Below are 50,647 nucleotides of genomic sequence, written 5' to 3'. Positions count from 1 at the left end.
GGCTCGATTCGCTCCCACAGCTCGTCGGACACGATCCATGGCGGCTGCTCACCCTTCTTCACACGATCATGATCAACCATCAGGGAATGCCAGTCACTACAAGTGATCATTCTGTTAGGAACTCTTAGAGCCTGTTGGCGAATGGCGGTTTTGTCTTTGAAGCGGCGAAGCCGCTTGGCCCATCCTGGCAATTTGCACCGCCGCGGGTTCTCAGACGTTTCCTGGCGAGGACAGCCCCTTCGCCGCGTATTGGTCATACATAAGAAGGAGCTCCCACAGTCCAGGGAGCTTCTGAGGTTCCGCCACCCGCACCGCCACGCAAAACGAGTTCCGCTAACAGGCTCTTAGAGATGTCAACGAACCTGCGCATTCTGCACCTCCGCGCTCGCGAATCCGCTTCAGCGTCCAGACGATCGACAACTGGCGCCGTCAGCAGCTGATCGACACCGGACCGCTCCCCGGGACCACCAGCACCGATCACACGGAGCTGGTCTCCGCCCGGTGGCGATAGGGCGAGATGTCCCTTTGAGCTGGGATGACGACCGAGTCCCGATAGATGGGTAAACCATCGCACGGGACGTCATGTACCTCGATCGCGCCGTTGGCGATCTCAGTGACGAACATCTTGTGCCGTCCGTCTTCGGTGAACGCGATGTTCGTCGGCGCCTTGCCCTTCGTCTCGATACGCTCCACCACCGTGCCGGCCTCGTCGAAGACGACGATGTGCCCGGCACCCATCACCGTGCAGTAAAGGCGCCCGTCTGCACCGAATTTCATGCCGTCCGGGCCGATGAAACCGTCGGGCGCCACACCGTCCCAAACATTGCCGAACAACTCGCGCCGCGGATTGGTGCCGAAAACCTCGTAACGGTAGATATTCCCGCCAATGGTCTCGGCCACGTAGAGCCGGTCGTGGCGGTCGAAGGCAATACCGTTGGCGAACCGAATGCCGTTGTCGATCCGCGTCACGTCCAACGTCGCCCGATCAATCCGGTACACCCGGCCATCGAACGGATAGTCAGACCAACCAGGCTTGAGGGTCATCTTCACGGGGTCGAGCACTTCGTGCTCCCACGCGCCGGAGTCGGTCATGTAGATCGCACCGTCACGGCCGATGACGTGGTCGTTGGGCCAGCGGAAAAGCTCGTCCCCACAATTCGTAATGCGTGCTTCCTCGTTGCCCTCTGCGTCGTAGCGGATGAGCGCGTGCTCGTGCGCTTCGCCGACCCACAGCTTGCCTTGCGCATCACGAAGCAGTCCGTTGGGAAACCCTCCGGTCAGCGTGATAGCGTGCAGTTCCCGTGTTTCCGCATCTACACGAGTGACGGCGCTGCGGTCCCGCCGCATCTCCACCACCAAGACGTCACCGTTGTCCAAGATCACCGGGCATTCCGGGGCGAAGAGCCCTTGCGCGAAGAGTTCCATTGCTCGTCCTTCCACTTGGCCACTGACTTTCGCGCAAGTCTGGAAGCAAGGTCGCGTGGCGTGCCCGTTAGGACACCGAAGAATGTACCGTTTGGGCAACTAGGCGTGACAGAAGCGCAGATATGTAGGAGATTTTCGTTACTCCGATCGCGACGACGCTTGTAGGCGGGAGCGACAAAGGCGACAGGTGCCCGCAGTTGTTGGGAGCGTTTGACTCCCGGGTCGAAGCAACAAGAGACCTGGCCGAATCCGGGCACACAGAAATGAGTTCGAACCATGCACCTTACTGGATGATCACGGAACCCTTGAGGCCGGATCACGCCCCTACTACGTTTCCGAACAGCGATCGCGACTGCTGACTCAGGGGCTTTCGCGCGCTTTGGTGCCGATTTGTTCCTCTTGGCCGCCCAACTGTGTGTCTTGCTGGGCCCAGCTTTCCCGCCACCGTGGGTGAACAGCCGCTGGATGGACCCTGCCCAAATGGCACGGTCCCCTTTGAAAATGCGCGATGCCCACGAATCGAGAGGATTTCGATCACATGGCCGCAACTGCAGTCCCTAAAGGGCAACATCTCTTAACCCATGCTCATGCCACGGAGGCGGAACGGTTGACTGCCCTGGACGTGGAACAGGACGCCTCCGCCTACCGGCGGACGATGCGTGATCTGCTGCGGCAGGAGTTGTTCGATCCGCGACTGCGTGACGATCTGCCCCTGCGAGAGTACATGGACCTGACCATCGACCGGATGAAAGCGATCTTCCGGGAAGGGCTCGTCGACAACGACATGTGGATGGGCCAGTCGCCGGGCTCCGGCTCGCGTTCCTCGACCTCCGCGAGGCGCAGCCCGCGTTCCTCGGTGCGCGTTGTCACCGTTGGCTGGCGTGTCCGATAGCCGCCTTCCTCTTTAGCCACTCGCGTCGGTACGAACGGGCAAGAGGCGCTGACAGATTACCAGGCGCAGTGGCATATTCCGGAGTGTCTCAATCTCGGCGGGCCCTAAAGCACGAGGACTCCCAGACCTGGCAATCTCGGCAAAGTTCCGTCAGGGAACAGCATTGTTCTTGATGGGGAAGCTGGTGGACGCGGTCACCTCAACGCGACGCGTAACCGTCAGGAGCTTTCCTTTGGCGGGCCGGGCTCGTGGAGGGCAAAGATCGTGACGAACTCGGTGGTGGCTATGGATCATCTCTCGCGAGATCTGCCGGAGGGCCCGGTCGCAATCGTCGGCCAGGGACGGATGGGCACCGCGTTGGCACGTTCGTTGCGCGACGCGGGAACGGAGATCGTCGGCCCGTTGGGGCGTGATCCGGATGTCGGGAATGCCCCCGTGGTCCTGCTTTGCGTTCCGGACGGTGCTATCGCAGATGTCGCGGCACGGTTGCGCCTGGGAACCGTGGTCGGACACTGCTCGGGCGCCACCGGCCTCGGAGTTCTGGGTGAGCACGAGGGATTCTCCCTGCATCCACTGATGACGATCACACGAGCCGCGCCTGCCAGCTTCGACGGTTGCGCTGCAGCGATCGCCGGTACTACCCAGCGGGGATCAGAAGTGGGACGAAAGTTGGCCATGAGCCTGGGCATGCGCCCTATCGCGGTCGCGGAGGGCGACCGCGCCGCCTACCACGCTGCGGCATCGGTCGCCGCGAATTTCCTCGTCACGGTGCTGGGCCTGGCCGAGGACATGGCCGCTACCGCGGGAGTGGATCGCGGGGCATTCCTTCCGTTGGTGGAAACGGCTTTTCGGAACTGGGGGGAACTCGGCGCCTCGCGTGCGTTGACGGGGCCCATCGCTCGCGGCGACGAGGAAACCGTGGCGCTCCAGCGATTCGCGGTTGGACAGCGCTGCCCGCAATCGCTGTTCTTGTTCGACGCGCTCGTCGAGGCAACCAGAGACTTGGCATTCAATCGGACAGCGCAGAAATGAGTCCGGGCCAGCGTGCCGGGAAAACGACTAGGAGAGTATAGCGATGTCCACGTACCCCCAGCCTGAAGGCAAGTCCGGAGCCAGCCGCAAACCCGTCACGGTGAACGCGCTGGCCGACCTACGCCACCGCGGTGAACGGATCGTAATGATCACGGCCTACGACTACCCGAGCGCCCAGGTGGTCGATTCCGCTGGCGTCGACATGGTCCTCGTCGGCGATTCGGCCGCCATGACCGTGCTCGGCTATCCCACGACGGTTCCGGTCTCGATCGAAGAGATGATCATGCTGACCGCGGCGGTTCGCAGAGGTCTGAAAACCCCGCTGCTGGTCGGCGACCTGCCTTTCGGTTCCTACGAGGTGTCCAACGAGCAGGCGGTGAGCACCGCGATTCGATTCGTCAAGGAAGGCGGCTGCGACGTCGTCAAGCTCGAGGGCGGCGGCGAGTCGGCGGAGCGGGCGAGGGCGATCGTCCGCGCCGGCATCCCGGTCATGGGCCACATCGGGCTGACCCCGCAAACCGCGACGGCCCTGGGCGGGTTCCGCGCCCAGGGCGTCACCGCCGAACGAGCACGGTCGGTGCTGGACGATGCCCTACGTCTCCAAGCCGCTGGTTGCTTCTCCATCGTCTTCGAAGCGGTTCCGGCCAAAGTCACCAAGGCCATCATGCCGCACATGAAGATACCGGTGATCGGGATTGGTGCGGGTCCGGACACCGACGGCCAAGTGCTCGTCTACCACGACTTGCTGGGCATCTTCGACGGCTTCCAGCCCAAGTTCGCCAAGCGGTGGGCCAACATGCGGTCCGCGATGATCGATGCGGTGAGCGAGTACGCCGACGAAGTCCGCCGCAGTGCCTTCCCCGCGCCGGAGCATTGCTACGGCATCAAGCAGGAGGAACTGGACCAGTTCATCGCCGACACGGAGCTGTCGGTTCCCGTGCAGGCGAACTCGAGCTCCAGGCGCCCTGTCGAGGCCGTCAGCCACGCGGTCAACGGCCAGCAATAACGCAGCGCCCGGCACCGGACGACCGGTGGAACGCACCAGCTCCACCGCGTCACGCTTGAACTCGTCGCTGAACTTCGATGGCCGTCCCAACCGGGACACTCCTTCCCCTGGACCTCAAGATCCAGTATCAGAGTGTCCACACCCACGGGGGAAGCCCAGCGACGTGCTCACGACCTTGGACGATGCTTCGGCCTGGAATGAGTTAGCGGTAGGCACGTATTCCTACCGAGGCTTCACCGGCGGGCATTTCTACCTCACCGAACAAGAAGCCCTGGTCGCCCGGCTTGTATCCGAACTTGGAATCGGCCACACAGCCGAGGAACTTCGGACAGCCGTGCCCCTTCAGCGCGAGAGAAGCTCCGCCGACCGCACGCATACCATCGAACCCGTGCCCTGAATCCTCCCCGGATCGCAGGTGACGGGCTTGCCGGAGCACCGAAAGTGCCCCGGCAAGCCGTCGCGACGCTTTGCTCAACGCGGCATGCCCGGTCGGGACGCTTTGCGTCCTGACCGGGCATGCCGAACTTCTCAACGCGCCGTCAGGCTTCCACCCAGCCGTTGCTCTGCGCGAATGCCACGAGCCGCTTGCGCACTTGGAGGATCTGCCCACCCGTCAGGCTGGGCGCGGTCTCGATCAGCACATCTGTGATCTGCTGGGAGAACTCGGCCACCGGCAGGACGTCGCACAGCTCATCATCGTCACCGCTGCGGGTTTCGTCTGCGACCTCCGCCGCCTGCGAAGCCGCGCCGAGCGGGTGCACAGCCACTGCCTTGGTGCCCTGAGTGCCGGGCATCGCCTCGAACCCGACCCGCATACCGCCGCGGAGGTTCTGCTTGAGCTCCTCGTCCAGAATGGACGCATGCAGGAATACGTCCTCGCCACCGGAATCCGGCGCGATAAAACCGAACCCTCTGGTCTCGTCGTACTTAACGATCTTACCCGTTTCCACCGCTTCAGCCTCGCAAACCGCTAGTGCACGCTTCCGCACCGCCAACAAATACATCCGAAGTATAGCTCCCTCCGGCGCAGAAAACAAAGGCCGCAGCGCGACATCCACCACAATCCCGCTGACCAAAAACGAGAACGCGATCACGAGCAGTCTTGAATTGCCCGTGATCGCGTCCCGTGCCGGTGCCCCTATGCGCGGTAAGGAGCCGCCAGCAATCTAGCGGAAACCCGACTAATGATTCTCGTCGGTTTCCCCCAGAACCTGTGCCGCATCCACCCGCTTGCGGACGCAGAACCAGCCGATCACCAGGGCTGCCACAAGCACCGGGACGCACAGCAGCGTCACCCGCCCCGCCGGCACGTCGAACCACATCAGAACCGCGACGGACAACAGGAACGCGATCGTCACGAGCTGAGTGATCGGCGAGCCGGGCAGGCGGTAGGTCGGTCGAGATACCGCGCCGGTCTTCGCCTTGCGCACGAAGAGAAGGTGGCACAGCATGATCATGCCCCAGGTGGTGATGATCGCGATCGCGGCGAAGTTCAGCACGATCTCGAAGGCTGCGGCGGGGACAACGTAGTTCAGCCCCACACCGAGCACGCAGACCGCGCCGGTGAGCAGGATTCCGCCATAAGGAACCTGGCTGCGGTTCATCAGGCCAGTGAACTTCGGGGCGGAACCGGAGGCCGCCATCGACCGCAGGATGCGACCGGTCGAGTAAAGCCCCGAGTTAAGGCTGGACATCGCAGCGGTGAGAACAACCAGGTTCATCACGTCACCGACCGCGGGGACTCCGAGGTGGGACAGGACCGTGACGAACGGGCTTTCGCCCTTCTGGTAAGCGTCCCACGGCAGCAACATCGAAAGCAGGATGACCGATCCGACGTAGAAGATGCCGATCCGCCACATGATCGAGTTGATCGCCTTGGGCATGATCTTCTCGGGGTCCTTCGTCTCCCCCGCGGCCACGCCGACCAGCTCGATGGCGGCATAGGCGAAGACGATTCCTTGGACTACGAGGATCAAGGGCACCAGGCCGTTGGGCAGCACACCGCCATTGTCGAAGATCAACTGCGGCCCGGGGACGGTGCCGTCGATCGGATGCGCCACGGCCAGCAGGCCGATTCCGACGGCCATGAAGACGACCAGCGCGCCGACCTTGATGATCGCGAACCAGAACTCCATCTCGCCGAAGAGCTTCACCGAGACCAGGTTCAGCGCAAGCACGATCACCAGCGCCGCCAGCGCCAGCACCCACTGCGGAACCGGGGTGAACAGGCTCCAGTAGTGCGCGTACAGCGAAATCGCGGTGATGTCGGCAATACCGGTGGTGGCCCAGTTCAGGAAGTACATCCACCCAGCGACGAAAGCGCCCTTTTCGCCCATGAATTCCCGCGCATAGGAAACGAATGCGCCGGACGACGGCCGGTACAGGATCAGCTCCCCCAGAGCCCGCACTACGAAGAAGGCGAACACACCACAGACGGCATACGCGATGGCCAATGCAGGACCGGCCTGCGCCAGTCGCCCGCCCGCGCCAAGGAAAAGCCCGGTGCCGATCGCGCCCCCGATCGCGATCATGTTGATGTGCCTGGCTTTCAAGGACTTGCTGTATCCCATGTCGCCGACATCGACATGCTCTCGCAGCTCTGGTCGGCCTTCATCACGCACGGTTCGGTCAGTCACTCGATCCAACTCGTTTCCGGTGTCGTTTCGTCACACGCGAATATGACGCGCGGCCGATCCTCACGCTTGTTCCGCTCTTGGCGAATGAAGAGCAATGCTGACCCCTGGGTAGCTACCGGTCAAGAATTCGTTGCAAGGACGGGACTTACGGGCAACCCTGATGGGGCGCGGAGGCACCGCGGACGAGCGATTCCCGCGAGCAACCTGGTACACCATCACGCAGCATCCTTGGTGCGCCGCGCGCCCGCCAAAGCATCCGGGCGCGGAGACGACACCCGCAGAAGCCGCACGGGTGGAAGCGTCGAACTGTGAACTGGGTCAACTTGTCCAGCCCGAAAGTGCACGTATGCCCTGAAGTATCGCGAAGCGCGCGCTCGCTGCGTAGCTTCGAGGTCACGAGCCTGTTAGGTGGAAGACATCGAGATCTGATCTGGACACGGCGTGAGCCGGCAAAGGCCGCGTATCCGCACTCGACTCCCACATCGGCGGCTCGCACGTCACGTCCCAGACTGACGCTGACAGAATGGCAATGCCCAGTGGAGGCGATCAACGTGAGTGACGTTCGGTGGCTGCCAGTGAACGGCGCCAGACACGCCATGCGCAAGGAGCAACATCAGCGTGAACTCGGGACCGAGGTCGTAGCGCTCTGCGGCGAGGTGATCACGCTGATCCGACCGAGTGAGACCGATTGGTTCTGGGACAGCTGCCCGGAATGCTGGTCCGCCGCCAAGATTATAAACAGCACGCCGACTTTCGCGAGGACCCTGCACCGCCTGTGAAACGCCGCACGACGATGGCAGCCGGGATCGCGGTCCGCGCGGCGATTTCCCAAGGTCCCTCGACGTGGGTAACATCCCGGGTTACGAGGATCCGCCTACCTGTAGCCGATTGGACAGCTGTGGCGGGACTCTCGTCAGATTCCGTTTGACACGGGTGTGCCGTTCGCGTGGATCACTGCTGATGAGGCATACGGGCAGGTCAAATACCTGCGGACATGGCTGGAGGAGCGCGACGCCGCGTACGTGCTGGCCACCAAAGTCAACGACACCCTGATCACCACCGACGGCGGTGAAACCCGCGCCGACGAGCTGATCGCCGCCCTGCCGCAGCGCTCGTGGCGACGGTTGTCGGTCGGCGCCGGCGCGCACGGCACCCGCGAGTACGACTGGGCGAGGATGCCCACCCGCATCGGCTGGCCGGCCGGGCGCGGGCACTGGTTGCTGGCCCGGCGTTCGATCTCGGACCCGACCGAGATCGCCTACTACGTCTGCTACGGGTCTCGCCGCTCGACGCTGCTGGACCTGGCCTGGATCGTCGGCACGCGCTGGCGGATCGAGGAATGCTTCCAGCAAGCCAAAAACGAAGCCGGGCTCGACCACTACCAGGTCCGATCCTGGCGAGCGTGGTACGCCCATATCACCCTGTCCATGCTCGCCCACGCCTGGCTCACCGTGTCACGATCCCTTGCCATAAAAGGGAATCGGTGTCGACGAACCAGGCATGATCGGATTCACGCTACCGGAGATCCGGCGCCTGCTCACCAAACTCGTCCTGCGTGTCGCCGACACCGCCGAACACATTTGGGCCTGGTCACGCTTCCGCCGACGCCGACAACACCAAGCCCGCCTCAGCCACTACCAACGACGAGGCTATCCACTCACCTGAGCGCCGTTGCAGTAATTAGGCGGTCGTCACCATTGTCGAGACTGCAGGTCATCGATGGACATGCGAACTCTCCGGAGTGCGGGCCGCCCAGCGCGGCGGTCGCACAGCCGCGGCGTTCGCGCTTACCGGGCCCGGCAGGTCCTGAGGTAGCTGAGGAACGATGCCTGCAGGCCAGTCACGTGCGTTTCGCGCAGGACCGCGCTGGTGACGGCTCCGCCGCGTAAGGTGAGGCGGTGAAGGACGGTGGCCGTGTTCTTCGTGATGTTTTGGTAGATGGCCAGGTCTCCGAGCAGCTCTCGCTCGTTGAGGGTCACGTGAAGCTTGGCGGCATGCTGCCTGTCACCCATCTCTTGGAGCTGGGCGAAGATCTGACTGTCTTCACCGGCGACGCCGGGGCTGCCCGCTCCGATGCTCTCGAAGAGCGTGCTGCCGGTGAGCCAGGTGTAGAGACTGAAAAGTCCGCCGTAGGAGTAGCCGAAAAGGCCGTGACCGCTCGTGGCTGTGCCGTAGTCGCGTTCGATCCGCGGGTGCAGTTCCGCGGTGAGGAAGCCCAGGAACGCATCGGCGTGGGTGTCGCGCAGTTCGGCGAGGTAGGCGTCGGCTTCCTCGCGTGTCCTCGCGCCCGCTTGAACTCCCGCCTCCACGGCATCGATGAGCTCCTTGGCGATGGGCTCGCCGGGTGGCACGAGGTCTCTGTTGCGCAGCCGATCCCAGTGCTGTGCGTCTTCGCCCGCGTAGCCGACGCTGACCTGGATGTAGGGCTGGATCCGCTGCATGGGGTCCGCCTGGGTGACGATGAGCGGAGCCGTCATGCCCACGGCCCAGTTGCCGTCGAGCACATACACGGCAGGCGCTCGCGTCGTGGCGGGGTCGTAGCCCGGTGGCGTGGTGACCCAGACGCCGTAGTCGTGCCCACCGCTGGAGCGCATCTCGAAGTAGTCGGTGTCGGCTAGGCAGCCGTGCCACATGGTGCTCATCGGAGGTCCTTCACAACACGTCCGGCTTGGACGACGAGTACGGCGTTGGCGGGGTCGGCGAAGAGCTTCGGATCTTCGAGCGGGTTGCCGTTCCAGAGCACGAGGTCTGCCTGCATGCCGGGAGCGATGACCCCCACTTGGCTGGATAGGCCAAGGATCTCGGCGTTGGTCTTCGTGGCCGCCACGAGTGCTTCCATCGGCGTCTCCAGCTCTGCGCGCAACTTGAGTTCTTCGCCTCGACGGTCCTGAGCCGGACCGATGAGATCGGAACCCAGCCCGATCCGCACTCCGGCCTCCTTGGCGACGGCAAGCGCCTCGGTCATCCGCTCACGAACACCCAGCACACGATCGCGGGTCGACTCGCCGAGGCCGGCTCCAGCGGTGTCATGCAGCAGTTGCTCGACGACAGCGAACGTGGGCACAAGGGCGACCTCGCGAGTGGCCATCAGGGTGGCCGTGGACTCATCGAGGTCGGTGCCGTGTTCGACACAGCGCACCCCGGCCTCGACCGCGTTCCGAATGCCTTCGTTGTTGTGGGCGTGCACCGTCACATAGGTGCCCCGTGCCGCGGCTTCTTGAACAGCGACGGCGATTTCTTCCACGGTGAACTGGGTGTCGGTCAGCTTGTCGTGCGCGCCGACCACTCCGCCGGTCACACAGAGCTTCAGGAAGGAGGCTCCGCGACGGAATGCCTCGCGCACGTTGCTTCGCAGCTCGTCCGCGTTGCCCGACATCATGGACAGGGCGCACAGACCGGGAACGTGATGGCTGCTCCACAGCTCGGTGGGTTCCCAGTCGGCTCCGTAGTAGCCGTGCCCACCGGTCTGGCACTGAACAGGTCCGCACGACAGGACGCGTGGCCCCCTGACCTTGCCCTTTGCGATCGTGGTGACGACGCCGCCGTCGATCCCGCCGGTGTCCCGAACGGTCGTGAAGCCGGCGTCGAGCGTCGCGCCGGCCGTGGCGAAGATGTCTGCCGCGATCTCAGCGGCACTGATCCGAAACGAGAACTGCGGCTGGATCGGGCTCGACAGGCCCAGGTGAACGTGAGCGTCGATCAGGCCAGGCGTCATCGTCAGTCCCCCGGCATCGAAGCGCTCGCCGTGTGCGCCGGAGGCACCGAGCTGGGTGATACGCCCGTCTTCGATGGTGACGGTGACGTCAACGGGGTCGCGACCCGACCCGTCGACGACCGCCGCGCCGGTTATCTGAAAAGGTGCCACGAGTCATGTCCTCCGCCGTCGGTGAGCTGACTGCGACCATGGTTGAAGCACCACGGCACCGTCAGTCTTTTCCAATGGATAAACTGTGGGAGTGATCCTGTCAAGCACGGAACGCACCGGCGACGCACGCGAGCGCCTCCTGGCTCGGCTTCTCGACGCCTTCGACGAGGCCCTTCCCGCACCGGAGGTGTCACTCCGTGAGATCGCCGCCCGGACCGGGACCAGCCACGCCCTCCTGCGATACCACTTCGGGTCGCTCCCGGGCGTCCTGGCAGCCATGCTCAAGGCGCAGCGATCCCGTGACAACGAGGCGCTTTTCGAGGCCGCCCAGCAAGGCACCTTCGACGACCTCGTCGTGGCGATCTGGCGGACCTACACCCGCCCGGAGCAGCTGTCGCGTGTCCGCGGCTTCTTTCACGTCGTAGGTCTGGCCGCGTACAGCCCGGAGAACTTTCGTGAGTTCATCGACTCACTCGACGACCTGACCAAGATTCTGGCCTCGCTCGCGGAACGCGAAGGGCTCGACGCCAAGGAAGCGCTGACCACGGCCTCCGTCACCATCGCCGCGATTCGTGGCCTGCTCCTCCAGGAGGTCCTGACTCCGGCAGTCCACTCGGAGGACGCGGTCGCCTTGATCCTGCGCATGAGCAAGGGCCAATCCGTTCCACGGACACATCCGGGGCCTTGAGCAGGTAGTACTGCAACGACGGCGTGACGTGGGATGCTGAGGGCTGTCGGCGGTGATGATCACCGCGTGGTGGATCTTGCAAGGTGAGTGGCGTCGTTGGATGCCGTGGTGGAGCTGATCTTCAGCCGTTTCGCCAGGTCCGAGCCGCGTCAGCGGGTCGGTACCTACCTGCAGAGGCTGCTGGCTGGGCGGGAGCGGAAGAACGGCTGGACGCTGGCCAAGAATGCCGGGGCGGTCTCGCCGGACCGGATGCAGCGGTTGCTGCGCACCACGGACTGGGACGTCGACGGGGCCCGGGATGACCTGCGCGGTGATGTCCTGGACCAGCTCGGTGATGACGCGACCGGGGTGTTCATCCTCGACGAGACCAGGTTCATCAAGAAAGGCCTCCGCTCGGCCTGGGTGCAGCGTCAGTACACCGGCACCAGGGTTGCCGGGGGCGCGGTGGGCGATCGAGGAGTGCTTCCGGAGCGCGAAGAACGAGGCCGGGCTCGACCAGTGTCAGGCCCGGTCGTGGCGGGCCTGGCACTCCCACATCACTCTGGCCATGCTCGCCGCCGCCTACCTCGCTGCCACCCGCGCCCAGGAGGCCGAAAGGGGCACCTGGGACCGGCCTCGACGGGTTGATCCCATTATCGGGCAACGAGATCCGCCCCTGATCGCCGAGTGCCGTTGCAGTACTAGACCTTCGGCCGGCCGGCGGCGAAGTCCCGGTTGACCAGATCACCGGCCCGCACACCGTCTTTCGCCGGGATCGTGGTCCGCTTGGGTGCGCCTCGCACGACGCCGCTGATGCCCAGCTGACGCATCAGCCGCTCGACGGTGCAGCGAGCCACCTCAATGCCCTTTCGGCGATTCCCCGCCAGCACTCGATGGCTTTCTTCTCGCCCCGCAGCCGTTTGTACTTCGTGTGAATCCAGCGCACCAGGTAGGCATTGATGCGTGACAGGAGCTGATACGTCGCGGAGCGATACTCTCTGCCTCCCTCGCTGTAAGACAGCTCGGACGCGCACGTTCGTCTCCCCTCTCTGGATCCCGAGCGGACACAGCACTCCCTGAACCTGCCCGAATAGGCAGGTATTGATGATCGCAAGGGCACAGCCGTGGTCAAGCGGTATCGTCTCTGACGATAGAACCGTAAAAATTTGCCACGAACTCGCGGCCACCGACATTTGGCCTGGTTGGCCGCAGAATCAATACCCCGGGCATACACCTGGGGTAGCCCGATTCCCGCAGCTCGAGAACGGAGAATTCTGCCAGAGGTGGGGAGCGAGGAGTATCTGCTACGATCGCCCGGTTTCCTTGCGAGTCTTCCTTGTGGCCCCGTTGCTTGCACGTGAAGCGGCGATCAATGGCACCATTTTCTCTAAACAATACTTGCGCGGAGCGGCATGCTGTCATGTCATCGGCGGATAATCCTTGGCGTCGGTTTTCGTGGAGGTAGGCCGGCGCCGGGTGCAACTCGGAATTAATGGGTCTTCCTTTGGAGGCTTTCCCGATGGTCGTCCCCTCACCAAGGTATGCCGAACGGATAACCGGTGCTCAAGCCCTGCTCCGAAGCCTGGAACTAGTCGGGACGGAGGTGATCTTTGGCTTGCCCGGGGGCGCGATCCTGCCGGCGTATGATGCGCTGGTCGATTCGAAGACGCTGCGGCACGTATTGGTACGGCACGAGCAATGCGCCGGCCACGCGGCGAGGGGATACGCCCAGGCGACCGGGAGGGTTGGGGTTTGTCTGGTTACCAGCGGTCCCGGCGCGACAAATCTCGTCACTCCCCTGGCCGACGCGTACCGAGACTCGATCCCGATTGTGGCGATCACCGGCCAAGTGCCCAGCACGGCGATCGGAACGGACGCTTTCCAGGAGATTGACGTCCTGGGGATCACTCTTCCGATTACCAAACACGGGTTCGCAGTCACCGACGCCGAACAGATCCCTGCTGCGATCGCCGACGCATTTCGGATTGCCGGGGCTGGCAGGCCCGGGCCGGTGGTCGTTGACGTGTGCAAGGATGCCTTGCTCGCCGCCACTCCCTTCCCCGGACTACTAGGGTCTGCGCCTCAGACGCCGACCATGTATGACGAGCAGTTGCTGCGTAGCGCCTTAAAGCTGTTGAGTTCGGCATCGCGGCCGGTGCTCTACGTAGGCGGTGGTGCCGTTCTCGGAGAAACTGCTCCGGAGCTGCTGCGCTTTGCAGAGCACGCCGGGATACCTGTGGTGACCACACTCATGGGACTCGGCGTCTTCCCGGACAGCCATCCATTGCACATGGGCATGCCGGGTATGCACGGATCAGTGGCCGCGGTCGGCGCTCTGCAACAGGCTGACTTGCTCATCGCGGTCGGCGTTCGCTTCGACGACCGAGTGACCGGACAACTGTCCACGTTCGCCCCCGGGGCACAGGTCATCCATATCGACATCGACGCCACCGAGGTTTCTCGTGTCCGGCACGCCGATGTGCCCCTGGTCGGCGATTGCAAGGAGGTCCTCAGCGAACTCCACCGGCTAAGCGCTGCAGAGGATCTCCGCTACGACTTCACGGCCTGGACCAGGATCTTGCTGGGGTATCAGAAGACCTATCGCCCGGCCTACGAACAGCCAGCGGAGGGCCTGTCCGCCCCTCGTGTGCTACGCCGGTTGAGCGAACTGGCCGCGCCGGAGGCGATCTACGTGACCGGGGTTGGCCAGCATCAGATGTGGGCTGCGCAGTGCATCGGCTTCGAACGTCCGCGCTCGCTGATCACCTCGGGCGGGCTTGGCACGATGGGAATGGCGGTGCCTGCCGCCATGGGCGCGAAAATGGCTCTGCCCGAGCGCGAGGTCTGGGCGATCGACGGCGACGGCTGCTTCCAGATGACGCATCAGGAGCTCGCCACGTGCGTGGCCGAACGAATCCCCATCAAGATCGCTGTGATCAACAACGGTAGTTATGGCATGGTCCGGCAGTGGCAGAACCTTTTCTACGACGAGCGGTACTCGCAGTCTGACTTGAACACCGTTGGGGCAGCGCCGGATTTCGTGCGGCTCGCCGAAGCATATGGATGCGTCGGCCTGCGATGCACGAAGGCCGATGAAATCGACGACGTGGTTCGGCGTGCTCTGGAAATCACCGACACTCCAGTGGTCATCGATTTCCAGGTGCCGGCCAGCGAGATGGTGTGGCCGATGATCGGGCCAGGCGTCAGCAACGATGATATCGCCATCGCCCGGGGCATGTCACCACGCTGGGATACGAGCATCGTTCGCGAGGAAATCATCGCGAGAAACGCGAGCAACAAGTTGGTCTGCGCCTCGCCTCGAGCAGTTTTCTTGGTTACGCGGGACACACCTTACGTAGTACCGCGCGTTACGGCCACAGTGCGCCGGTGCGGCCTCACCATAAACCGGATGTCGATGGAAAGCCGCAGCGGGCGGCAATACTTGAAACTGTTCTTGGAATCCCCCGGGGACCGCGGCGAATCCCTGGTGGACAGTCTCCGGAACCTGGCAGATGTTCTCGAATGCAAGGCTGTAGAACAGGAGGAAAGTCATGAGTACGAGCGGCTTGACCACGACGCAATCGGGTAGCAAAGAAACTACTAAGTTGCCACGTCCGCGGCGCGTAACCATGCAAGCCCTGACGCTTGTGGCGCACAACGAGGTCGCGTTGGCAGAACGGCCGGTACCGGAACCAGGTCCGCGCGATGTGGTAGTGCGAACCACCGCATCGATGATGTGCGCGAGCGACGTACACAATCTAAGCGGAGCAATGGCTGTGCCAGTGGGCCGGGTCCTTGGGCACGAAAGTGTGGGGATCGTGAGCCGCGTTGGGGACGCGGTGACACGAGTACGCGAAGGCGAACGGGTGGCGGTTACCTCAGTCACGCCGTGTGGGTGCTGTGATTTCTGCCAGAGCGGAGCGCCACAGCAGTGCGGCGGTGGGGTTGGTGGCTATAAGTTCACCACACAACAGGACGGAAGTTTGGCTGAATATTTCGTCGTGCCGGACGCCGATTTCAACGTCGCCAGGATCCCCGACGAGCTGACCGACGAGCAGGCGTTGTACGCGACCGACTCCATGAGCACGGGGCTCGCCGCAGCCGAACAGGCCAACATCCCTCTTGGCGGTACCGTTGCGGTGTTCGCTCAAGGCGCGGTCGGTCTCTCCGTCACGGCAGGAGCCCGCTTGCTCGGCGCCGGCACAGTCATAACCACTGCGACTCGCCCACTCAATGCCCGTCTGTCCGCGCAGTTCGGCAGCGATCTAGTCATCAACCCGCGCCACGAGGATGCGATCAACAAGATCCGGGACGTCGTCGGCCAGCACGGGGTCGATTGCGCCATCGAGGCACTCGGCACCCACGAGACATTCGAACAGGCCGTTCGCGCAACGAAAGCCGGAGGCACGGTGGTCAATGCCGGCTACCACGGCTGGCAAGCCACCGGGCCGCTGCCGATTCCACTGGTGTCCTTCGGTTTCGGCATGGGTGGCAAGACAATCCGAGCGATGCTCTGCCCTGGCGGCTCCGAGCGTCTTCAGCGGTTGTTCCGGCTCATGGTCAACAAGCGCATCGACCCCACACCGATGACTACGCACCGCTTCGGCTTCGGAGACGCGGCGAAAGCTTTCGACCTTCTCGCTTCACGCGCTGACGGAATCATCAAGCCGCTCATCACGTACTGAGGGACGACATGACACAGACTGCAGGCATTCTCGGCGCTGGCTATTCGGTCCCGAACGGGGTCCGACGCAACGACGACCCGGCATATGCTTCGCTGAATCAGAACCGCAATGCCCAGGGCGTGATCGAGGCGGCCGTCTTCCGCGGCCTCGATCGCCGCCGAGTGCTCGCCAAGGGCGAACGCATTGAAGACCATGTCGTCAAAGCCGCCGATCTCGCGCTGGGCAAAGCAGGGCTCGAGCCCGTCGACATCGACCGGTTGTACGGCTACATTACCGTGCCGGAATACCTCACCCCCAACAGCCTGTACCACGTGCACCACCTGCTCGGGCTTCCCTCTGAAGTCATGGTCGTACCGATTAACAGCGAGTACAGCAACTTCCTGCTCGGCGTCGTGCACGCAGCCGAGGCGGTAGAAGCCGGCCGGGCCCGCAACTCGCTGGTCGCCTGCGGCGCCAACTGGACCGGACACATGGACTACACCAAGGGCCACGCGGTCAGCATCGGCGACGCGGCCGGTGCGGCGGTGGTCGGTCCTTCCGATCGTTTCGTGGTCGTTGACCACTTGACGCAGACCGCAAGCAGCCAATATCACGGCCTGACTATGACCATGAGAACGTTGCACCTCAACGGCCTCACGCTGCTCCCCGCCGATCCGGTCACCGGGCTGCCGACCCCGACCTACGACATGACGCAGACCGGGATCGAGGATCTCGGCGGGCTGGTCAAGGACGCCGTTGCAGTAGTGGCACTGGACCTGCTCAAACGCAATGACGTGGACCCGAACCAGGTAACCCTGATGACCCACCAGGGTTCCCGGATCCTGATGGACCACTGGAATGAGCGCATCAAACCCCGGGAATACCTGGACACCCTCGCAGAGCACGGCAATATGACCGTGGCCACCTACCCGGTCAATCTTGCGTACTACCTCGACGAGATCACCACCGAGTACACGCTGATCGTGGCAGTCGCATGCGGTCTACATGTGACAGCGATGCTGCTGCGCAACTGAGCTACTGCCTCGTCCGGCAACGTGTATGGTGAGCGGGGCTCAGCAATGTGTCCCGCTCACCCAACGAACGCGAGTTTCCCCTGCGCCGGTCTGTTTCCCGGCCCTGCTTACCTCGGCTCCCCGCAGGCGTGCAGGCTGCCGCCCGTGCTGGGCAGGAGTGTCCCAAGCGGATACAGCCCCACGGCCTGCAGATCCAGCCCAGCCCGTTCGGCGACTGTCCGCGCCGTGGAAAGAATCCGGGACTCCGCCGGATCCTCCACGCATATCAGCAATCGCCCAGATCGTCCGTGCAGCTCTGGGCAACCGGCTCGCAGCACTTGCACCACATAGGCCAACCGGACCAGCTCGGAGTAACTGGTGACCCGCTCGGTCGGAGCGATGCGGCGCCAGACCGGATCGACGTCGGCTAGAAACCGCAGTGCCTGTTGGGGCGTGGTTCCTGGCAACCGGCCGCGGGCAATGTCCGCAATACCGGCCAGCCCCTCGACGACGACAGCGTGCAGGCCATCGGCGAGACAGCGCCGCACCACCAGCTCGTGAACCTGGGCGTTGCGCTGACGCACCAAATCCTGCCAGTAGTGCCACAATTCCGGTGCCAGCATCGGCGTACCCCGCTCGTCCAGCAAGGCGGCCAAGTAGTGCAGGTGGGGTATGTCCCAGTCCATTGTGGGAGGCACTCGTATCGCCGCCCACCGCGCCAACGCTCCCGCGAGTCCGGCCAGTGCCGCTGAGGTCGTGGTCTCATAGGCGGAGAGCTCCGCTTGGGCCCGCAGAGTGTGCAGAGTGCGCACCTCCTCGGGTTGCGGCGCCCGCGTCAATTCCACCGCTCCCGCCTTTCCCACCGCCCACAACGCTCCGGTCCCCCACAGACACAGTCCCGAGGACAGCACTACCTCGTCGACCGCGACCTGACGCGCACGCAAATGCGACAGCCCGGCCGCACGCACCCAGTGCCGGTCGTCCTCCTCGCCAAGAGCCACGAACCAGCTGCCGCCCGCTGGTGACCGCTCCTCTACCGCTGCTTCGCCCAGCGCCACGTCCTGCGTGTCAAGCAAGCTCAGCAGGTGCTCCAATCCGCGCCGCGCCCGCCTCAACGACTTGGATTCCGGTGCCCTGGAATGCAAGGTGAACCGATCGGTCAATCGCACCTTCCCCACCGCGGTCTCGCACCACGGCACCGGAACACCCATCGTCAGCGAAGAAGGATCGAGTCGCAGCATGCGAACCTTTCTGACGAGAAGGACTCGGGGAGAACGGAAGACGTCTGACATCACCACCGAGCCGGGATGCCATCGCGTGCCGTCCCTGAAAGAACGTGCGCTACCAACACAGGTCTTACGAAACATGCTTGGCCCGCTTGAAAAATTGGCACATGGCAAGCAAAAAGACAATTATATATGGATTTTCAGTCAATCCGAAACGACGAGCAGGGTGATTTCTGGGACGTGGTAAAAGCGGGATCTTCATCGCTTCTTCAGCAGCGTCGCGTCGAGCACTGTCCGCAAGGTCGCGGCCAGCACGGGTAGGTCGGCTCCGCCGATGATGGTGAAGTGGTTGCCGGGCACCTCGTGCACGCGCAGCCGCGCCATCTGCACCGACGCCCAGCCGTTGTGGGGAGAGCCCACCGGTATCGCGGATCGACGCACCTCCCCGAACACTGGCGGAAAGGGTTCGACTGCGCGCAGCAACGTCATCGACAGATCAGAGGCCGGAGGCCGGTAGGCGATATTGGCTTCCAGATTTGCTTGAAACACCGGCAATAGCCGATCGAGTAGTCGATCTGCCGCGGCTGCGCCCATGATCCGCAGCTCCTCGCAGGCCATCGCACGGCACTGGGCCAACGTCAGTGCGGGATCCACCTTCAGCGCATCCCCTTGGGCTCCGGACATCGCCCGCTGCACCGCCACCAGCTCCTCCAGAGCGGAACGTTCATCCCAAACCGGTGCGGTCTGCCCCTCGTGCGGAAGGTAACTGTCGATCGCCACCACCTCGGCAACCTCCGCCCCGTCACGCCGCAGCCGACAGCCGATCTCATACGCGACCAGACCACCGAACGAATAGCCACCCACGACGTAGGGCCCACGCGGCTGGACCGCATAGATGTCCTTGAGGTACCGGTCGGCGAGTTCCTCGACCTTGTCGAGAGCCGGCTCACCGCCGTCATACCCCGGGGACTGAAGCCCGTAGAACGGGAACCCAGGGCCCAGATCATCAGCGAGCGACTGCAACTGATGCGCTGTTCCGACCGCGCCGCCGACGCAGAAGAAGGGCCGGGGCGGGTTCAGTGCAACGGCCAGCATCGGTTTCCGCTCCATCTCTCGCGCGTCGGTGCGCTGATCGTCCATCAGCGTGACCAGTTGGCGCGCCAGCAGCTCGGCTTCAGACCGCACCTGCGATCGCTGTGCATCGCGCCGGTTCTCCCCGCGGCTGCTGTCGTCCACCGGAGCTGCAAAGTAGCTGTGCGCGAGTTGCCGGGCATAGCCCACATTGGTCTCGATCAGCTCAAAGCCCAGGAGACTCCCGACGTGATAGGTCCGGCTGTCTCCTTGCATGCGCTCAAGACGATCGAGAATTCCGTCAGCGAGATCTTCAGCGCCGAAGTGCGGCATGTACGGCCAGCGGCGGGTGATCAGCACTTCCGTGACTTGGCCGCCCATCGCAGCCACGTCGTCACGCAACTGCCGAACGATGTCTGCGGCCTCCAGGCCTTGCGCATCGTAGGAGTAGCAGGTGTAGACGTTGGTGTCGGAATACCGGTTGTGATAGGCGACGCAGTGGCCAGGTGGCGGCGCCTCGCCCTTGGAACGGACGAGATACATGCCGCCTCTGGGCAGTCCGGAGACCCGGCAAAGCACGGTGTAGTAGTCGATCGTGCGAATCCTCGCCGCGATGTCCCGTTCATCGGCAGTGGCCTCGAGCACGTCGACGACACGGTCGAGAGGAACGGACAGAACGAGCGAATCCGCCAGCACAGCACCGGAGTCGGTGTGCACGACGACGCCGCTGGATGTGCGTTCGATCGATGTGATGTGCGTACTGGTGCGCACATCGGTGAGACTGCCGGCGACGCGCTGCCACAGCTGTCCGAAACCACCGGAGATCGTGAAGGTTCCGGCATGCCCGGTGGATCGCGGGCCGACGGACACCAGGCCGGTCATCTCGGCATGCTTGACGAAATACAGTGCGGGAACATCGTCGTGCGGATAGCCGTATCCCGAGGCGGTGTAGCCGGATCCGAGCGAATCCGTCATGGCCAAGAGATCGTTGCCGACCACCCATTTCGATATCGGTTGAGCCAACGACCCAGCAGAGTGCGCCAGGCCGGCGGCCCCGATGTCTGAAAAGGTCTGTTCCCGCAATCGCGAGTACCGCGAGAACTCCGATCTCCGGAAGAACGCCGCACTCGGAGAGCGACGAATCCACCGGTCGGCGTCGTACTCGTAGACCGCTGTGGTTTCCACGGTGTCGACACCGAACTCGGCCGCCAGTTCGGCCAACTCCTCGTAGCGCGGTGTGCAGATGTGGGCGCCCAGATCGTAGGCACGTCCGTCGACGTCGACCGAAACGGACTTGCCACCGACGACCGGCTCGCGTTCCAACACCACGACGGTGTGCCCGAGGTGTTCCAGCTCGTGCGCGACGGTCAGACCACTCGGACCCGCGCCAACGACGCAGACCGTCGAGGTGGGGCGCACCCCTGACGCAGATGCTTGATCACAGGTGCCCCTCAATTTCCGGAGCAATGCGGTGGAGTCGGCATCGACGTCGTGTAGTCGCGGATCATCCGGTCCGGTGGAGATCCGCAGCCCCGGAAACAGCGGATCACTGCTCATCGGGTTGCTCCCCTGCTCGCTGGAAGTACTGCGCGCGGCACGCGGCGCGACGCACCTTGCCGCTGGTCGTCTTGAGCACCGGGCCCGGAGCATCTACGACCACCTCGTCGCACGCGATCCCTCCTTGAGCCGACCGGTGACGAACAATTCCCCGTTGTGGAGGAAACCGAAATCACCCGTCCGCAGATACTCGCGGGGGTCGCCGTCGGAGACGCGAGCGCGAAAAGTCTCACGGGTCTCGTCCGCCAAGCCCCAGTACCCGAGGGCCTTGGTGGGCGAGTCGACCCAGATCTCCCCCACCTGCCCTGGATCACATGGCTTGTGGGTGTCGGGATCGACGATGCGGACGCGGGCATCTTCCTTGGTGACCCAACCGCTGCCATAAAGACCGACGGCATCCCGCGCGGAACCGGCCTCCACCGGCCGCACGCAGCCCTTCTCCAGCTCCCGCTTGTCCACCCACAGCGGTCCACCGCTGCCCACGCTCAGGCTCAATGTGTGCTCGGCCATGGCGTAACCGGGGTGGAATACCGCGGGCTTCAGACCGCGCAGTATGAAAGCGTTCCAGAACCGCTCCATGGTCTGTGGCAGCACCATTTCGCCTGAGGAACCGAGAATTCGCACGGCGCTGAGGTCCCATTCGGCGCGCTGCTCCAAGGTCGTCTTGCGGACCATCAGGTCGTAGGCGAAGTCCGGCGCTGACGTGTGCGTGGCGCGTACCCGGGACATGACGTCGAACCACACCGAGGGCCGCTGCAGAAAGCTCAGGGGCGACATCACGTAGGTCCGCCCGGAGTGCCCCACGATGGTGTTCAGCAGGAAGCTGATCAATCCGAGGTCGTGGAAATGCGGTACCCAGGTGACCGCGACCGTGTCGTCGCCGAGCCCCAGGTCCGCGGCCAGGAACAGCAACTCGTGGTAGATGTTGCGATGGCTGACGATCACGCCTTTCGGGGAACCTGTCGAGCCGGACGTGTACTGCAGGAATGCCGGCTCATCGGGATCTGCGGGGGCGTACCAACGCCGCAGGTCGACCACGTCCACCTTGTCACCATCGCGTGAATCGGTGGCCAGCCAAGGAATCTCGGGGAGTTTGGGCGCCTCGGGCGGGAGCGGGCGCGCTCTTATCGCAGCCTCGATCGCCCCCTGGTAGGCATCGTGGGTCAGCACCACACGCGCACCGGAGCTGACGGCATTGGCCGCCAAGGCCCCGGTGTCGGTCGCGAGCCTGAGCGGATTCGGCGGGGCGACCGGAACTGGGATCACGCCGCAGGCAAGACATCCAAGGAACGCGCTGACGAAATCCAGGGAAGGAAGGTAGACCAGCAGTGCCCGGTCGCCACGCCGGACGTCGCGTTCTTCCAGCAGAGACATGACCCGGTGCGCGTCCTGGGCCAGACGATGCACTGTCATCGACTCGACATCGCGGCCCTCGTCGTCGACGAAGACGAAAAGCTCGCGGTGCATGTCGCGCTCGTGAAGATCGGCGAACGCCGACAGGATCGTGCCTGCACCGGGGCTCGCGACCGGGCACGGATCCGGCTCAACGTCCGATTGCACAACGAGCCTCCCTGTCTGCGATCGCGGCACGCGAACCACTTGATCTGTGCAGCCAACAGACCAGACAGCACCGCGCGGACGGCCTTGCACCGGACCGGCCGAATCCGACCCGGACGCCGAAAACGTAGGAACCTCGGTGCGGTGGACGAAAGGGCGCCATCCTCGAAGTTGCCTGATCGACCCACGTTTCCTGCCCATCCATCCGCCCAACGGCGTGAGGCAAGATGTGCGCAAGCGAGTGCTACTTGTATTCGCCATAGCACACGGAGCCGGCAGCAACCAAGGTGCTCACGGACCGTGCAGCGCGCCCTCGAGAATGTCTGACAGCGGATTCGCAAGGGAATATGGTCATGCCCGCACGGGCAGATCTGTTCGCACCCTGTTGCAGAGCCGAGTCTCTCCGGGATAATGCGTTGGTGACCCACACCGTGGTGGGGTTGTAACGACCTTGTCGCCTGCTCAGATCTGCATGAGCACGCCGGAATCAACGACCCATTCCGCGCCTGTAACTTGGCTTGCCAATGGGGAGACAAGGTAGGCAATCACGCGAGCGACGTCCTCGGGTTCACTGACTCGTTTCGTCAGTTGCGGGCGAACTGAAGTGGCCATGTAGTCGACGATGTCAGCAAATTCGATCCCGCGAAACTTCGCCACTTTCTCCCCGAAACCGCCGGGGCGGTCATAGATTGCCGTCCTGGTCAGTCCAGGAGTGACCACGTTTGATCTGACTCCATTGCCGGTGAACTCGGCAGCCAAGGTTTTTGACAGGGACAACAGCGCCAGCTTGGCCGCCGCGTAGTCGGGATTCAGCATTGTGCCTAAATGGGCAGAAGAGCTGGAGATATTGACGATCGCACTGTCGCCAGATTCGAGGAGTGCCGGCAGTGCGGCTTTGCTCATGCGCCGCGCGGCATGGAAGTTCAAGTCGAACATGTCGAGCCATTGTTCCTCGGTGATGTCGAGGAAGCCACTTCGGAGATCCAACCCACCCGCGTTGTTGACCAATCCATCGAGGCGGCCGTGGCGTTCCAGCACTGTCTCGACGATGCGATCACCTGCTTGCGGGTCGGTCACATCGGCGATGACGTGATCGATCTGTCGATCTGGGTCGCTAGGCCCCAGATTGCGGCTCACGCCAACTACGGTGGCTCCTTCCGCTGCGAGTAGCTCGGCAGTTGCCCGTCCGATGCCGACAGATGCCCCGGTGACGAGTATCACTCGATCCTTCAGTTCAAGGTCCATTTGCCTGCTCTCAAGATGTGCCGAGATAAGAACGTTGTGGATGGTTCCGCGAGAACTGATTCGGCACCGACCTGATACTCACGCGGCCGCAGTGCCTCCGTGATCAGATATCAGCTGGGTCGACATGCTGGTCTCCCTCACGCAGGGAATCGCGGGTTGGGCAGATCTGTCGCTGGAGGTCGCTGCCCCCAGGCTGCGACGCTCGCGATGCACAGGTCATCGAACGAGGAGCTCTCGACCTGGTCGGCAAACTCCGCGAGCTCGGCTGTGGTGATCCCGAAGTATGTATTCAGGTCGGCCGCGATGTGCTCGGCAGTCAGCCGCCACGCACGGCCCATCGGGGTGGCCCCAACCCCGTGGCTCGAGGCATGGACACCAGTGTTGACCAGCCCGTTCGCGCGCAACTGGGCCGGGAACGCTCTCGACCATTCGTAGTCGCTTCCCATTCGCTTGGTGGCGATCGACAGCACCGCCTGACTGACCTTGCGGTACAACGCATTCGGCGATGAGTCGAACGGGAACGGTCCGGTGTCCTCCAGGAGGAGCCAGCCACCTGGGGCCAGCGAGCGGACCACCTTGGCGAGCACGGCGTCACGGTCGGCGATGTGCTCGAACACAAACCTGGAACAAATCAGATTGAAGGCGCCCTCGGGGAAATCATCGACAGTCACATCATGCGCCATAATCTCCAAATTTGGGGGACGCCCTTCGTCTGAAATCAGGCTGGTGTCGAGATCGGTGGCAACGACACGGCCGCGAGGACATTGGGTTGCCAGCCAGTTGGCTATCGTACCGACGCCGGCTCCGATCTCCAAACAGTTCCAGTCGGGCTGGATACCGATCCTCTCGAGCCGGTGGATGGTGTCAGAGTCAAACGCCGCCGCCAACGCAGTCAACCGTTCCGCCTCCGCGGCATGGCCGTGCGTGAAGAGAACCTGCCCGTAAGGAATCGCACTCGAGACCACACTAGAACCTTTCTACGATTCAACCAACTAAAGAGAAATCGAACTTTTTCAGACTTCCGAATACTCGGCCGGCCCCAACCTTTTCCGATAATTAGCCAGTTGCGGAGACTCGTCGAGAAACGCAGTCGGTAGCTTAAATTTTCCGGTCCTCAGCAGTACATCAAAACTCGGCGAACGAGGGGAAAAAGTGCAGGCTGGTTTGCCCGTTTGACTCGAGCCGTGTCCGTGTTCGGGTTGGGTGCGTGACCAGAAGTCCGCGTCATGGCACCGTTGGTACTTGAGCTCCGAGCGATCAGCAGCTTCTCGCTGTTGCGCACCCGCTCGGCACGGGCCGTCCATGACGCGTGGATGATCAACTTACTGGATTCCGTCCGGATACCTGGCAACCGGCCGATCGCACAGCTGGGATGCGCGGCGATCAACCGCGCGCACGATTTCTGTTCCGCCCAAGCGACCACGAACGCACTGGCGCGCACCGCGTAGGCCACGGCATGCTGCCGGTTGCGCAACTTCAGCCAGCCGGCCATCCAGTAGATGACGTTCTTCACGGTTCGCTCTGGGTAGCAGAGCACGGCGGCAATGTCGGCAGGGCCATCGCAGGGCAGTACCCGTGCGCCCGCGGAACTCGGCCCGGCACTGGGGACGAGTGCAATCTTGGTGAGTCGTGCGGGCAACGCTCAACTCAAGTCGTGGCCAGTGCTAGGCCGGGGCCGGTAGCTTTGTGCTGCGGGCACAGGGATCGACCACTTCGGGAACGAGATGCTCCGCCACCCTCTCCGGTCCAGGCGGCGCGTCGCCCGGCCGTTCGCTGTCGACGCACAAATTCGTAATCGCGCGCCACGGAGTATTTGCCCCTGACGCACGCAAGGGAGAACGACATGTCTGTCATGGACCCGGGCGTCATCGCCCCCGAATCCCCGCAGAGCTTCAGCAGCGCCCTCGACCAGGTGCTCTTCCACATGGGCTCGGCCCTGAACGACGAGCAGGCGAACAAGGTGGCCGGCTACCTGGAAGGCGGAAAGGCGTTGCCCGCGGCGGAAGCGCTGGCGTCCATCGCTGCGGCCAAGCGGCGAATGGTTTCGCGTGAAGACCGCAACATCCTTCGGACAGTCATCGAAACCTACAACGGCGATCTCACCCACATCAGCAGCCTGGAGTCGCAAGCTGTCACCGATGCCCCGACGGTCACGATCAAAGCCCCCCGTTTTCTCGGTCTGGCTTGATCCGGCCAACCGTGCACGATGCACGGTGCCACCAAGCACAAATGAATCTCCGTGCGAGGGGGCAGGAATTGCTGTCCCCCTCGACAAGTGCGCGAATCACTCTGCGGTACGCACCACGAATGCGCCGTGCGGCGTCGGTCCTTGCCGACACCGCACGGCGCGAGTGTGAATACCGGTCGGTTACAGGTCGTTTGGGAGCAGCCGGTTCAACGCCTCGTCGACACTCATCCACCGGTGTTCGTCGCCGGGTTCGACGATGTCATAGGTGTCGTTCAAGAATTGTGCCAGCTTCTCAGCCGGCGTTTCGAAGGTGGCCTGTCCCGATGGCGAGCGCAACGTGATCAAGAGGAGTTCGGGCTTGTCCGGACAAGGGCCGATGCGCATGTCACCTTCCCCGCTGTCGGCGACCAGCCCGTCGGCGAGTAGGTCACGGGCAACCTCCCAGCGAACCTGGTGGCTCTGTCCCGCGTTGAAGATCACGGCCACCGCGTACGGGTCGCGGGTTTCGTACCGCAGTTCCACCCGAACCGGTGCGCTCACCCCTGGCAGGGCGGCCAGGCTGAAGACCGTGGCGAAGCGGATGATCGTCCGGTGGTTCTTGGCCATCATGCTGCACTCCTTCAAGCTTGACTCCCACTCGAAATGCAGCATGGCCAACCTGGATTCACTTCTTCTTCACGACATCTTCAGACTCCGGCGGGCACCTGGACTGCTCCGTTCGGCAGGCGCTCAACCAGGCCAACGGGAGGCCTGAGCCCAGCCGTTGCCCCGAAGAAGATCCGTTTTGACCGATTGATTGATCGAGACGATCCAGTACCGGAAACCGGAGCCCGTTCGTAACCCCTGATGCGTGTACAAACAGGCAATCCTTCGGGCAATGAGCCGCCTCGGGCACAATTCGGTACACGAAGGTGCACCATTGCGGAGAGAGGCGCTATCTTTTGCGACTGTGGAAATAGGGGTGGCGATGCCCGCGAGCGCGAACGGACCGCTTCAGGTCGCGTTGCTTGGACCGTTGCGTGTTTGGCTCGGACAGGACGAGATCTCGCTTGGTCCGCCACGCCAACGAGCCGTGTTCGCGGTGCTGGCGCTGCAGGCCAACCACGTCGTGCCCCGGCACGAAATCATCAACGCCCTTTGGGGGGATCGCCCGCCGGCCAGCGCCGAAGGCAGCGTCTACACCTATATTTCGGGACTGCGCCGCAGCCTGGAACCGCAGCGCTCCCGCCGGTCCAACGACGGCGTCCTGATCTCGCATTCCGCCGGTTACACGCTTCGGCTGCCGGCGGAGAACCTGGACGTCAAGGTGTTCGACCGGTTGCGCGAGCAGGGGCGACAGCAGCTCGCCTCCGGTGACCACGAGGGCGCGGTCGAGTCCCTGGACGCCGCATTGGGCTTGTGGCAAGGGGAGGCTCTCGCCGGTATTCCGGGACCGTTCGCCCAGCTGCAGCGCGAACGACTCGCGGAGTTGCGCATCATGACCATCGAACACCGCTCGACAGCGATGCTCGCGCACGGCAGCCACGTCGAGTTGGCGGCCGAACTTGCCGGTCTGGTCCGCGAATTCCCGTTGCGTGAGTCCCTGCGCGCGCTGCTGATGACCGCCTTGTACCGCAGTGGCAGACCCGCGGAGGCGTTAGAGGTCTTCCGCGAGACCCGCCGGGCGTTGGTCGAAGAGCTCGGCATCGAACCCGGGCCTGAGCTGAGTCGAGTGCATGAACAGATCCTGGCCAACGATCCTGACTTGGACCCGACACCGGTGCGGAAATCGCTGGTTCGCCACGCCACGCCGCTCTCGATCGTTCCCGCCTACGTCAACCGGGCACTGCAGCAAAGCGACAAGAGGCGTTACGTCGGACGCCTGGCTGAAAGCACGCGCCTGCAGGAACTGGTCGCGGAAGTGCTGGCCGGCCGCGGCCGTTCGGTGTGGATCGAGGGCGAACCCGGTATCGGCAAGTCGGAGCTGCTCACGGTCGCCCTCGCCGATGCCGGCCGTCTCGGCTGCCAACTCGCCTGGGCGGTCGCCGACGAACTGAGTCAGCGGTTCCCGCTGCAGGTCATGGCGGAATGCCTTGGCATCGATACGAAAGCACCCGACCCGCGACGGGCGAAGCTGGCCGCCACCCTGCACGGTGAGCGCTCCACGGAGCCGGTGGATCAGCTGCTGGAACTCGTCGACGAGCTGTGTGCCATCTCGCCGCTGATCCTGGTCATCGACGACCTGCAGTGGGCGGACGAAGCCAGCGTGCTGGTGTGGCACCGGCTTTGCGCGGCAACGCGCCAGTTGCCGTTGCTGCTCGTGGCCGCAACACGCCCGGCACCCGACAGGGTCGAGCTGCGGCAGCTGCGCCGCGCCGTCGAGTCGCGCGACGGTGAAGTTTTCCTCCTCGAACCGCTGACCGAGCTGGAGACCATCCAGCTGCTTCGCGAGATCGTCGGGGCCAAACCAGGGCCAGTGCTGCGGGAAATTGCAGGGCGCGCGGCGGGCAACCCGCTGTATGTGCAGGAAATCACCGGCACACTGCTCCGCTCTGAGACAGTATCGATCACCAATGGCACCGCAGACGTTCCCGCCTCGTCGATCTCGCAGGCCCCTCGGTCTTTGGTCGCCGCGATCGGCAAACGACTGGAGTTCCTCTCCTCGCCAACCCGGGAAGTGCTTCGCTGGGGCGCGCTGCTCGGCTTGGAGTTCTCCTGCACCGAAGTCGCCGCCGCCATGGGTAGACAAGCGTTCGAGCTGCTGGACGCCTTCGAAGAGGCCGTCTCCGCCGACGTTCTGGTCGATGCCGAAGTCCAGATGGCATTCCGCCACCCGTTGCTGCGCCAGGCGCTCTACGACGGAATCCCGAAGGCCGCCCGGGGCGCACTGCACCGGCAGGCGGCGGAAAAACTGGCCCAGGTCGGCGCACGGGTGGAGCAGGTCGCCGAGCATCTTCTCGCAGCGTCGACCGCCAACGACCGCTGGGTACTGGAATGGCTGGCGGAGCATCACGTCGCGGTGTCCAACCGTGCCCCGCTGATCGCCATCGACCTTTTCGCACGCGCGCTGGAAACCTGCCCGGTCGGTGACCCCAACCGGGAAGTGCTGCTCGCCGCGCTCGTGAAGGTACTGTTCCGGGCGGGACGCGACACGGAGAACAAAGCACGCCAGGCCCTCGCGATCGCCACCGACCCGTACCGGTCGGCGGAGATGCGACAGCTGCTGGTCGCGACGCTGTACCGCAAGGGCGAGTTGGCCGCTGCTCTCGACACGCTGGGCAACGCGGCCGACGATCCAGCAGTACCGGAGATCTGGCGCAGTAGACACAGGTCGCTGGCAGCGAACTTCCAGCGCGGCGACCTCAGCGATCTCGATGCCACTCAGAAAAGCGCCGACAAGGCCTACGCGCAGGCAGTGACCACCGGCGAGCCCTACCCCATCGCGCACGCATTGCAGACCATGTGGTTGGTCGAGACGGTGCAGCGGGATCACGTACGCGCGCTCGAACACGTCGACAAGGCGCTCGAAGTGGTCGGGGTTGATCCCGAATTCTCCGAGTTCCGCTTCGACCTGCTCGACAACCGCACGTTCACGCTGCAGAACCTGGATCGCCTCGACGAGGCGGAAACGACGATGCTCGAGGCCCGCCAGATCGCGGCCCAGCACCTTCCGTCCAGTGGCCTCCAAGTTGCCGAGGCGGTCCACTACTTCTGGGTAGGCCGCTGGGACGACGCCATGCTCCAGTTGCAGACCTTGACCGAGGACGGCCCCGCGATCTCCTTCTACGGATTGCGCGAGCCCGGCCCAGCGGCGCTGCTTTCGCACGGCGTCAGCGCGTTGATCGCCGGGCATCGGGAAGACGGCAAGACAGCCGCCCGCCATCTGGACGCGGCCGAGGAGTACGCGCCATCCAGCGGCGCGGAGCGCGAGAATGTTGACTTCTTGCTGATCGCCCGGGCGTTGGCGGCCGAACAACGCGGCGAGCCGGAGAAGTCACTGTCGATTATGGACCCGATCCTGAATCCCGGATTCGCCCCGCTGATGCTGCGCCACCAGTGGTTGCCGATCATGGTCCGGTTGGCGGTCGAACTCGGCGATCTCGATCTGGCAAACCAGGCGTTGGCCGTGTGCCGGGACGAAGCCGCCAAGGAAACCCGGCCGGCCCGGGCATTCGCGGCAGCGGCCCGATGCGAGGGACTCATCGCTGGTGACCCCGAACCGGTCATGGCGGCGGGGCGGCACTACCGGGAAGTGGGGCGCGTGGTCGAACTGGCCGCGGCTTTGGAGGATGCTGCTTTGCTGCTGGCGCAACGGAATCTGCTCAAGGACGCGCAGTGCGCGCTCGACGAGGCGATCCAGCACTTCGCCGGGCTGTCCGCCCGTTGGGACATCCGCCGCGCCGAGTCACGACTCCGCGGGTTCGGGATCCGCCCGAGTCCGGACATCTCGGTCTTCCATCCCGCCGAAGGCTGGGAGGCGCTGTCCCGCGATGAGGTCCGGATCGCGATTCTCGTGGCCGAAGGCCGTTCCAACCCGGACATCGCGGCCGAACTGGGCCTGCCGAGACGCGTGGTGCAAAGTCACGTTGCCCGCATCCTGGGGAAGCTCAACGCGCATTCCCGGGTCGCCATCGTCGACGAGGTCCGCAGGCGCGGACCGGAGAGTCTGCAGGCCGATCACGCGTAGTCGCTCGGGTCGACATCCAGCAGCAGATCGCGGACAGCGGACCGCAACCGTTCGCTCTGCAAGGGAGTGAGGACCGCAGCGGTGCCGTCCGGTGTGGTCAGCACCAGCCGGCGGCCGGTGAATGCGAGTGTGAGTTCGCGGTCACGGCCTTGCTCGTCACTGCAGGGCAGCACACGGCGAGTCGTTCTCGCCGCAAGGGTGTCCCTAATGGACCTCGAGTTCTTCTGCGCCATGGCGTTGCGGCGCTTGCGGTTTTCGCGGCCTGCCGCGGCAGGGACGCGACCGGCCGTTTCCCTGATCCTCACACCCATCAGATCGCTCCGGCTCTCATCGCAAAAGCCACCGCGTGCGGCCGGTTGCGCAGGTTCAGGCGATTGGTCACCCCGTAGATGACGTTCTTCACCGTCCGCTCCGAATAACACAGCTTCTCCGCGATCTCCACGGTGTCCAGCCCATCGGCCATCAACCGCAGCACATCAACCTCACGGCTGGTCAGCCCGGACGCGTTCGAACTCCGCGGCGTCAGCGCTTCACGCTGCAGATGATCGACCTGCTTGAGCAACTCGCCCAGCAGATCCGGCGGCATCACAGCACCACCCCTGGCCGCGGCCACCACGCTGTTGATCAGCCTCGTCCCGGTCGCGGCGATTCGCGGCAGCACCGCCACCACACGGGCCTCCACCGCACGCAGGACATCGGACGGATCGAGCTCGTTGGTCACCAGCACACGAGGCACCGACACCTGCTGTGCCGACAGGCGCAGATCAGCCAGCACCTGGGCACTCACTCGGTCCGCGGCGAACACGACCACATCGGCTTCGGCCGGACTCGGCACCACGAACAACTCCGACCGCGACTTCAGACAACTCACCAACCCGGCCAGGGTGATCGGGTCTGCTGCCTGCACGGCCACTCGCACTCGGTCCATCAGGATCTCCCACACGCTCCGTGACGACACACGCTCCGTGACGCTGTGACCCCAGTGTGCAAACCCCATCTTCACAAAATCTCTACACCATCTAAAGACCCCAACAACCCGCCCAAAACCCTTGCACCACCAGACGACAACACCTCCACCCCCCGGCAACCAACCATCCCCGAAACCCGCACCCACAGCGACCACCAAGACGAGAACTGACCTTTCAGGCAACCCCTTCTGTTTCCGAGGCAACCCAGAACAAACTCTGACGAGACCCACGCCACAGCCGACGCAAACGCGACGGCGTCCACTACGCCGCCAGCGGTGCACCAGCCAGGCTGAAGACCGTGGTGACGAGAACCATCCGGTGATCGTTGACCGTCACGCGCGCACTCCTCAGCGTCGACTACTAATCGACAAGCGCGGCCACAAGTCAGCTGCCGCTGCTGTTGGTGGCAGCCCGAACTCCCGCAACGGCGCCAGCGTCAAGACCAGCACAGATAGTCGCCTGGGTCGACGTCCAGCAGCAGGTCGCGCAATGCCGCCCCGTTGCCGGGCGCGGTCAGATCGCCCCGGCTCGCATCGCAAAAGCCACCGCGTGTGGCCGGTTGCGCAGGTTGAGCCGACCGGTCACGCCGTAGATGACATTCTTGACGGTCCGCTCGGAATAGCACAGCTTCTGCGCGATCTCCGCGGTGTCCATTCCATCGGCCATCAACCGCAGGACGTCGATCTCCCGGGTGGTCAGCCCGGAAGAGCTCAAGCCGCGGGGCGTCAGCACTTCCCGATGCAGGTAGTCGATCTGCTTGAGCAACTCGCCCAGCAGATCGGGCGGCATCATGCCCCCGCCGTTGGCCGCGGCGACGACGCTGTTGATCAGCCTCGTCCCGGTCGCGGCCGTTCGCGGCAGCACAGCCACCACACGGGATTCGACCACGCTGAGCACGTCAACGGGGTTGAGCTCGTTGGTCACCAGCACTCTGGGCACGGAGACCTCTTGCGCCGACTGCCGCAGGTCGGCCAGGACCTGGGTGTTGACCCGATCCGCGGCGAATACGATCACGTCGGCCTCAGCGTGGGTCGGCTCTATGACCAGCTCCGGCCGTGACGTCAGGCAGCTGGTGAGGCCGGCCAGGGTGATGGGGTCTGCTGCCTGCACGGCCACTCGCACTCGGTCCATCGGGACTCCCACACGTTGAGTGATGATGTGATCTCAGTGTGCGAAGCCCGTCTTCACGAATTCTCTATGTCGCCTCTATGTGAGAGAGCCCTGGTCAGAACTCTTGCGCGACCAACCGGCAACGGTTCCACTCGTCCAGCAGGAGGTCGATCCAGATGACGTGGAGTTGAGCCGCCTGCTCGTCCCCCGACGCACGGCACCGCAGGATGTACTCGCGAGTATCCGCCATCTCAGACTCCAGCTGCCGCAGCACGTGCTCAACATCCTCAGGCAGATCGATCGTCGCCAACGAACTCCTCCTCGACCCGACGTTTACGGACCAACCATGCCTGAATCTCGACGTGGTAGCCGATCCGGCAACCAGAACTGACCTTTCGACTAATGCACTCTGCCTGGTAACACCCCGCCGGCGACGAAACACGCCTCATGGAGAGCCGCTCAACCGCTGCGTCGTGTTCGGGTCGAACACGTGGACCTCGGCGGTATCGCGCACTGCGACCTGGATCCGCTGACCGATGTAGGGCGGGGTCCGGCCATCCACGCGGACGACAATGCGCTGCTCCGACCCAGCAACAACGCAGTGCACATAGGCGTCCGAGCCCAGTTCTTCAACCAGTCGCACGATGAGTTCAAAACCTTCCTCGTCCGCCCCGACCAGTCGCAACGACTCCGGCCGCACCCCGAAGGTCACCTCCGTCAACTGCTTGGCGGAGGCATCCGAAAGCGCCTCCCGGGGCAACGCGACCGTCAGTCCGCCGATCACGACACCGGCCGCGTCCAACGGCAGGTCCAGCAGGTTCATTGCGGGCGAGCCGATGAAACCCGCGACGAACGAGTTCGCCGGGGCCTCGTACAACTCCCGAGGGCTGGCGCACTGCTGCAGCACACCGTCGGCGAGCACCGCCACCCGGTCCCCCATCGTCATCGCCTCGACCTGATCGTGCGTCACGTAGATCGTCGTCGTCCCCAGGCGCTGTTGCAGCGACGCGATGTTCGCCCGCGTCTCCACCCGAAGCTTGGCATCCAAATTGGACAGGGGCTCGTCCATCAGGAATACGCTCGGCTCCCGCACGATCGCACGGCCCATGGCGACCCGCTGCCGCTGCCCACCGGAGAGCGCCTTGGGCTTGCGGTCCAGGTACTTGGTGAGATCCAGCATCGCCGCGGCTTCGGCGACCTTCTCCTTGATCTGGGAGCCGGGCATGCGTCGAAGCTTCAGCGCGAAACCCATGTTCTCCGCAACAGTCATGTGCGGGTACAGGGCATAGGACTGGAAGACCATCGCGATGTCGCGGTCCTTCGGCGGGAGGCTGCTCACCGCACGGGGGCCGATGCGGATCTCTCCTTCGTCGACTTCTTCCAGGCCGGCCACCATGCGCAGGGCGGTGGACTTGCCCGATCCTGACGGACCGACCAGGACCAGGAATTCACCATCGGAGATGGAAAGATCGAGCCGATCGACGGCGCGCACCTGCGAAGCACCGCCGTAGACCCGCGATGCCTCCACGTAGGCGACTTCTGCCATGCCGTTTCCTCCATGTCTTGCTGGGACTGGATCTGGTTCCGAAGGGGTTGCTCAGCTCGGACGGCTCGGCCGGTGCCGACGATCACCGTCACGAGCACGTTGGATTACTGACCACGCCCGCCGAGGTCGATGGACCGCTCGGGATCGAGCGCCTCGAAGTCCGGCAGCACCTGGACCTTCAACTCGGCGCCGCTGCGGGTCAGTTTCAAAGCTTCGTCGAAGCTCGCAAGCGGCAAGGCGTGAGTCAGCAACGGATCGGTTCGGATCGATCCTGATGCGATCAGTTCGAGCGCGACGCCGAAGCTGTTGAGCACGGCCATCGAGCGATTCAGCTCGGCTTGCAGATCGTAGAGCGGAACTCGCGCCAACTGGATACGCCCGCTCGCGTGGGGCGTCCCGAACACGAGCAGCCGGCCATCGGTGTGTATCGCGTCGAACGCACCCTCCATCGCCTCCGGATCACCGGTGCAGTCGATCGCAACATCGAACTTCTCACCGCCGACCTGGGCGATGTCCGTGGCAACCGCAAACGCGCCGAGGTCCATCGCGAGATCCAGCAGCCCCGGGTCGCGGTCAACGAGGGTTACCTTGACACCGCTGAGTCGCTGCACCTGCAGCAACAGCAGCCCAGTCGCGTTCGCTCCCACGACCAGTGCACGCTGCCCAGCGACGACGCCGAACCTGCGCACGGCCCTGAGTGCACGCGAGGCCGGTTCGACCATCGCTGCCTGCGCCCAGGTCATCGAGTCCGGCATCCGGTAGCAGTTGGCGGCGGGCACAGCGACGTATTCCGCGAACGCACCGTTCACCGTCTCACCGATAGCACCGCGCTGCTCACACTCCATCATGTAATCCGAACAGCACGCCGCGCACTGCCCGCAGGGCAGGATCGGATCGACCGTCACACGATCCCCGACCCGCCACTTCCTCGCCGCGCCTGGCCCCAATGCAACGATCTCGCCGCTGAACTCATGCCCCGGCACGATCGGATACGGCACGGAAGCAAGCTCGCCGTCGGCGATAAGCACGTCTAGCCCGCAGACCCCGCACGCACGGACCCGGACAACTACCTGCCCCAAGCCCGGTTCCGGATCAGGCGCCTCACCCACACCGATCACCCCCGGCCAGCTGATGACGGCAGCCCGCATCGGCAACGCACCCTCCTCAACACCGTTGTCGCCCCACCCCGGAATTGCGCTCAATTGAGCACCAACGTGGCCCAACACCCAACAAGACCGCAGGACATTAAAAGACCAGATACGACCCCAAGCCAGACCATGAGAAAGATCCAGGACCCTACATCCCCGCCACCTTGCCCATTCGCGCAATGAGGGAGTGTCTGATTAACGGCTCTGTCGCACTTTCGGCTCTGTCGCACTTTCGGTGGTGCTGCCGGTCGTGCGTGCGGGTTTTGTCATGATCAAGTGTGCTTGATGTGAAAATCCTTGCCAGCGTGGTGTTTTCAGGGTTAGCGGCGTTGGTGATCGAGGGTGTGGAGGACGCCGGTGAGGTGATCGTGGTGCGGGCGGCATCTCTGGCACGGGCTGGCCGAGGCCGCCGGCAAGGAAGTCGCCGCCCACAGTCACTGCTGGGCCGGCGCGACCGGACTGCGGCAGGAACGGCTGGCCGAGACCACCCTCCAGCGCTGGCAACAGATCCACGACCTGCTCGACGCAGGGGTGGGTCTGCTGGACTGCTCCCGCCGTCTCGGGCTGGCCCTCAACACGGTCAAGCGTTATGCCCGTGCCGAGACCCCGGAACGGATCCAGCGCGTCCCGAAATACCGGCCCACCCTGGTCGACCCCTACCGCGACCACCTCCGCACCCGCCGAGCCGAGGACCCGGGCGTGCCGATCACGCAACTGCTCGGTGAGATTCGTGAGTTGGGTTATCAGGGCAGTTCGAACCTGCTCTACCGCTACCTCAACCAGGGACGACACCTCGACGACCAGACCCACCTCTCACCCTGCCGGGCCACCCGCCTGCTGCTGACCGAGCCACAGAACCTGACTACAGAGCAGACTGCCACCCGCGATCGCCTCGCCGCGGCCTGCCCCGAAATCACCGAACTGGCCACGCTCATCGGTTCCTTCGCCGCACTACTCAAACCCGCCGACGACAACGACGACCGGTTATGGGAGTGGATCACCCGTGCCCGCGCTATGGGCCTGTCCCACGTGCATTCCTTCACCCGCGGACTTGATCAGGACCTCGCCGCCGTCACCGCCGCACTCACCCTGACCCACCACAATGGACGGACCGAAGGCGTCAACACTAAAACGAAAATGCTCAAACGACAAACCTACGGCCGCGCAGGCTTCAAGCTCCTCCGCCACCGCATCCTGCCCGCCTGAAACTCGGGCACTCCGTCACCACCGAAAGTGCGACAGAGCCGCGGCCATGACCTGCGTGACCCTGTACCGAGGAGCCGATGCCGCCGGTGCCGGTAGCCAACCCCATCGTGCGCGGCTGGATGCAGTACTACGGGGCGTTCTACCGCTCCGCGCTGCATCCCTTCCTGCAACGCATCAACGCCTACCTGATGCGTTGGATCCGCAAGAAACACAAGCGACTGCGGCAGTACAAGAAGGCGAAGGCATGCTGGGGCAGGATCACTACCCAGTACCCGCGCATGTTCGCCCACTGGCACTGGACCCATATTCGAATGCACAGTCCCCGTCGCGCTGATGGATTGGATTCGGCGCAGGATCAAAGGTGCCACACGCCCGTCAGGAACAGCACGTTGCCCAGCAGCAGACTGAAGAACCCGATCGCGAACACGTGCCGATGCCGGCGACGGTGAACGAACGGATCCGGAACAGCGCGGAGTTTACCACCGGGACCGGATGCCGCACCGAGCGCAGCACGAACGCGACGAACAGCACCACGGCCGCGCCCACCGTCGCGAGCACCGCGGTCGACCCCCACCCCCAGGCCCCTGACCCTTGACCATCGCCAACGCGACCGCGGCCACCGCCCCCGCGACCATTGCGGCGCCGAGGAAGTCGGGCAGCCGCCCCTGCTGGTCGCGGCTTTCGCGGAGCAGCCGACGGGCGGGAATCCGCATCGGCAGGCCGATCACCAGGTTCACGAAGAACACGGCAGGCCAGCCCAGCCAACTGGTCAGGAATCCGCCGAGGGACGGGCCGGTGGCCGCCGCGACCGCACCGGTGGCCGTCCACAACGACGTCGCCGTCGCCCGCTGTGTCACCGGGAACTCCGGCAACGCCAGGCTCAGCGACGTCGGCAGCAGCACCGCACCGGCCATCGCCTGCACCACCCGCGCGGCGACCAGCACTCCCAAGCTGCCGGCCAGCCCGCACACGACCGACGCGGTCACGAACAGCACGACGCCCACCAGGAACAGGCGCTTGCGGCCCAGCCGGTCGGCAAGTCGCCCGGCAGGCACCAGCGCGGCGGCGAACACGATGTTGTACGCGTTGAGAACCCACGACAGATCGCCCAGCGAGTCATGCGAGAAAGACCGCTCGATGCGGGGAAAGCGATGTTGACGATCGTCACGTCCAGCGTGGCCATGAACGCCGCGACCGAGGTCACGATCAACACCTGCCACCGCCGAGGCAGCCACCGCCGAGCTCCAACTTACGTCATAAAAGGAACATTGGAGGCGCGGCTTTCATCACGTAACCATCAGATTGAGCCGGAAGGGAAGGACGTCACCGACTCCACGGCGCTCGCGGGTGGAGTCTCATAGGGTCTGCCACGGGTGCTGTCGACCGCGTAGCGCAAGGGCCGTCGTTTACTCCAACTCCATCGTGCGCTCGAGGTCCAGGGCCAGGCGTAGCGCCAGACTGGCGGGGTCGAGGTGGCGGCCGAGGATCGTCTCCGCGCGCTGAACGCGTTGGGTCACGGTGTTGGGATGGATGCCGAGGCGCTGACCGCACCGGGTCGGGCTCGCGTGTGCGTCCATGTAGTGCCGCAGCGTCTTGATCAGACGTTCGCCGTCTTCGTGGCTGCGCAGTGCCCCGAGGTGGTCATCGACGAACCGCGCGGCCATCTCTCGGTCCTGCGTGGCGAGCACGGTGACCGCGACGTCGGGGAACCGGGTCGGTGCGGGAGTGTGGAGCGCTGTCAGGTCGACGCACGACAGGGCTTCCCGGTGGGTGTGGTGGAACCCGCGGATTCCGCGGCGCGGGCTTCCGAGAGTCAGCCGGATGGTCCTGGGCAGCGAAACCGCGGCCAGGTCGTCGAAGGTCGAGTTCTTGCACGGGGTGAACCAGCCGTGGATGACCGAGGAATCGGTCGTCACGGAGACGTGTTGCCGAGCGAACCCGAGGAGCTCCCGTCGTGCGAGTTCGGATACCTCCTCGTGTTTCATGGGGTCGACGCTCCAGGCCACGTACCCGATGTGCACCTCATCGATGCGATAACCGAAGAGCTCTCTCAGCTCGCGCACGCCCCCGTTGCCCGACAGCACGGCGCGGACGATCTCGTTGCGCCGCGAATTCGTGGCCCGCATGAGGCTGTCGCGAGCCCGGTTGTAGGTGGTTATCGTCTCGCCGGTCATGGACTGCATGTACTCGAACAGGCGGATGGAACCCGACTCGAGCGCCTCGGCGCGACGCGCAACGGTCCACGACTGCTGTTTGCGAAGATGGCTGGTGAATTCGTTCCAAATGGCGGCGTGGCCCAGCTCGTAGGAACGAAGGACGGCCGACAGGGGAATGTTCGAGCGAGCCATCAGGTACGCGAAATCCTGCGCCGGTTTCGGAAGATGCGGGTCCGGGTTCGAACCCATGAAGGTGGCGCGCATGCCCGGCAGGTGCGAGACGATGGACGCGCGCAACGCCTCCAGCGTGTCCGGATCGGCCGCTCCGAGCTCGGGAATCTCGGCGTGGAGCTGATCGGCGAGCCCGGAGAATTTCAGGCGTCCGTGCTGGTCGAGCCAGTTCACGAACGGCTCCAACGGTAGCGGGTTGCCGCCCACCTTCGCATCCAGCATTTCGACACTATGGAGGACACCGGGAGAGCCGTCCACCCCAGGGTCTCGGCAAAGTCGTGATGTGCTGGTTTGACCTGCGGTGACGGCGTGTCGTTGGGGCGGGCACGGTAACGACGCGGTGATGATCGAAGTCGCCAAACACCGATCGTCCGGAAGTCGTCGCCGTGCCCGCGTTGTCATCATCTCCTGTCCTGGATTGCCCGGTCGAGTCGGGCCCTGCCCGGCCCGCACCCGTCGTGGACGTCGGCTGGCCGGTCCCCCAGGGATTGCTGAAGGTGCTGACGGGCGTGGCCGATCCCCGCAAGCGCCGGGGCGTGCGGCACCGTCTGGCGGTGGTGCTGGCCATCGCACTGGCGGCCACACTCGCCGGCCACACCACCATCGCCGCCGCCTGCCGACATCACGCCCGCGACTCCAACCGCCCCGTCGAACTACTCCTCACCAGCTGAAACCAGACTTTGCCGGGCCCCTGCGTCCACCCCGGTCGTTCCGTATGTGATCCCGCCACACAACGGTGTATCAGCAATGGGCATTGGCACTGCTTGAGTCTGTCGCAACGATGGCACGAGTTACTTCCACTGAGAAGGGACCTGGCATGAGGTCAGTGGCAGCGACAATCTGTTGTTGCAGGCGCCGACGGGTGCGGCGATGACGACTCGCGCAGAGCTGTGTGGATTACGGTCTCGCGGATTCGTCGGGGTTCGCCGGCTATCCGTACCCGGGGGAGACGGTGCTCTCGGTACCGGCGATCGTGCGTGGGGCGAGCGGGTGGCCGGTGCGTCCAGCCAATCAAGCGGGTTTCCGGCGCTGGTCGGGGACCGCGATGGCAACGAGCTGCTCGCCGCGCGGAAGGCCTAACTCCCGGAAAGACTGATCCGAGCTTTCTGGCCGCGAGATGCCCTGGCATTTCCAGAACAGGGGACAGTCATGCAGGGCAGAACAATGGAGAAAATCCGCGTGGCCATCCACGCACAGGATTACTTTACGCGCATGGGACTGGCGAACTGCTTGGGTGGAGACACCCAGCTCATCGAGGCCAGGAGCGACAACGCCGATGTTGTCGTGATCGCCATCGAAACCGCCGAAGCGTCCACCATGAAGGAGCTGCAGGTGTTCAGGCCCGACACTGCCACCCCCCTGCTCCTCATCGTGGGCGATCGATGGCACGCCGACATCTCCGCAGCGGCGGAGTGGGGTGTCCGCGCGGTCCTGTGGCGCCGGCATTTCTCCGCTACGACTTTCATGCAGGCCATTCGTGCGGTCGGCAGCGGTGGCGGATACTTCCCCGCCTCACTGCAGGGCGCACTCATCGAGCAAATCGTGCGCACCTACCGCGAAGTACTCGCACCGCAAGGCTTGAACCCTTCCGGGTTCACCAACCGCGAGATCGATGTCCTCCGCCTCGTCGCCGAAGGATTCGATCTCCAACAAATAGCTGACAAACTGCACTACTCAGAACGCACGGTCAAGAACATCCTCTACCAGTTCATGAAGCGGTTCGGCCTCCATAACCGCGCTCACGCCGTCTCCTACGCAATCCGCTCCGGTCTCATCTAATTCCAGCCGAATATTTCCGTACTCCTCACCAGCTGAAACCCGACTTTGCCGGGCCCCTGCGTCCACCCCGGTCGTTCCGTATGTGATCCCGCCACACAACGGTGTATCAGCAATGGGCATTGGCACTGCTTGAGTCTGTCGCAACGATGGCACGAGTTTCGCTCGACCCCAAAGGAGAGTCCGATGTCGAAATCTTCTGGCGGTCTGCTTTCAGGCCTCGAAGTCGCGGTCACCGTGGACGACCAATTCCAGTGGACCGGGATCCCGTTTCCCGAAGGGCATGGTCCGCACACCGTGTCGAAGAAGATGATGAAGGCTTTTGAAGCCTATGGGGTTCCCGGCGTTTACGCCTTCAACAGCACTGCGCCGACGGAGGAAGATCCGCGCGTGCTCGACATCCTCGATGACTGGTGCGCCGCCGGGCACTACGTCGGCAACCACACGCACCAGCACATCAGCCTCAACTGGCTGGACGTCGACACCTACCTCCGCGACATCGAGACCAGCGAGCGGCTGTTGAGCAGGTGGATAGAGGCATCGCCGTCGCGCTACTTCCGCTACGCCTTCGCCATGGAGGGCGACAGCGCGACCAAGACGCGCCAGGTCCAGACTCACCTGAGCCAAAACGGGTTCCTGTCCTCCCCGGTCACGCTCTGGTTCTACGACGCCCAGTTCATGGTCGCCTATGACCGCGCCCTGCGGCTCACGGACCGGGCAGCGCAGCGCTGGATCGAGGACACCTTGGTCGACACCGCGATCGAGCAGATTGAAAACCAAGCAGCCGCGGCTACTGCCGCGCTCGGCCGGTCACCGGCGCACATCATGCTGATCCACGGCACGACGGTCGCCGGTGCGACCATCGAGCGGATCCTCGGTCGGCTCACCGAGGAAGGCGTCGTGTTCGTCACCTCGGAACGGGCGATGGCCGACCCTGCCAACGTGATCGGTTCGCCGGTGACCACCCGCCAGTTCCGCAACTCGACGCAGAAGTGGGCCGAGCACGCGGGCGTGTCCATCCCGGATGTTCCGCCGGCGGTGCTCGCCGAGGTGGAGAAGGCGGCTCCCATCGAGGGCATGAGTTACGACGAGGTTCTTGGCCGGGCGATCCAGGAGTGGACGCGCCGGGTGCCCTTCACTCCGGTTCCGGCCGACTTCCACTGAGAAGGGACCTGGCATGAGCGAACCGCGAATCCACTCAGGCGGAACTTCTCAGTCGCTGGAGACGCTGCGCACCCGTGCTGCGCGGCTGGCATCGGCCCTCAACGCCGACGGGATCGGTCCGGGCGACCGCGTCGCCGTTGTCATGCGCAATGACATCGCGTTCGTGGAGGTGACGCTCGCGGTCGGGCTCGTCGGGGCTGCCCCGGTTCCGATCAACTGGCACTGGACGGGGGACGACCTCGCACACGCGCTGGCCGACAGCCGCTCCCGGCTCGCGGTGGTCCACACCGACCTGCTGCCGGCCGTGGAGTCCAGCGCACCCGGGCTGCCGATCATCGAGGCGGAGATACCGCCCGGGGTGCGGTGCGCCTACGGGCTGGCCGAACAGCCGTCCACCGGAAGGTGGCCGACGCTGTCGCAACGCATCGACGACCACGAACCCCGCACCGAACCCTCACCTGCCGCCCCGATGAGCGTGATCTACACGTCCGGCACCACCGGGCGGGCCAAGGGAGTGCTCCGCGACCCGGTCGCGGTGGCCGACCGCCCGACGTTGCTGGCCAACATCGCGAAGCTGTGGCACCTGGCTCCAGCCGAGACGACCCTCATCCCCGCGCCGCTCTACCACTCCGCTCCGAACGTGCACGCCACCTTCGCCGTCGCGCTGGGCATGAACTTGCACATCATGCCTCGCTTCGACGCCGAGGAGTTCCTGCGGCTGGTGCAGGAGCACCGCGTCAACAGCGTGCAGATGGTTCCTACGATGTTCAACCGGCTGCTGCAGCTGCCCGAGCAGGTGCGGCGTTCCTACGACCTCTCCTCGCTGAAGGCCATCGTGCACGCGGCCGCGCCGTGCCCGCGGCACGTCAAGGAAGCCATGATCGGCTGGTTGGGTCCGATCGTGCACGAGTACTACGGCGGCGCCGAGGTGGGTGCCTTCACCGCCTGCGACACGGCGGAGGCCCTGAGCCGTCCGGGCACCGTCGGGCGCCCGATCCTTGATGCCGATGTGCGCATCGTCGGCGAGGACGGAACTGACAAGCCGGTGGGCGAGGACGGCATCGTCTACGGGCGCTGCTTCACCGGCTGGCCGGACTTCACCTACATCGATGACGAGCCCAAACGCCGTCAGATGGAAAGGGACGGCTACCTCACCCTCGGCGACATCGGCCACCTCGACGACGAGGGCTATCTCTACCTCAGCGACCGGCTCAACGACATGGTCATCTCGGGCGGCGTGAACATCTACCCCGCCGAGGTCGAGGCGTGCCTGCTCGACCTCGAGGGGGTCGCCGATGTGGCCGTGTTCGGCATCCCCGACCCCGACCTGGGAGAGGTGCTCGCCGCCCACATCCAGCCGATCCCCGGCGCGATCCTCCACCCGGCCGAGATCCGGACCCACGTCGGCTCCCGCCTGGCGCGCTACAAGGTGCCGCGGGAAGTGGTGCTCGCCGACGAGCTGCCGCGCGAGGACACCGGAAAACTGTTCAAGCGCCGTCTCAAGCAGCAGTACCTCGAGGCGGCGGGGCACAACGGGGACGAGGGGGTTGCATGAGTTCGTCCGTACTTCTCGAGAGCCCGGAGACCGGTATCGCGCGGGTGGTGCTGAACCGGCCCGAGCGTCGCAACGCGCAGAACCCCCAGATGCTCTACGACCTCGACGAGGCGCTGGCGATCGCGGTCCGGGACCGCACAGTCCGGGTGATCATCCTGGCTGGTGCGGGCCCCGACTTCTCCGCCGGACATGATCTCGACGAACGCGACTCGAGGATTCCCGGGCCGTCCGTGGCCACCCTCGAGGGCGCTTTCGACGCCGACGGGGTCGAGGGCAGGCACGCGTTCGAATGCGAGGCCTATCTGGGAATGTGCCGCCGGTGGCGCAATCTGCCCAAACCCACGATCGCCCAGGCCCACGGGCGTTGCATCGCCGGAGCGCTGATGCTGTTGTGGCCGATGGACCTGATCGTGGCCGGCGAATCGGCGACCTTCTCCGATCCGGTAGCGGCATTCGGGCTCAACGGTGCGGAGTACTTCACCCACGTGTGGGAGGTGGGCGCGCGCAAGGCCAAGGAAATGCTGTTCACCGGCGCTCCTGTGACTGCTGCGGACGCACATCGGCTGGGCATGGTCAACCACGTGGTCCCCGACGACGACCTCGCGGACTTCACCCTCGACCTCGCACGGCGGATCGCACGCATGCCCGAGTACGCGCTGCGGCTGGCGAAGTCCAGCGTCAACAACAGCCTCGCCGCCCAAGGCCAGGACGTGGCGCTGGAGTCGGCGTTCGCCCTGCACATCGCCGGGCACGCCAACAACCTCTCCCGCCACGGCGACATCATCGACCCCGGTGGTGTCGACACGATCCGGGCGCTGTCCCGCCAGGCATCGGAGCGTGCGCCGTGACGAATCCATCCCGAACCAGCCCACGGGAGGCAGCGTTGACCAGCGACACCCGTCCAACCATCGAAGGTTGGCTCGCCGAGTACGACGCACGGGACGCCGACGTCGCGTGGCTGCTGTGCGACCGGCACGACCCGAATGCGGTCGCCTTCACCTTCGTCGACGCCGACCTGCGGACGCACGACCTGACCTTCGGTGAGCTCGCCGAACGTTCCCGCCGACTCGCCACCGTGCTCGCCGACCACGGATTGCGGCGCGGCAGCAGAGTGCCGGTGCTCATGGGAAAACGACCGGAACTCATCGTCACGCTCGTGGCGATCTGGCGCCTCGGTGCGGTCCACGTGCCGCTGTTCACCGCGTTCGCCACCGGAGCCGTCCAGCTGCGCGTCGAGGCGGCCGGCGCCGAGCTCGTGATCACCGACCGCGCGCAGCGTGCCAAGGTCGACCCGATTCCCGGGATCACGGCACTCGACGTCGACCAGTTGGAGCGGGCCGCTGCCGACCGTGAACCCCACACCGGGCGGGAGACGGTTGGCGGCGACGGCACATTCCTGCAGCTCTACACCAGCGGCACGACGGGGCGGCCGAAGGGCGTTCCGGTGCCGGTACGGGCGATAGCCGGGTTCCGGTCGTACATGCACTTCGCCATGGACGTCACGGCGGACGACGTGCACTGGAACGCGGCCGACCCCGGGTGGGCCTACGGCCTCTACTACGGCATCGTCACCCCACTGGCCGCGGCCCGGCGCAACCTGCTGGTGGACGCCGGATTCACCCCCGAGCTCACCACGGAGGTCCTGCGACGGCAGGCGGTGACCAACTTCGCCGGTGCACCCACCATGTACCGGGCCATCGGCCGCAGCGGCCTCGTCGAGGGCGTGCGGCTGCGGCGTGCGTGTTCGGCGGGAGAGCCACTGACACCTGACATCGTGCGGTGGGCGCGCGAGACCCTCGACGTCGAGATCCGCGACCACTACGGGCAGACCGAACTGGGCATGGTCATCGGCAACTGCGCGCACGAGAACGTGGCACGTCCGCTCAAGGACGCGTCGATGGGACAGCAGCTGCCGGGCATCGTCGCCGACGTCGTCGACGGACGGATCGCGGTGTCGACCAAGAGTCCGCTGTTCTGGTTCACCGGGTACCGGGGAGAGCCCGAGCGCACCGACGAGCGCTTCACCGGGGACGGCGCCTGGTACCTCACCGGCGACACCGGACGTGTCGATGAGGACGGCTACTTCTTCTTCACCGCACGGGACGACGACGTCATCCTGGCCGCCGGATACCGGATTGGACCGTTCGACGTGGAGAGCGTGCTGATCACCCACCCCGCTGTCGCCGACGTCGCCGTGGTGGGGCAGAAGGACCCGGACGGTATGCGCGGCGAAATCGTGGTGGCCTATGCCGTTCTCCTCGAAGGTGCCAAGCCCGGAGACGACCTCGTTCGGGAGCTTCAGGCGCACGTGCGCGAGCGTTACTCGGCCCATGCCTACCCCCGACTGATCCGGTTCGTGGACGCGCTCCCCAAGACACCCAGCGGGAAGGTGCAGCGGTTCAAACTGCGCGAGCTCCACGCTGACTGACGAACGCACTCGCCAGCTTCCGAAACCCACGCGATTCCAGGAGAAACATGCGCATTGATCCGACAACGGCGGCTGTGGTGACTGGAGGTGCTTCTGGTCTCGGCGAAGCGACCGTGCGGCGCCTGTACCGCGAAGGCGCTTCGGTCGTCATCGCCGACCTGCCCTGCTCCTCAGGTCAGTCGCTAGCTGACGCCCTCGGAGAACGCGCGGTTTTCGTGCCCGCCGATGTTCGAGAAGAAGCGGGAGTGTCACGTGCACTCGATGCCGCTGAGGAATTCGGCGGGCTGCGAGTGGTCATCACGTGCGCCGGGATCGCGACACCGGGGCGGATCCTGGGAAGCGGCGGCCCGCTCTCGCTCGACGAGTTCAAACAGGTGCTGGACATCAACCTCGTCGGCACGGTCAACGTGCTCAGACTCGCCGCCGCGCGGATGTCCGCGAACGAACCGGTCGACGGCGACCGAGGCGCCGTGATCATGACCTCCTCGATCTCCGCCTACGACGGCCAGATCGGCCAAGCCGCTTATGCCGCCAGCAAAGGCGGTATCGCCGCGCTGACGCTCAGCGCCGCGCGTGACCTGGCCGAACACGGGATCCGCGTGAACACCATCGCCCCGGGCATCTTCGCCACACCCCTCATGCTCGGCCTTCCCGACAAAGCACGGAAAACCCTCGAACAGCGCGTACCCCATCCGCCCCGGCTCGGCACACCGGAAGAGTTCGCCTCGCTCGCCGCACACATCATCGACAACCAGATGATCAACGGCGAGGTAATCCGCCTCGACGGCGCCCTACGAATGCCACCGAAGTGACCGTGATCCCCAGGCAGCGCACGAATCGTCCCGGTACTCATACGCCGTCGACAAGGCGACGGCTCTTCAGATCGGCCTCGAATTCCTCCAGTGAGCAGCCATCCACTCCGGCGGCGCCCTTGTTGGCCTTCACCTTCAGATACGCTTCCCACACCTCCCGCTTCGAAATCTCAAACGGCTTGTCTGGTGACTTCAACTGGTTCACGCGACTCCTCCCAGGCTGGCGCCCGGTTGATCGAACGAACAACAGCCACGGATGACCCGGCCCCTTCGCTCCACCCCTATTACCAGGGCTTCCTCACTACTACGAGCCGGTCCGCCAGCGCGTCCCGCGCCGGTACTCAATCCCTTGCGGTTCAGCCGCTTGGGACACTCCCTCTTGCCAACCCCGATCAGGGCGGCGGTGTCGGGACACGCTTTCCCACGTTCCGTGCGAGAGCAGCAGATCAGGCTCACGTCGCCTCCATGCCGGACATCGCCTGGCCAGTCAGCGGGCACCCGCCAGACTCCTCCCGGAGCAACGGGAAACGCCCCGGTTCTGATGCCACCTGCAATCATTAACGACACGTCCTCAGCGATTCGCTTGCGCTCGTCTTCCTGATCCCCGCCTGACGTCTCTCACGACGCCTTTTCCCTCATCGCTCACCACGACGGTCTTCAGCCAACGCAGCATGTGGCGGCTTGATGCCTCCCCCCGCAGGGCGGCACCGAAGGGCCAATCCTTCATCTCTCACACAGCACCGCAGTCAGAAGCTCTGCCTAAATGGACGCTCCTTCCTGCGTTCGTGGCGCACTCCCGTAATGATCAAGTATTGGTGCTGGGCATGGGAAAGGCGTGGCCGCTCCACGACCCGCCCGGCCGCAGACTTGGAGACATCGAACACCAACGCGACCTCTGCTCAGCGCCACGACCTCGCACGATGCCCACCAGCTTGCCGAACTGCCGCACCGACAGCCCCGTGAACGTCGGTATCCACGCCGGCTGGTCAACCCCGATCACCTGCACCAGCACATGATCCACCACACGCCCAGACCCGCGATTACGGGACAACCTTTAGCCAGCTGCTCGAGCATGCCTGTGTAGGCAGTCACCGAGGTACTTTCGGGCAAGCTGAAACGTTGGTCCTTCGTCGCCTTTATGCCTCCCGCATAGGCTTCATCGCGTCCACACTGATCAAGCAATGGACCCCATGTCGATCAATAGGCGAATCTGAGAATCCTCCGTGCTACTCAGTGCTCGACGCCACCGCTGGCGGTATCGCCTTTCCGTCTCATCGCCGGGCCGTCTTGTCGGCGACGGTCAAGAAGAAATGGTGTCCATTGAGAATGTCTTTTCGAATACATCTCGGCGTACCGCGCCGAGGCGGAAAGCTAGTACGTACCGACGAAGAGGAGAACGACCGTGGCTAAAGTAGTGGAATCCCTGCACTCGTCGGAAGATGTACACGCGCTTCCGCATCCCCGATCCAAGAACCAGGGGCAAGTCGAGCAACTTCCCGAGTTGACTCCGGCACCGTTGATGGAGCTGACCACGGGTTTTTGGAGCTTCAAGAGCTTCGCCGCTGCTGTCGAGTTGGAGCTGTTCACCAAGCTCTCCCGCCTCGGCTCCGCCACGGTCGAAGAAGCGTCCGAGGCACTCGGGCTGCCCGATCGGCCCACAGATCTGCTACTGGCCGCGTGCGCGTCCCTGGGGCTGCTGGAGAAGACCGGGAATGAATACCGCAATGCGCCGGTCGCGGAAGAATTCCTCGTGGTGGGCCGTCCTTATTACTTCGGCGGCTTCGTCCGGTTCTGCGATCAGCGCGAGTACCCGGCCTGGCACCGGGTGGTTCAAGCGCTGCGCACGAACCGGCCCACCACTTGGGATCCCGCAACCCAGGACTCACCGTTCGCCGCCGAAGATCCGGTGATGATGAGCCTGTTCTGGGATGCCATGTACTCCATCTCCACGTTCACCGCCCGAGCGCTGGGCGACTCCTACGATTTCACTGCGCACAACCGGCTGCTGGACGTCGGGGGCGGGCAGGGAGCGTTCCCGATCGAGCTGTGCCGTCGCTACCCGCACCTGTCGGCTACCGTCTTCGATCTCCCACACGTGTGCGACCTCGCCACGGAAAAGATCGCGGAATCGGGCCTGGGCAGCGTACTCGATACGACCGCCGGCGATTTCCTCGACGACGAGCCGCTGCCCAGCGGCTACGACGTGATCTTGCTGAGCATGATCCTCCACGACTGGGACGAGGCGAGCAACCGTCGGCTGCTGGCCAAGTGCTACGCGGCGCTTCCGCCGGGCGGTGCAGTTGTCGTGTGCGAACTCGTACTGAACCCCGAGCGCACCGGCCCTCCCGCCGCCGCCCTGATGGGAATGAACATGCTCATCGAGACCGAGGGGGGCAAGAACTACTCGCAGACCGAGTACACAACGTGGCTTGTCGAGGCCGGGTTCGAGCAGCCGAGCGTTGTTCCGCTGGCCGCGGCCGGCGCGAACGCCGCCATCGTGGCCATGCGGAGGTAGCAATGCCCACCGTCTCCCGCCCCGTCGTGGGGCTACCGCCGCATGTGCTGGATCAAAGCGACGTCCTGGACCATTTGACGCGCCGTCTGCGGGACAACCCGAAACTCTCCGCCATCCGACGGGTGCTGGAGAACACCTCCGTGCAGTCCCGGCGCGCCGTGATCCCTCTGGATGAGATCGTCGCGCACACGGGGCTGAGCAAACGCAATGGTCTGCACCTCGAACACGCCGTCGCACTGGCTACCAGCACCGCCCTTGATGCCCTGGACGCAGCCGACTGCACCACGAACGACATCGATGCGCTGGTGGTTGCCAATTGCACCGGCCACGCTCTACCTGGCGTGGACGCACATCTCGTCAACACGCTCGGACTTCGCCCGACCGTACGCCGCACGCCCATCGCTCAGATGGGCTGTGCCGGCGGTGCCTACGCGCTCGCCCGGGCCGCCCAGGATCTCGCGGCTCACCCTGATGCAACCCACGTCCTGGTCGTCGCGGTAGAACTCCCCTCTTTATCTTACCAAGCGGACGATCTCACCATTTCCAGCCTCGTCTCCGGCGCCTTGTTCGGGGATGCGTGCGCGGCCACTGTAGTCTCGGCTGACGACACGCGCAGCGGCCTCCGACTAGGTGTCTCCTGGGAGTACATCCTGCCGGCCTCCCTCGACGACATGGTCTACCGCGTCGATGAGGTGGGCTTTCACTTCGAAACCCTGCCATCCGTCACCGACTGCATCATCAGAACCGTTCCGCACCTGGCGGAGTGGCTCCGCACAAGCAGCCCCGGCCCGCAGTGGACCCCGCAGTTCCTCATCTCCCACACCGGTGGCCCCAAGATCATGGACGCGCTCAGGGACGGACTGGGCTGTTCCGAAGAACTGTTCGCGTGTTCACGTGCCAGTCTTCGCGAACTCGGCAATACCGCCAGTGTCGCCGTCCTGGACGTCCTCGCGCGAGCTTGGCGCCAAGCGAGCGCGCCCCCAGCGGCAACAGGGTTGCTGGTCGGCTTCGGACCCGGCGTCACCACCGTGGCCATCCGCGCCTCTTGGAACTGAAGAACCCCGCCAGCACGCGGTACTTCCGAAACCGGCCCCCAAGAAGACCAGCGGCGCCCGATCGCTGGTCGGTAACCTCCCGGGATTCCGATGGCGACGTGGCGAACGTGGCGGCATGCCAAAGTTGATCAGCCTCCAACTTGACGTCCTCCCCACGGCTAAAGCCCGGGGGATTCCAACCAGCGCTAACGCCGGTCGAGGTTCCTGCTTCACGGACCGCCTAACGACGAGGTCTCCACAGGCTGTCACCGCCCGTCCGGCGGCGAG

Annotated in this window: 42 protein-coding genes and 4 pseudogenes; 24 read left to right on the top strand and 22 right to left on the bottom strand. The window is 64.6% G+C overall.

The features are described 5' to 3' along the window. Window positions 1–477 precede the first annotated feature (477 nt). Window positions 478–1,425 carry an SMP-30/gluconolactonase/LRE family protein gene (locus E1288_RS35625; RefSeq protein WP_132493082.1) on the bottom strand — a complete coding sequence of 316 codons (948 nt, stop codon included), beginning with the start codon at window positions 1,423–1,425 and terminating at the stop codon, window positions 478–480. Window positions 1,426–1,963: 538 nt separating this feature from the next. On the opposite strand from E1288_RS35625, the gene E1288_RS35620 reads away from it, so the two are divergent. The 4 genes from E1288_RS35620 (at window position 1,964) to E1288_RS35605 (ending at window position 4,752) form a co-directional block, all read left to right on the top strand. Continuing rightward, on the top strand, window positions 1,964–2,317 hold the full coding sequence (locus E1288_RS35620) for a hypothetical protein (RefSeq protein ID WP_132493081.1): 354 nt from the start codon (window positions 1,964–1,966) through the stop codon (window positions 2,315–2,317). A 264-nt stretch (window positions 2,318–2,581) separates the two neighbouring features. Continuing rightward, window positions 2,582–3,349 (top strand): Rossmann-like and DUF2520 domain-containing protein, encoded by a 768-nt coding sequence (locus E1288_RS35615; protein WP_207954736.1) that lies wholly within the window; start codon window positions 2,582–2,584, stop codon window positions 3,347–3,349. A 43-nt stretch (window positions 3,350–3,392) separates the two neighbouring features. Next, window positions 3,393–4,355, top strand: coding sequence for a 3-methyl-2-oxobutanoate hydroxymethyltransferase (panB, locus tag E1288_RS35610; RefSeq protein ID WP_132493080.1), 963 nt, complete (start codon window positions 3,393–3,395; stop codon window positions 4,353–4,355). A 163-nt stretch (window positions 4,356–4,518) separates the two neighbouring features. Further along, window positions 4,519–4,752: a hypothetical protein gene (locus E1288_RS35605; RefSeq protein WP_132493079.1), complete on the top strand. Its 234-nt coding sequence runs from the start codon at window positions 4,519–4,521 to the stop codon at window positions 4,750–4,752. Between the two features lie 142 nt (window positions 4,753–4,894). Here the strand turns inward: E1288_RS35605 and E1288_RS35600 are convergent, their stop codons facing one another. Further along, a complete protein-coding gene (locus E1288_RS35600) occupies window positions 4,895–5,449 on the bottom strand; it encodes a cold-shock protein (protein WP_235884047.1) in 555 nt (184 codons plus the stop codon). 87 nt (window positions 5,450–5,536) lie between these two features. Further along, on the bottom strand, window positions 5,537–6,886 hold the full coding sequence (locus E1288_RS35595; RefSeq protein ID WP_408014291.1) for an amino acid permease: 1,350 nt from the start codon (window positions 6,884–6,886) through the stop codon (window positions 5,537–5,539). 413 nt (window positions 6,887–7,299) lie between these two features. On the opposite strand from E1288_RS35595, the gene E1288_RS50560 reads away from it, so the two are divergent. After that, entirely contained in the window at window positions 7,300–7,770 is a 471-nt protein-coding gene (locus tag E1288_RS50560; protein WP_408014290.1) for a zinc finger protein, read from the top strand. 147 nt (window positions 7,771–7,917) lie between these two features. Next, window positions 7,918–8,469: pseudogene (locus E1288_RS35585) on the top strand (IS701 family transposase); the annotation flags it as partial. 309 nt (window positions 8,470–8,778) lie between these two features. On the opposite strand, the gene E1288_RS35580 reads toward E1288_RS35585, so the two are convergent. Both E1288_RS35580 and E1288_RS35575 read right to left on the bottom strand, forming a co-directional pair. After that, window positions 8,779–9,633, bottom strand: a complete 855-nt coding sequence (locus tag E1288_RS35580) for an alpha/beta hydrolase (protein ID WP_132493076.1) — start codon at window positions 9,631–9,633, stop codon at window positions 8,779–8,781. Next, window positions 9,630–10,856, bottom strand: a complete 1,227-nt coding sequence (locus tag E1288_RS35575) for a metal-dependent hydrolase family protein (protein ID WP_132493075.1) — start codon at window positions 10,854–10,856, stop codon at window positions 9,630–9,632. Before E1288_RS35575 ends, E1288_RS35580 begins: the two co-directional genes overlap by 4 nt. Before the next feature lie 85 nt (window positions 10,857–10,941). Here E1288_RS35575 and E1288_RS35570 point away from each other — a divergent pair, with 85 nt between their 5' ends. Further along, the gene (locus tag E1288_RS35570; RefSeq protein WP_235884046.1) at window positions 10,942–11,544 is read left to right on the top strand and encodes a TetR/AcrR family transcriptional regulator; all 603 of its coding nucleotides are present in this window, start codon (window positions 10,942–10,944) and stop codon (window positions 11,542–11,544) included. A gap of 87 nt (window positions 11,545–11,631) precedes the next feature. Then, window positions 11,632–11,970 (top strand): annotated as a pseudogene (locus E1288_RS49280) (transposase); the annotation flags it as partial. 263 nt (window positions 11,971–12,233) lie between these two features. On the opposite strand, the pseudogene E1288_RS50555 reads toward E1288_RS49280, so the two are convergent. After that, a pseudogene (locus tag E1288_RS50555) lies at window positions 12,234–12,398 on the bottom strand (IS3 family transposase); the annotation flags it as partial. Window positions 12,399–13,042: 644 nt separating this feature from the next. Here E1288_RS50555 and E1288_RS35555 point away from each other — a divergent pair. Genes E1288_RS35555 through E1288_RS35545 form a run of 3 tightly spaced genes read left to right on the top strand, consistent with a single transcriptional unit; the run spans window position 13,043 to window position 17,221 of the window. Next, complete coding sequence (locus E1288_RS35555; protein ID WP_132493072.1) at window positions 13,043–15,112, top strand: acetolactate synthase large subunit; 2,070 nt, start codon at window positions 13,043–13,045, stop codon at window positions 15,110–15,112. Then, complete coding sequence (locus tag E1288_RS35550) at window positions 15,075–16,208, top strand: alcohol dehydrogenase catalytic domain-containing protein (RefSeq protein WP_328592526.1); 1,134 nt, start codon at window positions 15,075–15,077, stop codon at window positions 16,206–16,208. Before E1288_RS35555 ends, E1288_RS35550 begins: the two co-directional genes overlap by 38 nt. A gap of 8 nt (window positions 16,209–16,216) precedes the next feature. Then, on the top strand, window positions 16,217–17,221 hold the full coding sequence (locus E1288_RS35545) for a beta-ketoacyl-[acyl-carrier-protein] synthase family protein (RefSeq protein ID WP_132493071.1): 1,005 nt from the start codon (window positions 16,217–16,219) through the stop codon (window positions 17,219–17,221). A 107-nt stretch (window positions 17,222–17,328) separates the two neighbouring features. Here the strand turns inward: E1288_RS35545 and E1288_RS35540 are convergent, their stop codons facing one another. From E1288_RS35540 to E1288_RS35515, 6 genes and pseudogenes are all read right to left on the bottom strand, one after another. Then, on the bottom strand, window positions 17,329–18,441 hold the full coding sequence (locus E1288_RS35540; RefSeq protein WP_132493070.1) for a hypothetical protein: 1,113 nt from the start codon (window positions 18,439–18,441) through the stop codon (window positions 17,329–17,331). A gap of 243 nt (window positions 18,442–18,684) precedes the next feature. Next, complete coding sequence (locus E1288_RS35535; RefSeq protein ID WP_235884045.1) at window positions 18,685–21,054, bottom strand: thioesterase domain-containing protein; 2,370 nt, start codon at window positions 21,052–21,054, stop codon at window positions 18,685–18,687. A 93-nt stretch (window positions 21,055–21,147) separates the two neighbouring features. After that, window positions 21,148–22,644 (bottom strand): AMP-binding protein, encoded by a 1,497-nt coding sequence (locus E1288_RS35530; RefSeq protein ID WP_165968433.1) that lies wholly within the window; start codon window positions 22,642–22,644, stop codon window positions 21,148–21,150. A 429-nt stretch (window positions 22,645–23,073) separates the two neighbouring features. After that, window positions 23,074–23,856 (bottom strand): SDR family NAD(P)-dependent oxidoreductase, encoded by a 783-nt coding sequence (locus E1288_RS35525; RefSeq protein WP_132493067.1) that lies wholly within the window; start codon window positions 23,854–23,856, stop codon window positions 23,074–23,076. Window positions 23,857–23,993: 137 nt separating this feature from the next. Beyond that, a complete protein-coding gene (locus E1288_RS35520) occupies window positions 23,994–24,821 on the bottom strand; it encodes a class I SAM-dependent methyltransferase (RefSeq protein ID WP_132493066.1) in 828 nt (275 codons plus the stop codon). Window positions 24,822–25,288: 467 nt separating this feature from the next. Then, a pseudogene (locus tag E1288_RS35515) lies at window positions 25,289–25,408 on the bottom strand (helix-turn-helix transcriptional regulator); the annotation flags it as partial. A gap of 291 nt (window positions 25,409–25,699) precedes the next feature. Between E1288_RS35515 and E1288_RS35510 the strand changes: the two are divergent. Further along, entirely contained in the window at window positions 25,700–26,044 is a 345-nt protein-coding gene (locus E1288_RS35510; protein ID WP_132493065.1) for a hypothetical protein, read from the top strand. 180 nt (window positions 26,045–26,224) lie between these two features. On the opposite strand, the gene E1288_RS35505 is transcribed toward E1288_RS35510, so the two are convergent. Beyond that, entirely contained in the window at window positions 26,225–26,653 is a 429-nt protein-coding gene (locus E1288_RS35505; RefSeq protein ID WP_093277331.1) for an SsgA family sporulation/cell division regulator, read from the bottom strand. Window positions 26,654–27,011: 358 nt separating this feature from the next. Between E1288_RS35505 and E1288_RS35500 the strand changes: the two genes are divergently transcribed. Continuing rightward, complete coding sequence (locus E1288_RS35500) at window positions 27,012–30,710, top strand: BTAD domain-containing putative transcriptional regulator (protein ID WP_132493086.1); 3,699 nt, start codon at window positions 27,012–27,014, stop codon at window positions 30,708–30,710. On the opposite strand, the gene E1288_RS35495 is transcribed toward E1288_RS35500, so the two are convergent. The 6 genes from E1288_RS35495 to E1288_RS35470 all read right to left on the bottom strand — a co-directional run bounded on the left by E1288_RS35495 (window position 30,701) and on the right by E1288_RS35470 (window position 35,482). Beyond that, the gene (locus E1288_RS35495; protein ID WP_132493064.1) at window positions 30,701–30,883 is read right to left on the bottom strand and encodes a hypothetical protein; all 183 of its coding nucleotides are present in this window, start codon (window positions 30,881–30,883) and stop codon (window positions 30,701–30,703) included. The genes E1288_RS35500 and E1288_RS35495 overlap by 10 nt on opposite strands. Before the next feature lie 137 nt (window positions 30,884–31,020). Continuing rightward, entirely contained in the window at window positions 31,021–31,638 is a 618-nt protein-coding gene (locus E1288_RS35490; protein WP_132493085.1) for a helix-turn-helix transcriptional regulator, read from the bottom strand. 553 nt (window positions 31,639–32,191) lie between these two features. Continuing rightward, on the bottom strand, window positions 32,192–32,809 hold the full coding sequence (locus E1288_RS35485) for a helix-turn-helix transcriptional regulator (protein WP_132493063.1): 618 nt from the start codon (window positions 32,807–32,809) through the stop codon (window positions 32,192–32,194). A gap of 94 nt (window positions 32,810–32,903) precedes the next feature. Beyond that, window positions 32,904–33,098 (bottom strand): hypothetical protein, encoded by a 195-nt coding sequence (locus E1288_RS35480; RefSeq protein ID WP_132493062.1) that lies wholly within the window; start codon window positions 33,096–33,098, stop codon window positions 32,904–32,906. Window positions 33,099–33,233: 135 nt separating this feature from the next. Continuing rightward, complete coding sequence (locus E1288_RS35475) at window positions 33,234–34,334, bottom strand: ABC transporter ATP-binding protein (RefSeq protein ID WP_132493061.1); 1,101 nt, start codon at window positions 34,332–34,334, stop codon at window positions 33,234–33,236. Window positions 34,335–34,438: 104 nt separating this feature from the next. Further along, window positions 34,439–35,482, bottom strand: a complete 1,044-nt coding sequence (locus E1288_RS35470; RefSeq protein WP_093277342.1) for an alcohol dehydrogenase catalytic domain-containing protein — start codon at window positions 35,480–35,482, stop codon at window positions 34,439–34,441. Between the two features lie 531 nt (window positions 35,483–36,013). Here E1288_RS35470 and E1288_RS35465 point away from each other — a divergent pair. Then, window positions 36,014–36,688 (top strand): transposase, encoded by a 675-nt coding sequence (locus tag E1288_RS35465; protein WP_165968432.1) that lies wholly within the window; start codon window positions 36,014–36,016, stop codon window positions 36,686–36,688. Window positions 36,689–36,765: 77 nt separating this feature from the next. Further along, entirely contained in the window at window positions 36,766–37,137 is a 372-nt protein-coding gene (locus E1288_RS49270) for a group II intron maturase-specific domain-containing protein (protein WP_235884044.1), read from the top strand. Between the two features lie 27 nt (window positions 37,138–37,164). Here E1288_RS49270 and E1288_RS35455 read toward each other — a convergent pair whose 3' ends face one another. Both E1288_RS35455 and E1288_RS35450 read right to left on the bottom strand, forming a co-directional pair. Further along, a complete protein-coding gene (locus E1288_RS35455; protein WP_132493059.1) occupies window positions 37,165–37,923 on the bottom strand; it encodes an MFS transporter in 759 nt (252 codons plus the stop codon). Between the two features lie 171 nt (window positions 37,924–38,094). After that, window positions 38,095–39,297, bottom strand: a complete 1,203-nt coding sequence (locus E1288_RS35450; protein WP_165968431.1) for a PucR family transcriptional regulator — start codon at window positions 39,295–39,297, stop codon at window positions 38,095–38,097. A 173-nt stretch (window positions 39,298–39,470) separates the two neighbouring features. On the opposite strand from E1288_RS35450, the gene E1288_RS35445 reads away from it, so the two are divergent. The 7 genes from E1288_RS35445 to E1288_RS35415 all read left to right on the top strand — a co-directional run bounded on the left by E1288_RS35445 (window position 39,471) and on the right by E1288_RS35415 (window position 46,810). Continuing rightward, window positions 39,471–39,746, top strand: coding sequence for a transposase family protein (locus E1288_RS35445; protein ID WP_165968430.1), 276 nt, complete (start codon window positions 39,471–39,473; stop codon window positions 39,744–39,746). A 478-nt stretch (window positions 39,747–40,224) separates the two neighbouring features. Further along, entirely contained in the window at window positions 40,225–40,854 is a 630-nt protein-coding gene (locus E1288_RS35440) for a response regulator transcription factor (RefSeq protein ID WP_235884043.1), read from the top strand. Window positions 40,855–41,037: 183 nt separating this feature from the next. Further along, entirely contained in the window at window positions 41,038–42,015 is a 978-nt protein-coding gene (locus E1288_RS35435; RefSeq protein WP_132493056.1) for a polysaccharide deacetylase family protein, read from the top strand. Between the two features lie 13 nt (window positions 42,016–42,028). Further along, window positions 42,029–43,570: an AMP-binding protein gene (locus tag E1288_RS35430; protein WP_132493055.1), complete on the top strand. Its 1,542-nt coding sequence runs from the start codon at window positions 42,029–42,031 to the stop codon at window positions 43,568–43,570. Continuing rightward, entirely contained in the window at window positions 43,567–44,418 is an 852-nt protein-coding gene (locus E1288_RS35425; RefSeq protein WP_132493054.1) for an enoyl-CoA hydratase, read from the top strand. The genes E1288_RS35430 and E1288_RS35425 overlap by 4 nt, the downstream gene beginning before the upstream one ends. Window positions 44,419–44,453: 35 nt before the next feature. Next, window positions 44,454–45,998 carry an AMP-binding protein gene (locus tag E1288_RS35420; RefSeq protein WP_165968429.1) on the top strand — a complete coding sequence of 515 codons (1,545 nt, stop codon included), beginning with the start codon at window positions 44,454–44,456 and terminating at the stop codon, window positions 45,996–45,998. Between the two features lie 47 nt (window positions 45,999–46,045). Further along, the gene (locus E1288_RS35415) at window positions 46,046–46,810 is read left to right on the top strand and encodes an SDR family NAD(P)-dependent oxidoreductase (protein WP_132493052.1); all 765 of its coding nucleotides are present in this window, start codon (window positions 46,046–46,048) and stop codon (window positions 46,808–46,810) included. A 37-nt stretch (window positions 46,811–46,847) separates the two neighbouring features. On the opposite strand, the gene E1288_RS35410 is transcribed toward E1288_RS35415, so the two are convergent. Further along, window positions 46,848–47,015: a hypothetical protein gene (locus E1288_RS35410; RefSeq protein ID WP_207954734.1), complete on the bottom strand. Its 168-nt coding sequence runs from the start codon at window positions 47,013–47,015 to the stop codon at window positions 46,848–46,850. A 1,209-nt stretch (window positions 47,016–48,224) separates the two neighbouring features. Between E1288_RS35410 and E1288_RS35400 the strand changes: the two genes are divergently transcribed. Together E1288_RS35400 and E1288_RS35395 are read left to right on the top strand one after the other, a co-directional pair. Continuing rightward, window positions 48,225–49,325 (top strand): methyltransferase, encoded by a 1,101-nt coding sequence (locus E1288_RS35400; protein WP_207954733.1) that lies wholly within the window; start codon window positions 48,225–48,227, stop codon window positions 49,323–49,325. 2 nt (window positions 49,326–49,327) lie between these two features. Then, a complete protein-coding gene (locus E1288_RS35395; RefSeq protein ID WP_132493050.1) occupies window positions 49,328–50,380 on the top strand; it encodes a type III polyketide synthase in 1,053 nt (350 codons plus the stop codon). The last annotated feature ends 267 nt before the right edge of the window (window positions 50,381–50,647 follow it).

This window comes from Saccharopolyspora elongata, assembly GCF_004348985.1.
In the GTDB taxonomy this organism is placed as follows: domain Bacteria; phylum Actinomycetota; class Actinomycetes; order Mycobacteriales; family Pseudonocardiaceae; genus Saccharopolyspora; species Saccharopolyspora elongata.
The sequence above is the reverse complement of the archived record's forward strand: the minus strand, read 5'-3'. Positions and strand labels throughout refer to the sequence as shown.

Bases quoted from the DNA above. Each gene is read 5' to 3' on its own strand.
- E1288_RS35435 (WP_132493056.1), top strand. From the start codon at position 41,038: ATGTCGAAATCTTCTGGCGGTCTGCTTTCAGGCCTCGAAGTCGCGGTC.
- E1288_RS35395 (WP_132493050.1), top strand. From the start codon at position 49,328: ATGCCCACCGTCTCCCGCCCCGTCGTGGGGCTACCGCCGCATGTGCTG.
- E1288_RS35510 (WP_132493065.1), top strand. From the start codon at position 25,700: ATGTCTGTCATGGACCCGGGCGTCATCGCCCCCGAATCCCCGCAGAGC.
- E1288_RS35505 (WP_093277331.1), bottom strand. From the start codon at position 26,653: ATGATGGCCAAGAACCACCGGACGATCATCCGCTTCGCCACGGTCTTC.
- E1288_RS35490 (WP_132493085.1), bottom strand. From the start codon at position 31,638: ATGGACCGAGTGCGAGTGGCCGTGCAGGCAGCAGACCCGATCACCCTG.
- panB (WP_132493080.1), top strand. From the start codon at position 3,393: ATGTCCACGTACCCCCAGCCTGAAGGCAAGTCCGGAGCCAGCCGCAAA.
- E1288_RS35540 (WP_132493070.1), bottom strand. From the start codon at position 18,441: ATGCTGCGACTCGATCCTTCTTCGCTGACGATGGGTGTTCCGGTGCCG.
- E1288_RS35620 (WP_132493081.1), top strand. From the start codon at position 1,964: ATGGCCGCAACTGCAGTCCCTAAAGGGCAACATCTCTTAACCCATGCT.
- E1288_RS35415 (WP_132493052.1), top strand. From the start codon at position 46,046: ATGCGCATTGATCCGACAACGGCGGCTGTGGTGACTGGAGGTGCTTCT.
- E1288_RS35440 (WP_235884043.1), top strand. From the start codon at position 40,225: ATGCAGGGCAGAACAATGGAGAAAATCCGCGTGGCCATCCACGCACAG.
- E1288_RS49270 (WP_235884044.1), top strand. From the start codon at position 36,766: ATGCCGCCGGTGCCGGTAGCCAACCCCATCGTGCGCGGCTGGATGCAG.
- E1288_RS35525 (WP_132493067.1), bottom strand. From the start codon at position 23,856: ATGGACCTTGAACTGAAGGATCGAGTGATACTCGTCACCGGGGCATCT.
- E1288_RS35450 (WP_165968431.1), bottom strand. From the start codon at position 39,297: ATGCTGGATGCGAAGGTGGGCGGCAACCCGCTACCGTTGGAGCCGTTC.
- E1288_RS35535 (WP_235884045.1), bottom strand. From the start codon at position 21,054: ATGAGCAGTGATCCGCTGTTTCCGGGGCTGCGGATCTCCACCGGACCG.
- E1288_RS35580 (WP_132493076.1), bottom strand. From the start codon at position 9,633: ATGAGCACCATGTGGCACGGCTGCCTAGCCGACACCGACTACTTCGAG.
- E1288_RS35470 (WP_093277342.1), bottom strand. From the start codon at position 35,482: ATGCGGGCTGCCGTCATCAGCTGGCCGGGGGTGATCGGTGTGGGTGAG.
- E1288_RS35545 (WP_132493071.1), top strand. From the start codon at position 16,217: ATGACACAGACTGCAGGCATTCTCGGCGCTGGCTATTCGGTCCCGAAC.
- E1288_RS35555 (WP_132493072.1), top strand. From the start codon at position 13,043: ATGGTCGTCCCCTCACCAAGGTATGCCGAACGGATAACCGGTGCTCAA.
- E1288_RS35485 (WP_132493063.1), bottom strand. From the start codon at position 32,809: ATGGACCGAGTGCGAGTGGCCGTGCAGGCAGCAGACCCCATCACCCTG.
- E1288_RS35425 (WP_132493054.1), top strand. From the start codon at position 43,567: ATGAGTTCGTCCGTACTTCTCGAGAGCCCGGAGACCGGTATCGCGCGG.
- E1288_RS35500 (WP_132493086.1), top strand. From the start codon at position 27,012: ATGCCCGCGAGCGCGAACGGACCGCTTCAGGTCGCGTTGCTTGGACCG.
- E1288_RS35550 (WP_328592526.1), top strand. From the start codon at position 15,075: ATGAGTACGAGCGGCTTGACCACGACGCAATCGGGTAGCAAAGAAACT.
- E1288_RS35625 (WP_132493082.1), bottom strand. From the start codon at position 1,425: ATGGAACTCTTCGCGCAAGGGCTCTTCGCCCCGGAATGCCCGGTGATC.
- E1288_RS35475 (WP_132493061.1), bottom strand. From the start codon at position 34,334: ATGGCAGAAGTCGCCTACGTGGAGGCATCGCGGGTCTACGGCGGTGCT.
- E1288_RS35595 (WP_408014291.1), bottom strand. From the start codon at position 6,886: ATGATCGCGATCGGGGGCGCGATCGGCACCGGGCTTTTCCTTGGCGCG.
- E1288_RS35430 (WP_132493055.1), top strand. From the start codon at position 42,029: ATGAGCGAACCGCGAATCCACTCAGGCGGAACTTCTCAGTCGCTGGAG.